The sequence below is a fragment of the Reyranella sp. genome (genome assembly GCF_004296935.1).
Lineage (GTDB): Bacteria > Pseudomonadota > Alphaproteobacteria > Reyranellales > Reyranellaceae > Reyranella.
In genome coordinates this window covers 1-41,797 of the sequence record NZ_SCVH01000010.1, presented here as the reverse complement: position 1 = coordinate 41,797, position 41,797 = coordinate 1, and the positions used below count along the sequence as shown (strand labels likewise).

Here is a 41,797-nt window from a genome sequence, read left to right as displayed (position 1 = left end):
CAGGCGGCCGCGCCAGTACTTGGCCGAGACGTCGAACGCCTCGATCGGCGACTTGGCGGCGAAGAAGGCGTTCAGCGCGGCGAAGCCGGCGTCGGTGTCTTCCTTGGCGACCTCGAGAAGCTTGAGGCTGGCCTTGGTGGCGCCGTCACGAGCCTGGTTGAGTTGGCTGTTCAGCTCTTCCGACGCGGTCTGCGCGGCTTTGCTGATCTGCTCGAAGCCTTCGGTCGCCTTGCGGACGCCGATCTGGGCGAACTCGCGGACGCGCTCGCCGGCGGCCTTGGTGGTTTCGGTGGCGTGCTCGATCACGGTGTCGAGCGCGGCGGTGTTGGTCGTGGTCATGTGTAAGTCCTGCCGTTGTGTTGTAGTTCGAATGGTCGAGCCCCGAGGGGTCTCCCCCCGTGCCTCTTGGGCGATATATGGGGTCGCCATGGTGCGTTGCAACATGAATTTGTGCGCTGCGAGAGGAAATATTGATTATTTAATAATATCAATACGTTAGAGCTCTGTTAGCCGTACTCGGTACCCTCCGGCGAACCGGTCGGCTTGCCTCCGATGGTCCGGGCGGAGGACAAATCGACCAACGAACGAAGCAAGAGTGGGTTGCGGGAGAACGCCATGGCGCAGCAGCAGCTGTCGGGCATCGACGCGTCGTTTCTTTATCTCGAGACACCCGAGACGCCGATGCATGTGGCGGGCCTCACCTATTTCGAGCTGCCCCCGGGCTTCGAGGGCAGCTTCTACCAGCACTTCCGCAAGTTCTTCGAAGGCCGGCTGCATACCATCCCGATCTTTTCAAAGCGGCTGGCGCCGTCACTCTACGATCTGGATCATCCCGGCTGGGTCGACGAGGACACGGTCGACCTCGACTACCATCTGCGCGAGACAACGCTGCCCGCGCCGGGTTCAGAGGCCCAGCTCGAAGAGGTGATCTCCCGGCTGCACGCCAACACGCTCGATCGCAGCCGACCGCTCTGGCAGTTCTATGTCATCACCGGCCTCGCCAATGGCCAGGGCGTTCTCTACTCCAAGGTCCATCACGCCGCCGTCGATGGCGGCGCCGGCATGGCGATCAACAAGGCGCTCTACGACGTGACCGCGGTGCCGCGCGATGTGGCGCCCCCGCCACCCAAGGCGGCCAGCAACGCGACGGCACCCAGTGCGCCGATCGCCGTCGATCCGGTGAAGGGCCTGGCCGACATCATGGGCAACATGATGCGCCAGCAGCTCAAGATGTGGGAGGCGGCGCCACAGATCCTGAATTCGATGACCAGCGCCTTCCTGGCCAAGCCCGGCGAGATGCCCAAGGCGCTCGGCACGCTACAGAGCCTGATCGCCCAGCTGCCGACCCTGAATGCGCCGAAGACTCCGTTCAACGCCACCATCACCCGCGAGCGCAGCTATGCCGCACGCACCATCTCGCTGGCCGACGCCAAGGCGGTCGCCAAGGCGAGCGGCGCCAAGCTGAACGACGTCGTGCTCGCGGTCTGCGGCGGCGCGTTGCGCCGCTATCTCGAGGAGAAGGGTCAACTCCCTGACAAGCCGCTGATCGCCGGCGTGCCCATCAGCCTGCGCGAGCCTGGTGACACGCGACAGAACAACCAGGTCTCGGGCATGCTCTGCCAGATCGCGACCGACATCGCCGATCCGGCGGAGCGCCTGCAGGCGATCCTGAAATCCTCGTCGGAAGCCAAGCAGATTGCCGGCACTTTCCGCGATGCTGTCCCGCAGGATTTCGCCTTCGTCGGCGCGCCGATCCTGCTGCAGCTCATGATGCTGGTCTACGGTCGCAGCGGTCTCGCAGACAAACTTCCGATGCCGATGAACGTCACCATCTCCAACGTGCCCGGCCCGCCCATGCCCCTCTACTGCGCCGGCGCCAAGGTGACGGCGCTGCACCCGGTGTCGATCCCGGCTCATGGCGCGGCGCTCAACATCACCGTCCAGAGCTACATGGATGCTCTCAACTTCGGCCTCACCGCCGACCGACGCGCCGTGCCCGACGTCGGCCTGCTCGGCGACTATCTGATCGAGGCGGCCGACGAGCTGACGAAAGCTGTCGCAACCCCTTGATGCCCTTCCGCGTTGGCGCCATCTGTGAGAGGCTGGCCACAATAACAAGGAGGCCATATGTCGGCTGCCGTTGAAGCGTTGCGCCCCCCTTCGCGAACGCTCCTTTTGCTCGAAGGCCGTGCCCTGCAGGAGCTCGGTGCGTTCTGGATGCTCCGGCCCTGGCTTGCCGCCGCGCCGCGCGGCGACGGGCATCCGGTCCTGGTGCTTCCGGGCCTGCTGGCCAGCGACCTCTCGACGCAACCGCTCCGCAGTTTCCTGAAGTCGCACGGCTACGCCGCTCATGGCTGGAACCAGGGCCGCAATCTCGGCCTGCGTTCCGGTGTCGAGCGCAGCATGCTGGAACGAGTGGAGGAACTCTACGACCGCCACGGTGGTCGCAAGATCAGCCTGGTCGGCTGGAGCCTGGGCGGCATCTACGCCCGCCAGCTCGCCAAACGCGTGCCCGACAAGGTGCGCTCGGTGATCAGCCTCGGCAGCCCCTTCACCGGCAGCCCCAAGGCGACCAACGCCTGGCGGGTCTACGAACTCGCGTCGGGTCACCGGGTCGATGAAAGCGACCAACACATTGCCGGCCCGCTTTCCGAACCGCCGCCGGTACCGACGACCTCGATCTTCAGCCGTTCTGACGGCATCTGCGCCTGGCCGACCTGCCTCAACGAGGAGCGGGAGCAGGTCGAGAACATCGAAGTCTATGGCAGCCACTGCGGGCTCGGCCATCATCCGGCGGCGGTCTATGCCGTCGCCGACCGCCTCGCTCAAGCCGAAGGCCAGTGGAAGAAGTTCGACCGGTCGGGCTGGAAGAGCCTGATCTTCCCCGACTGGAAGCGGGCCTAGGTCTTCTTCTCGCCTAGGTCTTCTTCTCGATCGTCGATCGAATCTCCTCGTAGGATTCCTTCATTCGGTCCTGCACGATCTTGAAGGCCTCCGTGCTCGACTTCTGCATCAGCTCGGCGATGTCGCGGGTATTCGCGATCGCCGCCTCCATCGCCTTCTTGGCGAACTCGGCCTGCTTGGCCATCGCGTCCTGCGGCGAGCCACCCGGCTTGTAGGCCTGCGCCATCTCGGCCATGTCCTTCATCGCTGCCTCGAAGATCGTGCGCTGCTTCTGGGCAATCTCGCTGGCGCCACCCGCCATGGCCTGCCACGACTTGGTCATGGCCTCCAGATTCTTCTGCTGATGCTCCATGATCTTCGTCATGTCGAAGGACGGGACCTTGAGCTGCTCGCCGAACTTCTTGAACATATCCGTGAAGTTCTGTGCTGGGTCGGCCATGTGAACCTCCTGTCGGTTAGAGATACAGCTTCAACCCCTGCTCCAGCGCGTGCAAGGCCAATCCGGCCAGCCCGCCGATCATGGCACCATTGAAACGGATATATTGCAGATCCCGGCCCACCGTGAGTTCGATGCGGCCGATCAGCATGTCGATGTCCCAGGATTTCACCTGGTCGGCGATGAAGCGGCCAACGCCACTCTTCTGAGTCTGCACGAAGTCGGCAAGGACCCGTACCATGCCGCGGTTGATCTCGGCGCGGATCGCGGGATCGCGGGCGAGCTGCCCGCCGACGTCGACCAGCATGGCTTCGAGTTGCCGCCGGACCTGGCTATCGGGCGCTCGTGCATCCTTTTCGAGGAAGCTGCGCAGGCTCTCCCAAGCCCCCTCGGCAACGGCGGCGACCTCCGGCCGCGCCAGCAGGTCGCGCTTCAACCCTTCTGCGCGACGCGCGAATGAGTCCGAGGTGCGCAGGCGCTCGATGAAGCCTGTCACAAAACCGTCGAACTCCCGGCGCAGCGGGTGTTGCGGATCGACTCGCGCCTCCTGGATGAAGGCAGTGGTCGAGGCCACGATCTTGCGCAGCAGGTAGGCATCGGCGCGGTAGAGGTTGAACAGCGCCGGCAGTTCCTTGCGGATCTTCTCACGTAGCGCCGCCAGGGTCTCCTCGTTGGCCAGCACCTTCTCGAGTGCGCCCAGGAGCTCGTCGAGCAGGCGCTGGTGCCGGCCCTTCTCGGTGACCGCGCTCAGCAGACCCGCGGCGAGCGGCGCCAGCTCCACCCGTTCGAGTTCGGTCATGATGCGCTTGCCGAGGAAGCCCCGAAGGCCGGACTGGTCGATGGCCGACAGGGTCTGCGGCAGGAGCTGCAGAACGAAGCGCGCCAACGCAGCGCTGCGTTCGCGGTCGGAAAGCCAGTCGGCGACGAGGGCCGCAAAATCGACCTCGCGCAACCGTGCCTCGACCGGTTCGGGCGCCAGGAAATTGGTCTCGATGAACTCGCCCAGCGTATCGGCAATGCGCTGGTGATTGCGCGAGATGATGGCGGTATGCGGGATCGGCAGGCCGAGCGGCCGGCGGAATAACGCCACGACGGCATACCAGTCGGCGAGGCCGCCCACGGTCGCGGCCGCGGCGAAAGCCGCCACGTAACCCCAGGCCCAGTGCAAAGGCTCGTAATGACGGGCCACACCGAACAGGACGGCGGTGCACACCAGCAGAAGCGTCGCCGCGATCTTGATGCGACGCAGATCGCGGGCACGCTCCTGATCGCGGTTCAGCTGCTCGCCCACACGTCCAGCACGTAGCGGCCGTCGGCCGCCAGCTTGGCCATCCAGGCCTCGCCCGCCGCCTCGTCGTTGCCCGTCCTGTCACGATACATCGCCATCAGCGTCCGCTTCACGTCGGGCTCCATGCGGCCGCCGTCGCCGCAGACGTAGAGGATCGCGCCTTGCTCTATCAGCATCCACAGCGCCGCGGCCTGCTGCTTCAGGAGATCCTGCACATAGGCTTTCTTCCCGTCGTGGCGCGAGAATGCGACATGTAGTTGAACGATGCCGGCACCGGCGTGTTCCTTCAGCTCGTCGGCATAGATGAAATCCTGCGCCGGATGGCGGCAGCCGAAGAACAGCATCGCCGGTCCGAGCACGCGCCCCTGCGCCTTGAGCGCCGCGCGCTCGCGCAGGAAGCCGCGGAACGGCGCAAGCCCCGTCCCCGGTCCGATCATGACGATCGGCGCCGCGGGATCGACGGGCAGGCGGAAGCCGACCTTGGTTTCCTTCACGAAGGCCTGCACCGTGCCGCCTGCAGCCTGGCGGGCGAGATGGTTGGAACAGACGCCGTGATAGACGCCTGCACCGGCGCGTGCCGGGCCCTCGACCACAGCCACGGTGACCGAGCAGCGCGCGCCGTCGGCGACCGGCGAGGACGAAATCGAATAGTAGCGCAGCGTCATCAGCGGCAGCATCTCGAGAAATGTCGAGAACGGCAGCTCGCAGGCAGGATGCTCTTCCAGGAGATCGAGCACCGACTTGCGCTTGACCAGGACCTCCGCCCGGAAACAGTCCTCGTCGAGGAATGCTTCGAGTTTGGGCCGCGTGAAAGGACAGCGCGTGTGCTGCGCCATGGCCTGGATCTGCTTGCGCGTCGCGGGATGCTGCAGTTCGACGAAATCCGACAGCAGCCGGTGCACGGAAATCGCCTCGCCCACGGGGAGCGCCGCGCGGCGCCCCTCGGCGGCAGTCAGCAGGATATGCGCGCCGGGCGCGAAGCCGTAACGCCGGATCGCGCGTTCGACCAGGGCGGCGCCATTCTGCGGCACGATGCTGAGATGATCGCCGGCGCGATAGCTCACGCCATCGGGCAGCAGCACCTCGATATGGCGCGTGCTGCGGCCGGAACTGTCGGCATTCTGCAATTCGCGGTTGGCCAGCACACGCATCGGCAACGCGCCGGTGCCGCCGATGATCGGATTGGCCGGCGGCTTGTCGACCGGCAGCACGTCGTAGAGAGGTTCCTGCGGCTGAACCGAGTCGGCCTCGAGCTTGACGCCGAGCTTCTCGGCCACCGCCGGCAACATCGGCTCGTACCAGCCCTGGAAGTGACCATCGAGATCCTCGCGGGCATCGCCCTCTCCGCGCGGGAAGATCCGCTCCGCGCCTTTTTCGGCCATGAGTTCGTCGATCTGCCGCGGGATCGCCTGGTAGGTCGACGCCCAATCGCGGTTGCCGCAGCCGAACACGGTGTATCGCACGCCCTTCAGAGCGCCCGGCGCCGCTTCGCGCAGGTGCGCGATAAAATTTCCGGCGTTGTCCGGTGGGCCACCATTGTAGGAGGCGCAGACGATCGCGACCGCACCTTCAGCAGGCAGCGAACCGGCATGATCGTCGAGGGCGGCAAGTGTGGTGGCAAATCCGTTGGCCTCGCCCGCCTCGGCGATCGAGCGTGCGAGTTCCTCGGCCGTGCCCATGTTGGAGCCGAACAACACCGCGAGCTTCGTGCCGTGGCTCACCGCCGCCTTCCTGGGCGCGGCCTTCTTCGGCGCCGGCTTGGGCGCCGCAGCGGCCATGCCGGCGCCGCGGACGACATCGGGCCGCAGCCGCACGCGCATCACCAGTCCCTCGGGCTTTATGGTGAGCGACTCCTTGATCTTGAGCTGGTAGCGCGTGTGATCGACCAGCTTGAAGCGCTGCAGGATCATGCCCAGTACCAGGGTCGCCTCGGTCATGGCGAACTGGCGGCCGATGCACGCACGCTGGCCGTTGCCGAACGGCTTATAGGCGTGCGGCGGCATCTTGGCCTCACGCTCGGGCGCGAAGTTGTCGGGATTGAACACTTCCGCCTGCGGTCCCCACACCGACTTGTCGCGGTGAAGCATCGCCGTCAGCACGGTGACGAAGGTGCGCTTCTTGAGCTTGTAGTTATTGCCGATGGTTTCGTTCTGGTAGGGGTAGAGCCCGAACGCCGGCGCGGTCGGCCAAAGGCGCAGCGATTCCTTCAGGATCTGGCCGATATAGACCAGCCGGTTGACCTGCTGCGCCGTCGGCTTGGCGTTGACGTCGCGACCCAGCACGCGATCGACCTCCTCGTAGGCCTTCTGCAGCACGTGCGGATTGTTGAGCAGGAAGTAGACCGCGAAGCTCAGCATGCCGCTCGTGGTCTCGTGTCCCGCGATCAGGAAGGTGTTCATCTGGTAGCGGATATTGACGTCGTCCAGCCGTTCGCCGCTCTGCTTGTCGATGCCCGCCAGCATGAACCCCAGCAGGTCGGGTTTGGCCTGATCATCGGCCGGGATTTCTCGGCGCTCCTTGATGATGCGGTCGGCGATGCCGTTCATGAAGCCGACATCCTGCTCGAGCTTCTTGCGGCTCTTGCGCTGGGTGATGTCCTCCAGCGGCAGGCCGCGCATCTTCATCACCGCCTCGAGCGCACGCACCAGCGATTCGACGTAGGGATGGTTGTCGCTGCGATAGAACGAGTTGAAGCGGTAGTTGAAGCCGCACAGGCCGATCGTGTCGAGCGTGAGCGCGGTCATGTCGCGCACCACGTCGATCTCCTCGTCGGCGTTCAGCCGCTCCCACTTGGTGACGAGCTGGTCGGCGATGTCGAGCATGCCCTCGTGGTAGGTCTGCATCATGCGATGCGCGAAGGTCGGCAGCAGGATGTTGTGCGCCTTCTGCCAGTTGAGCTCCTGCGTCTCGGCGGTGAACAGGGCGTCGCCACCCAGCATGCGCACGCGGCGCAGCGAGCCGCGCACCGCCTTGTCGAAGCGCTTCTCGTCGCAGAGTTCGGCGACCAGATCGGCGCCCGACACGACGACCAGCGGCGTGCCCATCATGTCGAGCCAGAAGATCGGCCCCTGCTCGCGCGCGATCCGCATCAGGTCCTGGACCGGCGCCCCGCCATCGACGGTGAGCATGTTGCCGAGCACCGGCGTGCGCGGCGGATGCGGAATCGGATGCAGCTTGTTGCGCGCCATTTGGCGTTGTTCCTCCCGAGCCGGCCGTCTTCTGGCCCTCTCTATAGCAGGGCCTTCAGCGTCCGGTCAGCGGGTGCTACCCCGGGCGGCGGGCGGCCCGGGCGCGTCCGGTCGAGGCCGAGCCCGGCCCCTTGTTGAGACGGGCGAACATGCCGGCGAAGGCGATATCGTCGGCTTCCAGGGCGGGAAAGGCTGTCAGCATCTTCTTCGGTTCGGCACCACGCGCCAGGAGCGCACCGACCAGTCGGACACGGATGGCCGTGTCCTTGAACAGCATGTCGCCGGCCGGGCCACCGGTATCGCTCTCGACCCTCTGCCGCCCGCGGACGAAGACGCGCAGCCGCTCGATCGCGTCGCGTTCGGCGGCGCCGATATCGAGACTGACCATACCCTTGGAAATCGTGTCACCCTTGCGGACCCAGCCCTCGGCGCCGGGCCAGCCCTCGGCAAGCATGCGCGAGAGAGCGTTGCGGTCCTTGGGGCCGAGCTGGACCGGCAGCAGCTTGAGCAGGCGCAAATAGATCACGCCGCGCGCGCCGATCGCCACGCGCGACTTGTCGTCGAGCTCGACGCGAAAGAGGTCGACATAGATCTCGTTGCGCACGGTCTTGTCGGCCAGGCCGGCAATCGCGGCCGCTTCCTTGATCGAGAAGGTCTCGCCCTCGAGGCCGTGCGGCAGGCGCCGCGACCTCTGCTTCGTGGATTTCTTCTTTGCCGTCATTCCTCTCACCTTCCGCGCAGCAACATTAGGCGCGACCGATTTTGTCGTATAGTCCGCCGGCACACTCTCCTGGGGAGGAAACGATGAAGGTCGGATATATCGGCGTTGGCAACATGGGCGGGCCCATGTGCCGCAACATCATAAAGAAGAGCAACCACGCCGTCACCGTGTTCGACCTGAACCCGGCGGCGGTCAAGACCTGCACCGACCTCGGCGCCACGGCGGCCAAATCGGTGGCCGAGGCGACCAGGGGCGCCGATATCGTCATGACGTCCCTGCCCATGCCCCGGGACGTCGAGGCGGTGACCCTGGGCGATGGCGGTATCCTGGCCAACATCGGCAAGGGCCAGACCTACATCGATCTCAGCACCAACGCGCCCTCGATGGTGAAGAAGATCGGCGCCGCCTTCGCGGCCAAGGGCATCGCCATGCTCGACGCCCCGGTGAGCGGCGGCACCACGGGCGCCGAGGCCGCGACCATCGCCATCATGGTGGGCGGCGACAAGAAGGTGTTCGACGATGCCCTGCCGGTGTTGCAGTCGTTCAGCGCCAACGTGATCCACATGGGACCGCTGGGCAGCGGCACGGTGGCCAAGCTCTGCAACAACATGTTGTCGTTCTGCAACATGGCCGCGCTCTGCGAGAGCATGATGCTCGGCGCCACCTACGGCCTCGATCCCGAGAAGCTGCTGCACGTCATCGAAAATTCGAGCGGCAACTCCAACGCCATCAAGAATTTCACGGCGCGCGCGCTGGTCGGCCACTACTCGCCGCCCTCGTTCGCGCTCGACCTTGCCTACAAGGACCTGCATCTGGCGCTCGAACTGGGCGACGAGCTGGGTGTGCCGCTGCAGCAAGGTGCCGCGACGCACAATCTGCAGCGCCTGGCCAAGGGCATGGGTTGGGGGCCGGACGACAGCTCCTCGGTGCTCCGTGTCTACGAGACGATGCTGCGCCGCAAGGTCAAGCCGTGACGCCGTGACGACCCGGCGTGCGATCGTCAGCTCGCTGGCGGGTCTCCTGCTCGCTGGCGACGGTCGCGCCCAATCGGGACCTTGGGCCAACCTGCGCACGCCGGATCACTTCGCGCTGATCCGTCATGCGCTGGCCCCCGGGACCTACGATCCGCCGGGCTTCCGGATCGACGATTGCTCGACCCAGCGCACCCTCTCGGCCGAGGGCCGCGCCTAGGCGGTCCGCATCGGCGACCTGTTCCGGATCAACGGCATCGCCTCGGCCCGCGTTCTCTCCAGCCAGTGGTGCCGCTGCCTCGAGACCGCTACCCTGATGAAGCTGGGCGACGTCAGCCCCCAGCCGTTGCTGAACTCCTTCGCCCAGAACCGCGACCGCGCCGTCCAGCAGACCGCGGCGTTGTTTCCCTGGGTTGCCCAATTGGAGCTCGCCGGGCCGACGGTGCTGGTGACCCATCAGGTGGTGATCACGGCGCTGAGCGAGATTTTTCCCGGCAACGGCGAGATCGTGGTCGTGCGCCGCGAACCGGGGGGCCGCCTCGCGGTCGCGGGCCGGCTGGCCACTGCCTAGGGGTCGATTTTGGCACACCTCCTTGTGCCCCGCCGTGTCCCGCGGGCCGTGCCGAAAATCGCCATCAGCTCCTTGTTCCAACGGTCGAATCCCGATCTGACACGCTGTGCCACCGATGCCCGCCGCTTGGCGTCATGAGTGTCCGGAAAAGCGCGTCAGCCGAGATGCCGGGCGATCAGCGCCGCCACCAGATCCGGATGGGTCGCGGCGACGTCATGGTCGCCGCCAGGCACGACGTCGAGACGGGCGTTCGGGATCCGCGCTTCGAGATGCTGGCCGACCGCGACCGGGCTGATGGGATCGGCATCGCCCCAGATGAGCAAGGTCGGCGCCGCGATCTTCTCGACCGGAAGATCCGATGCCGCGGGCGAAGAGGTGATCCATTCGGCGGCGTTGGGAAAGGACTTGCGGTAGGCGGGCCGCCAGTCGGCGGCGCCGAGACCCGCCATGTTGACGCCCCCCGAAGTGACGCACAACACCAGTCGCCGCACGAGCTCGGGCCGCTCGATCGCGATCCTGGCGGCAACCACGCCGCCCATCGACTGAGCCACGAGATCGACGGGTTCGCTCATGCGCGCGAGCACCAGGGCCGCGATGTCGTCGAGGCCGCGCACAGCCGGGTCATGCGGCTGGTCGCCGAGCCCAGCCCAGCCGAAATGGTGCCACGGCCACTCGGCCGGCAGGAGCTTCGCGGCCGGCTTCCAGAAATCGGGCGAGCCGCCGGCACCCGGCAGGAACAGGATCTTCGCCATGGCTAGGTACTGAGTTCGGTTAGAAACGCCGGCAGCTTACGGCCGATCGAAAGCAGGTAGCGGCCCATGGCGCCCGCGACCTGGCGCACCGGCGGACGCGCGCCCATGCGCGCGCGCCACGCCTGCAACCGGGGATGCGCGTCGGACATCGGCGCGCCCATGCGGTCGCCGAAGAGCTGCGCCATGTAGAAGGCGATGTCGGCGTAGGAGTAGTTGCCGCCGAGCCATTCGCGGTCGCCAAGGGTGCGCTCCATCTCGTCGTAGAAGCGGGCGGCGGCCTCGTGGGCGCCTGGTGCCTTGGCGTCGCCCATCAGGCGAATGATGTGCGGGAAGTAGACTTCGTCCGACTTGTGCTCGAGCAGCCGCGCCCGGGCCCGCGCCTTGGGCTCGGCTGGCCACAACGCCGGCTCGGGCTTCAAGGTCTCGAGATATTCGAAGATCTGGGTCGAATCGAAGAGCTCGAGGTCGCCGTCAATGAGCACCGGCACCTGGCGCTTGGGATTGATGCGCAACACTTCGGGATGCTTGGGCTCGTAGAGCGTCTTCATCTCGAACGGCACCATGACCAGCTCGAAATCGACCCCCTTCTCGCGAAGGGCGATCTCGGCCTTGGCGCCGAACATGCTGAGCGGACCGGAATAAAGCTTCATACGAGCGACGCTAACATGACGTGCCGGCCGCGGCGCACGACGTATGCTAGGTCTCGATGGCAAGTCTTCTCATGCCATCAAAACGAACATCGCGACCGCGGCTGCCGCCATCACCGCCGTCGCCGTCCAGCCCAGCACGCGCTGGCCCAGCGTCGCCACGAAGGCGCCCATCTGCTTGGGCCGCGAGGCCACGACCAGCATCGCCGCCATCACCGGCACCGTGATAATACCGTTCAGGACGGCACTCCAGAACAGCGCCTTTATGGGATCGAGCGGCATGAAGTCGATGCCGACACCCAGCAGGATGGCGCCGCCCAGCACGGCGTAGAACGGCCCGGCTTCGCTGGGCTTCCGCTCCAGCCCGGTGCGCCAGCCGCGGACCTCGGCCACGGCATAGGCAGCCGAGCCCGCCAGCACCGGAATGGCCAGCAGGCCGGTCCCGATGATGCCGAGACTGAACAACATGAACGACCACTCGCCTGCGATCGGCTTCAGGGCCGCCGCCGCCTGCTCGGATGTCTGGATGTCGGTCTGGCCCGACGCATTCAGGGTCACCGCCGTGGTCAGGATGATGAAGAAGGCCACGAGATTGGAGAAGCCCATGCCCAGCCAGGTCTCCCAGCCGATGCGGGTGAGCTCGCGGTCGGCCTGCTCCGGGTGGTCGACCAGCGGCCCCGCCTCGGGATCGGCCTCCTCCTCCTCGACCTCCTCGGAACTCTGCCAGAAGAAGAGATAGGGGCTGATGGTGGTGCCGAACACCGCCACCACGAGGGTGAGCGACTCCGCGGTGATGGCGAAGCGTGGCAGCACGACGCCCTGCAGCACCGCCAGCCAGTCGATCTGGACGGTGAACACCACGCCGACATAGGCGAACAGCGAGAAGGTGAGCCACTTCAGGTAGCCGACATAGCGGTGGTAGGGCACGAACACGACGGCCAGCAGTGACACGATGGCGAAGCCGATGGTGTAGAAATGGCGGTTGCCGCCCAGCACGAGCTGGGCCGCCGCCCCCATGGCCGAAAGGTCGGCGCCGATATTGACGGTGTTGGCGATGAACAGGCAGGCCACCAGAAGGCCGACGAAGCGGCGGGGAAAGACTTCCGCCAGGTTGGCGGCGAGGCCGCGGCCGGTGACGCGGCCGATGCGGGCACTGATCGACTGCACCGCGACCATCAGCGGCCAGGTCAGCACCACCGTCCACAGCATGTTCAGGCCAAACTGGGCGCCGGCCTGCGAATAAGTGGCGATGCCGCTCGGATCGTCGTCGGCCGCGCCCGTGATGATGCCAGGGCCGACCCGCTTGAACAGATCCCCGAAGCGACTCACAGCTGCCGAAACGGCTTGGGCCCGTCGTAGTTCCCGACGTAGCTCGTGTGCGTGATCAGGCCGGTACCCTCACGCCACAGATGGAGTGCAATGGCGGGAGGCTCCATCATCATCGAGAGCGTCTCGACGGGGCGAAGATCGAGCGTCGCCTGGTGGGCGGTGCTGGATGCGGTCGAGGCCAAGGTGCCGGCCCAGCGCACCTGGATCGGACGATGGACGTGGCCTGCCATCACGCGCTCGACATTACCGTGGGCCCGCACAAGTTCTGACAGTCGCTGTCCGCCTTTGTTCAGACCCTCCCGATCGAGATAGCCGATGCCGCATTTGAACGGCGGGTGATGCATGAACAGCAGCGTCGGCCGGTCACTCTCCGCCAGCCGCGCTTCCAACCAATCCAACCGCTCGTCGCAGAGCTCGCCGTGGCCCTTGCCCTCGGCCAGCGTATCCAGCGCGATCAACCGTACGGGCAGGCCCTCGACGGCGTACTGGAGGAAACCGGCCGCCGGCAGGTAGCGGTGCTCGGGAAACGCCTGACGCATCGCATCCCGCGCATCGTGATTGCCGGGAATCAGGAACACCGGCATTTCCAGCGGCGCCAGCGCGCGCTTCAGGTTTGCATATTGCTCGGCCCCGCCGTCGTTCACCAGATCGCCGGTCGCCAGCACCACGTCCGGCCGCGGATCGAGCGCGTTCACGTGCGCCACGGCGCGCTCGAGGAAGCCCGTGGTGTCGACCCGGCCAAAGAGCAGCTCGCCCTCGCCTTTCAGGTGCATGTCGGTAATTTGCGCGATCAGCATGATCAACCTTCCTTTGCGCTGAGCGGCAGCGCCGCGAGATCGGGCGCAACAGCCTTGATGTCCTCGAAGAACAGGATGAAATAGCGCCCGACCAGTCGCTGCAACTGGGCACCGGGCTGTTCGTCGTTGTCCGCCAGGGTCATCTCCATCCCCGTGTTCGTCTGTACCCAAAGCACGGGATGACGAGGCCCCTCGGCAAACCCCTCGAACCCGACCAGGCCGAAGCCCACGGCGTCGCGCTTGCGGGCATGCCGCGCCAGCGCATTCTCCTGGGCGAGATCGCACAAGGCGAAGGCCAGTTTTCCCTTTGAACCGTCCGGCAGCGTCACGTCATATTCACGCGTCGCCAGGCGGCCGATGTCGTCGTTCACTACGCTCTCCCACGTCCCTGCTCTCAGCGAGATCATCCTCATGAACACAGAACCGGCCGTCAAAGACAACTGGGGCTGGCGGGCCCGGATCGGGATGTTCATCGTCGGCAGCGAAGCCGTGCCGGAGGCGGAATGGGGAGCGATGGCGCCCGGCGGCGTGTCGGTGCATGCCGCCCGCGTGACGGCGGGTGCGCCCTGGGCCCGCTGGCAGCCGAACAGGACCGGCGTCGATCTCGCGGACGATCTGCTGCGCGGCGCGAAACAGTTCGCCACCATGCGTCTCGCGGCCGTCGTGCTCGGCCACACCTCGAGCAGCGTGGTCGGCGGCAAAGGCTGGGACGAGGTCACGGCGGCGAGCCTTTCTGCAGTGCTGGGCGCCGGGGTGAAAATCACGACCAACGGCCTCGATACGCTGGCGGCGCTCAGGGCGTCCGGCGTGAAACGGCCGTTCCTGGTGCTGCCGCCGTGGTTTCCCGACGACACGGTGAAGGCCGCCGTCCGCTATTACACCGATCACGGCCTCGCGCCCGCCGCCGTCCATCGCGTCGATCCCGGCCGCAAGTGGCGAGACCTGCCGCCGAGCGATCTCGTGGGCCATGGCCTGGGCCTGGAACAGGAGATCGAGCCGCTCTATGCGCAGATCCGCGCCGCCTGTCCGCCCGCGGCCGATGGCATCCTGATCGCAGGCACCGGCTTTCGTTGCGTCGGCATTCTCGAGGCGCTGGAGCAGGACCTCAAGCGGCCGGTGGTCTCGGCCAACCAGGCGAGCCTCTGGCATTGCCTGCGGCTGTCGGGCGTCAAAACGCCGGTCCCGGGGTATGGCAACCTGCTCAGGCTGTGACAGACAAGGCGACTAGCGGACAGCCGCCAACTGGCCGCTCAACCGGCGCAGGATGGCGTCGGATCCGTCGTTGATCTCCCGCACGATTTCTGCAGCAGGCAGGACTTTCCTGACCAGGGCGACGCTCTGTCCCGCCCACATCGACAATGCCTCGATGGCGCCGGTCACACCGGCGACGGGCGTCGAGCCCCGATAGCGCACGACCTGTCTGCCGTTCGGCAGAGCCGCCAGCACATCGCCTTCCCCGGGCCGCTTGCCCGCCGGCGGCCGGCCCGCGGCCTCCCAGGCCATCACCGTGCTGTTGCGGAGCGCACGGTGCGGCGCAGCGGGCCAGGTCTCGATATCGAACAGATCTTCCAGGTAGGCCGTGTCGTTCTCGGTCGCCGCGAGGACACACGCCTGATACTCCGGATGGATCGCCGCTTCCCGGGCGGCCAGGAAGCGCGTCCCGATCCAGGCGCCGGCGGCGCCGAGGGCGAGCACGGCCGCCAACCCACGCGCGTCGGCGATGCCGCCGGCAGCCACCACGGGAACCGGCCCCACCGCATCCACCACAGCGGGAATGAGAGGCAGCGTTGCCACCGTTCCGCACACATGGCCTCCAGCTTCCCAGCCTTGTGCAACAACGATATCGACGCCGTTGTCCGCGGCCGCACGGGCGTCGCTCGCATTGCCGACGGTCTGGAGGACGACGGCGCCGCCCGCCTTGGCGCGCGCCACCAGCTTGCCGGGATCGTGCCAGAAGAATGAGATTGCGGGCGCGCCCTCTTCCAGGCAAGCCTCGAGCCGCTCCTCCTGCGGATAGGCCATGTTCAAGTTCACGGCGAACGGCCTGGACGTCAGCGTCCGCGTTTCGCGTATCTGGCGGCGCACGACGTCGATGTCGGCCAACCAGGGCGCCAGCGTTCCCAATCCGCCGGCATTGCTCACGGCTGCCGCGAGACGCGGGCCGGCAGCCAGGCCCATCGGGGCCAGAATGATCGGAACTTCGATGCCCAGCTTTTCGCACAGTACGGTTTTCATCGGTACCTCCCCTGACGGCTTTGGCGACCGCCTTGCGAACACACCAACACCTTGGAGCCTGTTGCACAATCAATCGTTTCTGCTCACGCTGTGAACCGGATTGCCGGCGGACATGTCCACCTCGCCACCGACCCTCTATCTCCTGTGCGGCAAGATCGCCGCGGGGAAATCCACGCTCGCCAAGCGTCTGGCGGCGCGCCCCGCCACCGTACTCATCAGTGAGGACCACTGGAATTCGACCCTGTTCCCCGACGAGATCAAGACCATCGATGACTACGCCCGGTATTCGAGCCGCGTCCGCGCCGCCATGGGGCCGCATGTCGTTGCGCTGCTGAAGGCGGGCCTGTCGGTGGTGCTGGATTTCCAGGCCAACACGCCGGCCGTCCGCCGCTGGATGCGGACGCTGATCGACGGTTCAGACGCCGCCCATGAGCTGCACTTCCTCGATATCCCGGACGATACCTGCAAGCGCCGGCTGCGCGAGCGCAACCTCAGGGGCGAGCATCCCTACCAGGCGAGCGATGCCGACTACGAGCTCTTCACGCGCCACTTCGTCCCACCGTCGGCCGACGAGAGGTTCAACGTGATCATTTACACGGCGTGACGGCGAAACTGCCGACCTGACATAGAATTGCCGCCATCGTGGCGACAATCGTCCCGGCGGCAAGAGGCCGGTCAAGCCATGGACTGTGGAGGTGTTCAATGCCCAACACCTTGGAACGCGTGAAGAGGATCGTCGACGAGCATCTCGGCTCGGCGCGCGGCCCGATCAGCGAACGGTCGCGGTTCGCCGAAGACCTCGGCGCCGACAGCCTCGATACGGTCGAACTGGCCATGGCGTTCGAGGACGCCTTCGGGGTCGAAATCTCCGACGCCAAGGCCAGGCAGCTCCTGACCGTGGGCGAGGCCGTGGCCTACATCGACAGCCTGCCCCGGATCACCAGGAAGCCAAAGCGAACCCGCTTGCGCCGACGGGCCTAACCGGCTTTCACCCCATGCACCTGCGGTCTGCGACGATCAAAGGCCGTCTTCGGGTTCTTCGGGCAGCCCGGGAGCCGGCGGCGTGAACTTCTTGCGCCGCAGGAGATTCTCCATGGTCGAAATTCCCTCGGCGTAGAGGCCCCGGCTGCAATCGACCTCGGCGTCGATACGGGTGTGATTGCGGCGACCGTCGGAGTCGTTGCTGCGGCCCACGGCATGACGATCGTAGTAGGCGATGAGCTGCGAGCAGCGCGCTTTGAGTTGCGCCGTGGTCTGAGGAGCGGTCTGGGCGACAACGGGCGTCGAGGCGCCCGCCGCGGCCTCGATCACGAGCGCGAGAGCAGACAGCAGAACCAGCCGCCGGGGGCGTTTCATCTGCCCCGAGCAGCGTTCATTGCTGGCAATGAAGCCAAGCCCCTAGACCGGAACAACCTTGCCGGTGGCCAGATCGTAGTAGGCGCCAACGACCTTGAGCTTACCGGCGGCAACCGCTTCTCCAAGAATGGGCTTCTCGGCCTGCAGCCGGCGCACCTGGGCTTGCACGTTGGCGACAACGGCACGCTGCGCCATATCCGGTCCGGCCGCCTTCACGACAGGCTCGATGGCGGGCTTCATGGCCGTCACCAGGCCGGCGATATGGCCGGGCAGCGTGTTGCCCTGCTGAAGGGCGCCGACCGTCGCGTTGATCGCGCCGCAGTTGTTGTGTCCCAGGACCATGATCACCTTGGTGCCCAGCACCGCGACGCCATACTCGAGGCTGCCCAGCCCGTCGGGCGTCACGAAATTTCCGGCGACACGCACGACGAACAATTCGCCGGGCCCCTGGTCGAACGCGAGTTCGGGCGCCACTCTTGCATCCGCACAGCCCAATATGGCGGCAAACGGAACCTGGCCTTGAGTACGGGCGACGCGGCCCGCCGAAAAGTCGCGCTCGTTCATTTTTCCGGCGACGTAGCGTGCGTTGCCTTCCATCAGGCGGGCGAGCGCGGCATCAGGAGTGTCGGCGGACCGCACCAACTGGGCTTGTACCTCGGCAGCCGCGGCGGTCACCGCCAAGGCGCCGATCCCTGCCGAGAAAAGATGGCGGCGCGAAAGACCGGTTGAATCGCAGACGTTACACATACGCATCCCTCCCGAGGTTGCCGGGAGGTTACAGGCGAACCGTTGGGACGCAACTTCGAAAAATTCCACGCAATTTTTATGTTCTTCAAGAACGCGCAGGACGCGCTGCCGAACCTCTTCCGGTGCTGTCTCGAAGTAGACGATCGAGCAATCCTGCTAGTTGTCGCAAAGATCCCTCGCTACGCTCGGGATGACAAAAGTCCTGTCATCCCGAGCGTAGCGAGGGATCCTTTTCATCCGCGAAACCCATTCACGATCGGATAGCGGCGTTCGCGGCTGATCAACCGCGAGGTGATCTTCACCCCAGGCGGCGCTTGCCGACGCTTGTATTCGGCGCCTTCGAGCAGGCGCCAGACACGATTGACGGTGGCGAGGTCGTGGCCTTCGGCGGCCAGCGCCGTGGCGTCGAGGTCGCGCTCGATCAGGCCCTTCAGGATGGCGTCGAGCACCGGATAGGGCGGCAGCGAATCGGAGTCCTTCTGGTCGGGCCTGAGTTCGGCCGACGGCGGCTTGGTGAGGATGCGCTCGGGGATCACCCTGCCCTGCCGGTTGCGCCACTTGCAGAGCTCGAACACCGTGGTCTTGTAGACGTCCTTCAGCACATTGTAGCCGCCGTTCATGTCGCCATAGAGCGTAGCGTAGCCCATCGCCATTTCCGACTTGTTGCCGGTCGTCAGCACCATGCCGCCCAACTTGTTCGACACCGCCATCAGCGTGACGCCGCGGGCGCGGCTCTGGATGTTCTCCTCGGTGACATCTTCCTTCCGGTTACCGAACAGCGGCTGCAGCATGGCGCGGAACGCCTTCATCGCGGGCTCGATGCTCACGGTGTCGTACTTGATGCCGATCGCTTTCGCGCAGGCCTCGGCGTCCTCGAGCGACTCCCGGCTGGTGTAGGGCGACGGCATCATGATGGCGTGCACGCGCGCGGCCCCCAGCGCATCGGCCGCCACCGCCGCCGTCAGCGCCGAATCGACGCCGCCCGACAGGCCGATCACCACCGAGGGGAAGCCTGTCTTGTTCACATAGTCGCGCAGGCCCAGCACCATCGCCTGATAGATCGATTCGATGCTGTTGAGCTCCGGGGCGATCGGCCCGGGCTGGCACTCCCAGCCTTTCCCGTTGCGACGGAACTCGACGGTGGCGACCTCCTCTCGAAACGAGGCGAGCTTGGCCTTGAGCCTACGGTCGGCGCCCAGCGCAAACGAGCCGCCGTCGTAGATCACCTCGTCCTGGCCGCCGACCTGGTTGAGATAGACGAACGGCAGGCCGCTTTCGACCACGCGCTGCACACCGAGCTGGACGCGAACATCGGTCTTGCCGACTTCATAGGGCGAGGCATTGGGCACCAGCAGGATTTCACCGCCGGTCTCGGCGATGCATTCGACGACATCGGCGGTCCACACATCCTCGCAGATCGGCACGCCGATACGCACGCCCCTATAGACCAGCGGCCCCGGCATCGGACCCGGCGTGAAGACGCGCTTGTCGTCGAACACACCGTAGTTCGGCAGGTCGACCTTGTAGCGCTTGCCGATGATCTCGCCTTTGTCGAGGGCGACAATGGCGTTGTAGAGCTTGTCGTCCTCACGCCACGGCGTGGCAACGAACAATGCCGGCCCGCCGTCCCGCGTGTCGGCACGTAGCGCCTCGACCGCCTCGTGGCAGGCCTTCTGGAAGGCGGGCTTCAGCACCAGGTCCTCGGGAAAATATCCGGCGAGGACGAGTTCGGTCGTCAGCACGAGGTCGGCACCCTGCTTTGCCGCCTCGGCGCGCGCGGCGCGAACCTTGGCGAGGTTGCCGGAGACGTCGCCGACCTTGGGATTGAGCTGGGCGAGGCCGACCTTCAGGGAGTCTGTCATTTACGGGCGATATTGACGGGTTTCGTTTTGGCGTCACAGCGAAGATTGTTCATGTCTCGTCGTCGCTACGCGCATCAAGAATGAGGGTCGGTCTCGACGAGGAAATGCTCAAGCGCCTCGAAATTCGTCGCGTACCCCTTGAGACGGGCATAGGCGGCGAACTTGTGCGGATCGACGTGCATCTCGCGGACGATGTGGCCGAGACGGCGTTCTTCCAGGCTGCGCTTCCTGAAGCGTTCGGCCCATTCATGGTGGGTAGACGGCGCCTCTGCGATGAGCGCCCGGAGGGCGTCGTAGTCATGCCAGGCGACGAGCGGAACGCGGAAGATGTCTTTCGTCATGAGGGCTCCCCCTGGGGCGGATGGGACGCCAGTGCTCTGCGCGTCACAGTATATGGCGGCCGCAACAGGGCAGAGTTGATCCTGATCATTCCCGACGCTTTCGCCAGTGGGTCGGCCCGAGCGGACTGCCGACGATCGCGCGCTGCCTGTCCTAGGAAACCAGCCTGGCCAGGGCGGCGAGCCCTTCGGGCGGTTCGGATTGCCAGGGCAGCAGGTAGAGCTGGCGCGCTAGGCCGCGCCCGACACGGGCGATCTGCTCCTGCTCGCCGGCGAGGCGCGCGACGAGCAACGGGTCACGTGTTCCGCTGCCCAACAGACTGCGGTTAATGACCCAGGCGTGGGGTTCGATCCTGGCCCGGCGCAGATCCTCCTGCAGCGCGGCCGCTTCCGATACCGGCGTCGTCTCGGGCAGGGCGACCAGGATGACCTTGGAGTACGCCGGGTCCTGAAGCCGCATCAGCGGCGTCACGATACGGCCTTGAGCCTGCGACCCGGCGTTCCGCGTCATTTCGCGATGATAGGCGCCTGTCGCGTCCATCAACAGCAGGGTGTGTCCGGTCGGCGCCGTATCGAGAACAACGAAGGCGCTTCGTGCTTCCATCACGATACGCGAGAAGGCGTGAAAGACCGCCACCTCTTCGGTGCAGGGCGATGCGAGGTCTTCGCGCAGCAAGGCGAGTCCGGCTTCGTCCAGTTCCCCGGCGCGCGAGCTCATGATCTTGTCGATGTAGCGTTGCGTCTCCGCCTGGGGATCGATGCGATCGACCTTGAGCCCGTCCATCGTGCCCGCCAGGGTCGAGGCGAGGTGCGCCGCGGGATCGGTGGTGCTCAGGTGGACGCTGTGTCCCCGCTCCACGAGTCCGACCGCGATCGCGGCGGCGACCGTCGTCTTGCCCACGCCCCCCTTGCCCATGACCATGATCAGGCCCCGTCCGGATGCGGCGAGGTCGTCGACCAGTCGGCCGAGACCCGGAATGTCGGGCGCCGGCGGCGCGGCCTTTCCCCCAGGCCGACCGCCTATGCCCGGATCGTCTCCCAGGACCTGGCGCAACGCCTTCAGTCCGACCATGTCGAAGGACCGGAGCGGTATCCGATCCTGCGGCAACGACCGCAGGGCATCCGGCAGGTCGGCGAGGACGCTTCGACCAAGCGCCTCGATCGATCGCGCAACCGGATCGGACGGATCGGTCGCGGCGAAGACGCCGTTGATCGCCAGGTGCTGGTTGCCCAGTCCAAGCGCGCGCAGTTCCGCGCTGGTCCGCGCCGCCTCGCGCATGGCGCCGCGATCGGGGCGGCTGACCAGAACGATGGTCGTGCGCGCCGGATCGCCGAGCGCACCGAGGGCTGCCTGGAAGCGCTCTTCCTGCATCTTGAGGCCGGAATGCGGCCCGAGGCACGAGGCGCCACGATCATTGTCCTTGAGAAATCCCGTCCAGGCCTTGGGCAGGCTGAGAAGCCGGAGCGTATGCCCGGTCGGCGCGGTATCGAAGACGACGTGATCGAACGCCTCCGCCGTACCCGCCAGAAGGCCGACGAACTCGTCGAAGGCCGCGATCTCGGTCGTGCACGCCCCCGAGAGCTGCTCGCGTACCGCCGCGCGTTCCGCGTCGGTGGACGCGCTGTCCAACTGGCCCAGAACCCTCTGCCGATAGGCTTCGGCTGCCGCCTCCGGATCGATGTTCATGGCCGACAGGCGTGGTGCACCGGGAACCGGGCGGGGCGCGTTGGCAAGACTCGTACCCAGCATTTCGTCGAGATTGGACGCCGGGTCGGTGCTGACCAGCAGGATCGACCTTCCGCGATCGGCAAGGGCAAGGGCGACAGCGCAGGCCAGCGTCGTCTTTCCCACGCCGCCCTTGCCCGTAAAGAACAGGTGGCGTGTCGGAGCGCTCAGAATGTCCAGCATGGTCGCGGTGGGCATCTCGGCTTTCCAATTATGAGCGTTCTGACGGATGAGGTCATGCACCGTCGGAGGCGGCATCCAATCCGGTCAGCCTACTTGCCCGGCATCGAGACGGATTTGCGTTTGATCAACGACGCTTTAGCGAGCCCCGCGGATCGGTCCTCGGGCCAAGCCGCATCACCCCGGGGCACACCATGGCCGATCGGCCTGCGATCTTTAGGGCGAGATCGGCCTTCCGGCATCGGCCAGGACCTTGCCGCCGAGGCCGATGAAGCAGACGCCGGCCGCCCGCTCGATCCAGTGCCGGGCCCTCTGGAAGCGGCGCATCACCGGGCCGGAGGACATGAAGAGGCTGACGCAGGAATACCAGGCGAGCGACGAGGCGGTGACGAGGCCGATCATCACGCCCATCAGCCACGCGGGCGTCGATGCCGTGACGGCGGTGGCGAAGACGCTGGCGAAGAGAACGATCGCCTTGGGATTGGTCAGCGTCACCAGGAAGCCGAACAGGATCGCGCGGTGCCGCGAGGGCGGGTTCGCCTGATCGAGATCGATCGTCTGGGGTTTGGCCCGCAAGAGCCTGATGCCGAGGAAGACAAGATAGGCGCCGCCCAGGAGGCGCACCGCCCAGGTGAGCCACTGGTACTGCACCAGGATGGCCGACAGGCCGAGCAGGCTCGCCGTCGCGTAGAGGCAAAGTCCCAGCGACACGCCGAGCGTCGTCAGAAGACCGGCGCGCGCTCCATAGGTCATGGACGAGCGGACGACGGCCACGAAGTCCGGCCCCGGCAGGATGAGGGCCGGGATGAAGATGGCGAAAACGCCGATCAGGACAAGGGCATGCTCCATGAAAATCGACGTGCCATGGCTCTCGCGCCGCTGCAAGAGCCGAAACAAATACCTGTCTCCCCACAGAGCACCGATGGCATGGTGCGCCGGCATCGAGGCAGACCGGCCAGCTTGGCAACGAAGAACATGGCAACGAAGAAGACGACACGACGGCCGAGGAAAAGCAGTCCCGCGCGCTCGACGACGCGGGCGAGAAAACCTGCCCCCGCCAGAACCTCCCGGCCGCCAACCTCGACCTTGCAGCAGGAATTGCTGATGATGGCGCGGGGCGGCGCGCAGTCGCTCGAGCAGATGCTCCGTGTCGTGATCGTCCTCGCCCTCGTCGCCGGCACAGCGACCGGACTGTGGCTGCTCCGGCCGGTCCCGAGCTACTCCTCGGACGATGTGACGGCGGGTTCGTCCTTCGACGTCACCTTCCGGGTCGAGAACAAGGACACCTGGTTCCCGCTGGCCAACCTCAGGATCAGTTGCGTGCTTGCCCATGTGCGCGCCGAGCCGATCGCGCCGACCCTGATCGAGGCGACCAACATGCGGTTTGCGACCACGGGCGCCTCCGGGCTGGAACCGGGCGAGTCGGGCACCTTCACCTGCCCGTTCCGCAGCTTCATGGCGCACCAGACGAAGGACGACCCCGGCATGGCCACGCGGGCCGAGATCTACTTTCGCAGCGACTACGACGTGCCGCTGCTGGGCCGGTTCCGGCTGACCGACAACAGCGCGCGCTTTTTCCTCGATACGCGGGTCCTGCCGCCGCGCTGGGTACAAAAACCCCCGCAATAGCGCGGTCTTATTCGCCGAGCTTCTTCGCCCGCCAGTCCCATGGGGTGTCGAACGATCCGGCCCACAGACCCCGCAGGGCCTGGCGCGCGTCCTCTTCCTCCGGCGCGTAGTCGGTGCCGTGGCGCGTCAGCACCAGCGCCCAGCCGGCGCGGACCATTTCGGCCCCGAGGTCCATGCTTCCCGCCCGGCAGAGCGCAGCGGGCCGTCCGTATTGATCGCTGGCGCGCGGCACGCAGACGACCTGGGCGGACGCTGCGTCGAGGGTCCTGTCGCCCGTCGGGATGGCGGGGGAGAGGAGCGTGCGGAGGTAGGCCGCGGCGCTGCGACCGCAGGCATAGGTCAAGCCATCCCGCTGGCACGGCTGAACGATCTCCGGGGCGTCGATGCCCCAGAGGCGAAAGGTCCGGCCATCGACCCGGATGGTGTCGCCGTCGACGACGCGCGCCGTGCCTGCCACGCCTTCCCCCGCCGGGCCCGGCGGCTGATTGACGGCCGGCGCGGGGGCGGCGGACGGCTGTGCCACCGAAGCTACCGGCGCCCGCACGTTGGGCACCGGCGCTCTTCCCGGGGGCGGCGCTTGCGCGAACGCCAAGGGCATCATCAGAGTACCCAACAAGAGGAAGAGCGCCGCGCGCGTCATCGACATGCCCGCTTCCTAGGCCGGTCGATTCGCCCGGAGGAACGTCCTGATGTGCCGCACCGCCAGCGGGATCTTGTCCTTGGTGTCTTTCCACGGATACAGGCTGACCTGCGCGTTGGGCGCCAGCATCGCCGTTTCCATCGCCACCTCGTAGGGATGCGGCGGGATGTCGTCGGGCAGGACCAGCAGCGGCGTCGTGCAGGCGCGCACGAAGTCGCGCGTCACGGTGAAGACGAAGTCGCCCGGCGAGCGGTACATCCTGGTCAGGAACGCACTCACCTGTTCCAGCTTGATCTCGGGCCGGCGCGCGACCAGCGCCGGGCCCCAGTTGGCCATGTTGTTGTCGTAGAACTGGTTGGGCATCGAGGCGCGATGGCCGGAGGGCTGGGTCAGCACGCCGGCGACGACGCGGCCCGGCGCACGCTTCAGCAGGTTCCAGATGAACGGGCCGCCGATGCAGTAGCCCAGCACCATGAACTTATCGATGCCGAGATGATCCATCAGGCCGAGATGGTCGTCGGTGTAGGCGTCCCACGGCCGATCGACCTCGAGCGGGCCGGAGGACTGGCCGTCCTTGGCGTTGCGCAGGTCGGCCGCGATGCAGCGGTATTCGTTGCTGAATTCCTTCTGCGCGTTGAACGGATGGGTCGTGTCGAGGCCGGCGATCGTCGAGTTCAGCCCGCCGCCGGGAATGATCAGCAGCGGAAAGCCCTTGCCTGCTTCCTCGTAGTGGATGCGGACGGGGCCCCTTTCGTAGAACGGCATGTCGGTCTCCCCTACTTCGCCGCCACCACCTCGACCTCGACCAGCATGGCGGGATCGGCGAGGCCGGCCACGATCAACAGGGTCGAGGCGGGATAGGGTGCGTCCTTGATGAACTGGTCGCGCACCGCGCGGTAGGGGCCGACGAAGCGGCTGTCGATCAGGAAGACCGTGACCTTGACGATGTTCTTGTAGCTCATGCCGCCGCTCTTCAGGACCTGGGCGATGTTCTTCCAGACCTGTGCCGCCTGCTTCTCGAACGTCGGCTGCAGCTTGCCGCGCGAATCGACGCCGACCTGGCCCGAGACGTAGAGCATCCGCGCGCCCGCCGGCACTTCGGCGCCGAGGCTGTACTTGCCCGAGAACGACACGCTCGCCGGATTGTGGAACTTGATCGCCATAAAAGTCTCTCCCCTGGAATGAACCTCACGGTTTCAGGTCGGGGAGCGTGACGTCAAGCTACTTCGCCGCCACCACCTCGATCTCGACGAACATGCCGGGATCGGCGAGGCCAGAAACGACGATCAGGGTCGCGGCCGGATAGGGGCTTTTCAGGAACTTCGCGCGGGCGTCGCGGTAGGGCGCGATGAAGCGCGAATCGGTGATGAAGCCGGTGACCCTCACGATGTTGCCCAAACCCATGCCGGCGCTCTTCAGGATCTGGCCGATGTTCTTCCAGGTGAGGTCGCACTGCTTCTCGAAGCTGGGCGCCAGCCTGCCTTTGGAATCGTAGCCGACCTGGCCTGCCAGGAAGAGCAGTCGGGCGTCGGCCGGGACCTCGACGCCCAGGCTGTATTTGCCGGTGAGCGCGACGGACCTGGGATTGTGGAACTTGATCGCCATGACGGTCTCTCCCATGTAAGGAGGCGAACGGTATTCAGGTCGGAGAGTATGACGTCAAGCATCGCAAGCGTGCACATCGTGGGCGGCGGCCTCGCGGGCAGCGAGGCGGCGTGGCAGCTCGCGCAAGCAGGCGTGCCCGTGGTGCTGCACGAGATGCGGCCCACGCGCGGCACCGAGGCCCACCTCACCGAAAATCTCGCCGAACTCGTCTGCTCCAATTCCTTCCGCTCCGACGATGCGCAGAACAATGCCGTGGGCCTGCTGCACGAGGAGATGCGGCGCGCGGGCTCGCTGATCATGCGCGCGGCCGACGCCCACAAGCTGCCGGCCGGCGGGGCGCTCGCCGTCGACCGCCATGGTTTCTCGGCCGCGGTACAGGAGACGCTGCTCGCCCATCCGCTGGTGACGCTGGAGCGCGCCGAAGTCGCGGGCCTGCCGCCCGAAGCGTGGGACAGCGTGATCGTGGCGACGGGGCCCCTCACCTCGCCGGCGCTGGCCGAGGCACTGGCCAAACTCACGGGCGAGGAGTCGCTCGCCTTCTTCGATGCCATCGCGCCGATCGTGCATCACGAGAGCATCGATCTTTCGATTGCCTGGAAGCAGTCGCGCTACGACAAGGGTGGCCCGGGCGGCGACGGCGCCGACTATCTCAACTGCCCGATGGACAAGCCGCAGTACGAGGCCTTCGTCGAAGCCCTGCTGGCGGGCGACAAGACCGAGTTCAAGGAGTGGGAGGCCAATACTCCCTACTTCAACGGCTGCCAGCCGATCGAGGTGATCGCCAAGAGCGGGCCGCAGACGCTGCGCTTCGGGCCGATGAAACCCGTCGGCCTGCGCGATCCGCGCACCGGCACGCGGCCGTGGGCGGTGGTGCAGCTTCGCCAGGACAATGCGCTCGGCACGCTGTGGAACATCGTGGGCTTCCAGACCAAGCTGAAGCACGGCGAGCAGACCAGGATCTTCCGCACCATCCCGGGCCTCGAGAAAGCCGAGTTCGCGCGGCTGGGAGGCTTGCATCGCAACACCTTCCTCAACAGCCCGCGCCTGCTCGATGCCACCTTGCGGCTGAAGGCCATGCCACGACTCCGGTTTGCGGGCCAGATCACCGGCTGCGAGGGCTATGTCGAAAGCGCCGCCGTCGGCCTGATGACCGGACGTTTCGCGGCAGCCGAGAGACTCGGCCGCACACAGGCCCCGCCGCCACCGACCACCGCGATGGGCGCCCTGCTGGGCCACATCACCGGCGGCGCCGATGCCACCACCTTCCAGCCGATGAACGTCAACTTCGGCCTGTTCCCGCCGATCGACGGCCCATCCAAGGGCAAGGACCGCAAGCAGGCGATGAGCGCCCGCGCCTTGCGCGATTTCGACCAGTGGCTGGCGCCGGCGCCGCTCGCGGCGGAGTGAGTCGCGCGAAACAATCCGTAACGATCCGCAACGTTGGGTAACCAAACGTTATTTCCCGTCGGCCCCGTGATGCGTTGAAATACCATCACCCCCAGACGGAGAATTGCCATGCTCGCCACACAGGAACGGGTCGCCGACCTCGGCCACGACGTGATGCAGGAGATCTTCCGCCTGCTGGCACCCTATCAGGTCGGCGGCAAGGGCATCACGCCGCAGACCGTGATCTCGACCGGCCTCACCGTCGATTCGCTCACGATCATGGACGTGATCATGGAACTGGAAGATCGCTTCGACGTCACCATCCCGTTGAACCTCGTTGCCGAGATCGACACCATCGACCAGCTTGCCGAAACCGTCATGAGGCTGCGCTGATACCCCCATGAGATAAGTTCGCGAGCATGCAGCACGTTGCGTGCTAACTAGTCGGCAATGACCCCCGCTGACCGCCGGCAGATGATGCTGGCCGGGCCGATCGTGCCCACCATCCTGGCCCTTGCCACCCCCAATGTGCTGAACGTGGCCATGCAGAGCCTGGTCAGCATTTCCGACGGCTGGTTCGTGGGCCAGCTCGGAAGCACCACCGCGCTCGCGGCGCTCGCGCTGGTGTTCCCGGCCCAGATGACCTTGGGCATGATGTCGGCCGGCGCCATGGGCGGCGGCATCTCCTCCTCGGTCGCGCGCGCGCTGGGCTCGGGCAACAAGGCGGCAGCGGAAGCGGCGGCGGCGCATGCGCTGGTGATCGCGCTCGGCATGGCCGCCCTGTTCGCCGTCATCTTCGTGGGCTTCGGCCGGCTGATCTTCGGCGCGCTGGGCGGCAGCGGCGGCGCACTCGACGGCGCCGAGGCCTTCGCCACCATCCTGTTCCTGGGCTGCATCGTGCACTGGGTCGCCAACTCGATGGCCTCGGTGCTGCGCGGCACCGGCGACATGAAGACGCCGGGCTATGCGCTGGTGGCAAGCGCGGCGCTGCAGATCCCGCTCACCGGCGCCTTGACCTTGGGCTGGTTCGGCCTGCCGGCGCTCGGCATCCGCGGACCGGCCGCCGCCGCGGTGATCTCCTTCGCCTTCGCCGCCGTCTGGATGCTGACCCGGCTCACCGGCGAACGTGCGACGGTGCGGCTGCGCTGGCCAGTCGACGGCTTTCGCTGGCGCGCCTTCCGCGACATCCTGAAGGTCGGCGCCATCGCCTGCCTCGTGGTGATCCTGACCAACGGCACGGTGCTGATCGTGACCGGCCTGATCGGCCGCCAGGGCGACGCCGCCATTGCGGGCTACGGCATCGGCAGCCGCCTCGAATACATGCTGATCCCGATCAGCTTCGGCATCGGCGCGACGCTGACGGCGCTGGTCGGCACCAACATCGGCGCCCGCCAATATGCCCGCGCCCAGCGCCTGGCCTGGACCGGGGCGCTGATGGCGGGCTGCGTCGCCGCCCTCATCGGCATCGTCGTGGCGATCTGGCCCGACCTCTGGCTCGGCCTGTTCACCAGCGATCCCGGCGCGCTCGCCTCGGGCCGCCACTATCTCCGCATTGTCGGCCCGGTGTACGGCTTCTTCGGCGTCGCCATGGCGCTCTACTTCGCCTCGCAGGGCACCGGCGAGATGGTCTGGCCGATCGGCGCCAACCTCACGCGCATCACCATCGCCGCCGGCGGCAGCCTGCTCGCCCTCGACACCTTCGGCTGGGGCGTCTCCGGCCTCTACGCCTGCGTGGCGACCGGCATCGTGGCCTTCTCGCTGGTCCTCGCCTTCTCGACCACGCGCCGCGCGTGGACCGGTTGAGGGCGATTTTTCAGACACGAGTTGTCCAGGATGTGCCTGTCCGGAAATTCGCAAAGCGCCGGCCCGCTTGAACTGGAAGATTCTTTTCAACGCAGGCCCGATCGTCGGACCTGTCCGGAAATTCGGATGATCGCCGGCCACGAAAAGGCCGCGCCGGGCAAGTGACCGGGCGGCCCGCGCAGAAGATGCACATCGCGCCGACGATAGCAGAAATATAGCCTTAAATCTGCTGAAACGTCAACTTTACTTCCATGGCGTCGGCGGCGGGATCGGACACGGGCCCTCGACGTCGACCGTGGTGAAATCGGCCGGGCCCACGATCTCGAGATATTCCATGTCGGGCGAGTAATCGAACAGGTAGTGCCGGATGCCCGGGCGCTGGTGGACACAGTCGCCCGCCTTCACCAGCGTCTCCTCGGTCTCGTACATGAAGCGCGCCCAGCCCTTCAGCATGATGACGATGTGGAACTTGGCCTCGTGGAAGTGCCAGCCGGTGCCCTCCTCCGGCGGCAGATTGGCCTTCACCAGCTGGGCGATCACCTGGCCCCTGGTCGCCTCGGCGATGCCGAGGTCGCGGTAGAGGAAGAAATCGCGCAATCCGCCCGATTTGTACTCAGTGTCGCCTTGGGCGATATGGGAGAAGGCGGTGGCGATCAGGGCCGCCGTTGCAGATGGATCGGGCTTGGTCAGGGTGTCGACGGTCATGGCAACCTCCTGCGGAGATGGCAGAAGCCGTGCAAATTTTGTGCCGCGAAAACGAGGCTGACAGTGAAGAAGATCCTCATCATCGGCATCGGCGCCGGCGACCCGGACTACATCACCGTGCAGGCGGTGAAGGCGCTTAACGCCGTCGACGTCTTCTTCCTGATGGACAAGGGCCGCATCAAGGGAAAGTTGCGGGACGTGCGCGAGGAGATCTGCCGCCGCCACATCGCGCCGGACCGCAGGCACCGCTTCGTCGAGGCGCCGAGCCCGCCGCGCAACACGCAGCCGGCTGACTACCGCGCCAGCGTCGATGAGCTGAACGCCGCCAAGCAGGCGGTGTTCGAGGCGATGATCCAGGGCGAGATGAAGGACGGCGAGACCGCCGGCATCCTCGTATGGGGCGACCCCATGCTTTACGACAGCACCATCCGCAACATCGAGGCGATCATCGCAACCGGTCGCCACACCATCGACTTCGAAGTGATCCCCGGCATCACCGCGGTGCAGGCGCTGGCCGCCCGCCACAGGATCCCGCTCAACCGCATCGCCGAACCGGTGCTGCTGACGACGGGGCGCAAGCTGGCCGAAGGATTCCCCGACGGCATCGACAGCGCGGCCGTCCTGCTCGACGGCGAGGACACTTTTAGGCGCTTCGCAGATCAGGACATGGAAATCTACTGGGGCGCCTATCTCGGGACACCCGACGAGATCCTGATTTCCGGCAAGCTGAAGGACGTGGCGGGCGAAATCCACCGTCGCCGCACCGAGGCACGCCAGAAGAACGGCTGGATCATGGATACGTATCTGATCCGGAGGGCGAGCGATGACTGAGCGGACTGGCGGATGCGTCTGCGGCGCCATGCGGTTCAGGACGACCGCCGAGCCGTCGCGCATCACGATCTGCCATTGCACCTGGTGCCAGCGCCGCACCGGCACCGCCTTCGGCACGGAAGTCGTCTTCAACAGCGACGAGGTCGAGATCACGGGGCGGGACATCACGCGCCTGTAGCGTGTGCCTCCGGCCGGGCCGGCAGAAAGGACCTGCAATGCCTTGCTGTTCAGTGATAGTCTGGTTCCGTCAAAGCCGTGATACCTAGCTCACGACGGTGGCTTTTCCGATTTCCGTAGTGAATGTGTAGCGGCGTAAGTGGCGTCCCGTAGCCCTTCCCGATGTTGCAGCACCACCAAACACGGAGATGACAATGGCCAAGACCGACTGGCGTCTCGAAGGCGAGTGGATCAAGAACTGCAGCTGCGCCTACGGCTGCCCCTGCGATTTCAACGCACCGCCAACCCAGGGCTTCTGCCGTGGCCTGGTCGGCATGCATATCGTCAAGGGCCACTTCGGAGCCGTGAAGCTGGACGGCCTGAACTTTGCGGCGACGGTGGATTTTCCCGGCGCCCTGCATCTCGGCAACGGCGCCATGCAGGCGATCATAGACCAACGCGCCACGCCCGAGCAGCGCGACGCGCTGTTCGGCATCCTGTCGGGGCAGAACTCCGACGAAGGCACGATGTTCCACATCTTCAGCCTGATCGTCACCAAGATGCACGATCCCGTGTTTGCCCCCTTCTCCTGGACCTTCGACCTGGCCGGGCGACGGGCGCGCATGACGATACCGGGCGTACTCGACACCGAAGTCGAACCGATCAAGAATCCGATAACCGGGGCCGAGCATCGCATCCAGGTCGTCATGCCCGATGGCTTCGAGCATCGGGTCGGTGAAGTGGCCAAGGCCAGCATGAACTCGACGGCGGGCATCAAGTTCAACTTCCCCGACGGCCACAGCACGCTCGCAAAGGTGATCCAGACACCGGCTGGCGTGGCTGGCTGACCGGATCGCCTCGTTGTCGTTGCCCGGCGCCTCTCTGCGCCAACTGCTGGCGCATGACCAGGCGGTTGCAAAGGCCGCGCTCGTTGGCGTCACCTTGGCCGCATGGAGCTATCTCCTGCTTGGCGTCGGCATGGACATGGACCATGCCGGGATGAGCTTGACCCAGCCCATGGCAATGGCGTGGTCGCCCGGCTTCGCGACCGCGGTGTTCGCCATGTGGGCGGTGATGATGGTGGCAATGATGCTGCCGTCAGCCGCGCCGATGATCCTGCTGTTCGACACGATCAGCCGGCGCCGCAACGGACGGGACGGGCGGGCAGTTGCCACGCCGGCGTTCGCCGGAGGATATCTGATGGTTTGGGTCTCCTTCGGTCTTGCCGCGACACTGCTCCAATACGGCCTGGAGCAGGCATTGGTAATGTCGATGGCAATGCGCACCACGAGCGGATTGCTTGCGGGTGCCATTCTCGTCGGCGCTGGCGTCTACCAGCTGACGCCCTTGAAGCAAACGTGCCTGCGCCACTGCCGCTCACCCCTCGACTTTGTGACGACCCACTGGCGCAAGGGCACAAGTGGCGCCTTCGTCATGGGCTGCGAACATGGCGCCTATTGCCTGGGTTGCTGCTGGGTGCTGATGGCCTTGCTGTTCGTGGGCGGCGTCATGAACCTGCTGTGGGTTGCGGCCCTTAGCCTGTACGTATTGGCCGAGAAGGTTCTTCCCTCGACGCACTGGCTATCCCGGCTCACCGGCATGATCCTCGTTGTTTGGGGTGGCGCAACGTTGGCGGTAGCACTCTGAGCCTCGCGCTCAAATCCCTACCCAGCCGCAAGACGCAGACGACGGTGCGGCTCGATGCCGATCTGCTCGACTGGTTCCGCGCGCAAGTCCGTGGTTGTCCGGCGCGAATCAACAGGGTGCCGCGCGGCTCCTGCGAGCAACGCTCGCGGTCGATATGGTATTGAAGCTCGACGTTTTCGAAGAACGGATGAGTCATGGACACCTATCAGATCTCGAAGGCACGCAATGACTGAACGGACCGGCGGCTGCATATGTGGCGCCGTGCGGTTCAAGACGACCGCCGAGCCGTCGCGCATCACGATCTGCCATTGCACCTGGTGCCAGCGCCGCACCGGCACCGCCTTCGGCACGGAGGTCGTCTTCAACAGCGACGAGGTCGAGATCACGGGCCAGGCCATCACGCGCTACCGGCACGTCTCCGATGAATCGGGCCGGTGGCTCGACATGGAATTCTGCGCCCGGTGCGGCGGCAACCTCGGCTTCACGCTGCAGATGGTGCCGGGCGTGCGCACTCTGCCCGCCGGCGCCTTCGACGATCCCGGGTGGATCCGCGCCGACCGCTACAAGATACGACACGTCTTCCTGCGCTCGAAGCGCGCGTGGTCGGACCTCTCACCGCTCGTCGAGCAATACGAGGCCCACTTTCGCAAGTAGAGCGACCACGCCGACCGTCAGGCTGGAGCAGCGCTCAGGCCGGCAATCCCTGAATCCAGCTCACCACCTGCGCCGAGGCAGCGAAGTCGGTGTCGCGATGGCCGGCGTTGACGACGATGTACTTGCTGTAGGGGTTCTTTGCAGCTGGCCGGTAAACGTTCGCTTCATTGCAATTGAACGCGGGGTCCTGCTTGCCCATCACCATGAGCAGCGGAATGCTGGCCGGCAGGAGCGGCGCCTGGGCCTGCATGGCGGCCTGACCGCGCGGGTTCAGCCAGCTGAGATAGGCTGCTGCAGTCGTGTTGAGCGAAAGCTTGCTGCCTTGGTTGTCGTCCGTGCCTTTGAACAGCTGGTTACCCTGGCCTGAATTGACCATCGCCGCCGCCTTTTCCAGCAAGCCGGCCACGTCGGGATAGGTGCGGGATACATAAGCGGGGCTGTGGCCGGGGGCGAGCATGACACAGGCCGCGATGTTCTGCCGGGCGACGGCATAGGAGAGCGCCACGTTCGCGCCGAGACTCTGTCCGCCGACGACGATGCGTTGCGCGCCCTGACCGCGCAGCTGGCCGACGAAGCCGTCGATCATCGCGTGCACCTGATCGACGGTCACGGAGATGCGCTCCCAGCCTGCCCTTCCCACGGCATCGAGGGCACGAGCACCTTGGCGCCGATACCCGACAGCTTGGAGGAGATGTCGTTGAAGCCCGGCGTGTTCGGCCGAGATTGCTTGCCGTGCAGCAGCAGGACGCCGAGCGTGCCGCCGGCCTGGGCGAAGGCGAGATCCGCCGACGCGGCGAAGACGGTGGCAACGGACGCCGCGGCGACAAATTCCCTGCGTTTCATGGCCCGCCTCACGCCGCCTGTCGCCGGCAGAGGCACGAGGAGCGGATCGGGACCTCGGCGCGCGCGAGCGCCAGGTCGAGCCGGGCCTTGATCAGCGGCACCTCGACTTTCTCGCCGCGTCGCACCAGGCATTCGTGCAGCCCGTGCAGGCTCCACACGTTCTCCGGATGCCAGCAGGCGCGGTTGGTCTTGCCGTCGAAGCCGAGATCGGCGCGATAGACCGCCTCGGCTTCCTCGAGATGCCCCTGCTCCAGCAGCAGCGCGCCCAGCGCGTGGCGCGTCGGCTGCATCCAGCCCCATGGCTCGTCGTAGGGCAGCGCATCGTCGAGCTCCACGGCGCGGCGCAGGTGGGCGAAGGCGAGATCGAAGTTGCCGCGGCGGTATTCGAGCTCCCCGGTCAGCATCTCCTCGGCGATCGCCAGCATGTCGACCATGGTGTTGTTGTGCAGCCGCCGCGACTCCGGCACGCGCGCCTTGGCGGCCCGGAATGCCTCGCGCATGCGCTCCGCCGCCTCGATCTCGCCCAGCACCGAGTGCGCCACGCCCTTGGCGTAGAGCGTCATCGCCGTGGTCCCGCAATAGAGCGCCTGGTCCTTCGGCAATTCCTGGGCGATGATCTCGCGCCACTTGCCGAAGCGCACCAGCACATGCTGCTTCACCGAGAGGTAGCCCTCGATGAAGTCGGCCATCGGCGGCGAGGGAATGCGCAACAGCTCCTCGGGCGTGGTGTCGATCAGCTCCTGTGCCGCCTTGATGGCGGGCGTGTACTGGCCGAGGAACATGGCGCCGTAGACCACGAAGTGGTGGTCGTGGCTGCGGTAGAGTGCATAGACGTTCATGGCGCCCTCGCGCGCCAGGAACTTGCGGTCCACCGCGACGGCCTTCTGGTTGTAGACCACGACGTCGCGGTAGTTGCCGCAGAGCACGTCGATATGGGTCGGCATGTGGATCAGATGGCCGGAGTCGGGCACGAGGTCGCGCAGCCGGTCGCCGGCGCGCAGCGCGCGCTGCGGGAACGGCGACATCTCCATCAAGTGAACATAGAGGTGCAGCAGGCCGGGATGGTCCCAGCTCGCGGGGATGTCGCGGAAGGCCTGCTCCAGCACCTCGACCGCCTCGTCGGTGCCGGCGCCCGGCGTGGCGCGGCCGGTGTTGAGGTCCCACATCAGCCAGGGCGTCTCGTTCATGATCGCCTCGACGAAGACCGAGCGCAGGTCGAGGTCGTCGGGATGGGCCTTGAAGAGCTTGCGCATCTCGACGGTGAAGGCCTTGTCCCAGTGCTTCTGGTCGTCGATCGCCTCGCGCTGCGGATAGCGTGCCGGCAGGGCGCGGATCAGCGCCTGCTCGATCGGCGAGGCCTTGTCGATGACGGCGAACGCACCCTTCATGGCGTCGTAGGATGCCGCGAGGGCGGCCTGCTTGCCGGCCGGGTCGTAGCGGTGCCAGGGCAGGTTGTAGTTGGGGCCGGCGGCATAGGCGATGCCCCAGTGTGCCATGGCGCAGCCGGGGTCGTGCTCCACCGCCTTGGCGAAGCACTTGATCGCTTCCGCATGGTTGAAGCCGTAGAGCCAGTTGAGGCCACGATCGAACCAGATCTGGGCTTGCGGCGACGAAGTCGTGACGGCGCGCCCGTAGGTGCCGAGATCGTAGTAGTCCATGACATGCTCCCCTCGTGGAACGAACAGCAGCGCCCGAAAATCACATGAACTCCGGGCTGCTTCAACGGCTACGGATCTTCTCCTCCCCCGCGCGTCGCGCGGGGGAGGTGCCCGAAGGGCGGAGGGGGTCAGGAGTCTCGTGCGTTCGCCTAAGACCCCCTCCGGCCTGCGGCCACCTCCCCCGGACACGCCTATGAAGGCATGTCCGGGGGAGGAGATAAATCATCGCTAAACGTACCGCTTCAGCATCGGCAGGGCGTGCTGGACACAGTGGCGGCCTTCGGCGATCGCTTCCCGCGCCTTCGTGAATTCCATCAGGCCGATGTCTCCCAACCGCGGCACGAGCAGCACATCGGGCGGTTCGCCCGCGAGACGGGTACGGGTGATGTGGTCCTGCATGATGTTGAGGGAGTTGGCGAGGACGTCGAGATAGCCCGGCGCCGACGACACCCGAGACTGATCCGGCGCGGCCTCCGCTGCCTGTTCAGGTCGGACGCCCGGAAGCTGGCCCAGCATCCGCCTGAAGAGTTCCGTCGACACGCGTGACGGCGCGGTCACTGCCGGTACCGTCCGCGCCTTGTCGAAGCGCCGTCCCACCAGATCGCCGTTGAGATTGACCGCGATAATCACTTCCGCGCCGAGGGCCCGGCATACGGAGATGGGAACCGGATTGGTAAGGCCGCCGTCGACCAGCCATTTGCCGTCGATCTCCACCGGGCTGACGATTCCCGGCAGGGCGATCGAGGCGCGCACGGCCTCGTGGATCGGCCCGGTCTGCAGCCAGACCTCGCGGCCGCTCGCAAGATCGGTGGCGACGGCGGCATAGCGCTTGGCGTAGCTCTCGATCGGCGCGTCGATGCCGAGCCTGCGCAGCAGGGCCACCACCTGCCTGCCGTCGATCAACCCGCCGCCCATCAGCCGGACATCCATCAGCCGGACGACCTGGCGCCAGGTCGCGGTCTCCGCCCACTGCCTGAGCCCGTCCAGCTGGCCCGCGACATAGGCCGCGCCGACCAGCGCGCCGATCGACGTGCCGCAGACGACGTCGGGCTCGATGCCGGCCTCGAGCAGCGCATCGAGGACGCCGATGTGCGACAGGCCGCGCGCCGAGCCGCTGCCGAGGGCGAGGCCGATCCGGGGATGATGCGCCATGGCGGACATCATACAAAGATCGCGCTTGGTCGTCCCCGCTTGTTCATCTCCGTGGCGCTTGGCATAAGCGGCCCAGCAAACAAACAGCGGGAGAGCGAGCATGAGCGACGCCAACAAGATTTCCGGACTGCAGCTTCGCTCCCTGATCAGCAAGGCGGGCGACCTCGAACTGTCGCTGGCCAAGGTCGACGTTCCCGAACCCGGTCCGGACCAGGTCGTGGTCAAGGTCGAGGCGACGCCGATCAATCCGTCGGACCTCGGCCTGCTGCTCGGGCCGGCCGATCCGGCGACGTTCAAGGCCAGCGGCAGCGGCGACGGCGTGAAGGTGACGGCCAAGGTGCCGGCGGCGGCGCTGCCCTTCCTCGCCGCACGGCTGGGCGAATCGATGCCGGTCGGCAACGAGGGCGCCGGCACGGTCGTGAAGGCCGGCGCGTCCGAGGCGGCCCAGGCGCTCAAGGGCAAGACGGTGTCGATGGTGGGCGGCGCGATGTATGCGCAGTACCGCCTGCTCAAGGCGTCGGACTGCCAGCCGCTGCCGGCCGGCACGACCGCGGCCGAAGGCGCCTCGTGGTTCGTCAATCCGCTGACCGCGCTCGGCATGACCGAAACGATGAAGCGCGAGGGCCACAAGGCGCTGGTCCACACCGCCGCTGCCTCCAACCTCGGCCAGATGCTGAACAAGATCTGCAACGAGGACGGCATCGGGCTGGTGAACATCGTGCGCAGTCCTGAGCAGGCCAAGCTGCTCAAGGGCATCGGTGCGAAACACATCGTCGATTCGAGTGCGGCCTCCTTCACCGACGACCTGACGCAAGCGCTGGTCGAGACCGGCGCCACCATCGCCTTCGACGCCATCGGCGGTGGCAAGCTCGCGAGCCAGATCCTCACCTGCATGGAGATCGCGCTCAACAAGACCGCCAAGGAATACAGCCGCTACGGCTCGACCACGCACAAGCAGGTCTATATCTACGGCAGCCTCAGCACCGGCGCGGTCGAACTCAACCGCAACTACGGCATGGCCTGGGGCGTCGGCGGCTGGCTGCTCACGCCGTTCCTGCAGAAGATCGGCCGGCCCGACCAGGTGCGGCTGCGCGAGCGGGTCGTCAATTCGCTGAAGACGACGTTTGCCAGCCACTACACCCAGGTGGTGTCGCTGCCCGAGGCGCTCGACCTCAAGAACATTGCCGCCTACGCCAAGCGCGCGACCGGCGAGAAGTTCCTGATCAATCCGAACAAGGGCTGAGGCCGGAGGCAGCTCACGCGCGCTTCGCCGCCGCTTCCTTCTCCGCCATCTTCTGCTTCAGTTGCTCGGGCGTGAGGCGGACGATGTGTTCATTCTGATGGCTGAAGATGTCGTATTTCGCGACGTCGAGATCTTCCAGCACGATCTCGCGGTCGAGCACCTTCTGCTTCCACGCGGCGTGCTCGGCCTCGGCGGCGTGGAACTCGGGCATCACTTCCCTGGCGAACAGTTCCAGCGAGGAGCAGATATCCTGGTGGCTGGTCTTGCCGGCCTGGTTGAGCAGGATCACCTGGTCGACGCGGCTCGCCTGGAACTGGCGAAGTTTCTTCGCGATCGTCGCGGGTGAGCCGATCAGGCCCGACTCCAGCGCCTTCTTCTCCTCCGGCCCGCCGCGCCACGCCTGGTACTCCTCCCACAGGTTGGACGTGCCGGGCGCGTCGACGCCCTTCCGACCGTAGTAGGAGAGCGCAAAGATGAAGAAGGTCCAGCCGGCGGCCTTGGCTTCGGCCTCGGCGTCGGTCGGCGCGCACATGAAGCCCGAGACCATCGCCACGTTTGGGTTGCTCGGATAGTCGGCGAGCTTCTTCGAATTGTTCAAAAGGTTGTTGTAGTACTTGTGCACCCAGGCGCGCGCGGCCTCCGGTGTCACGAAGGTGAAACCCAAGGCACCCATCCCCCATTCGCCCGCCTTGGCGATGGTGGCGATGTTCGAGCAGGCGACCCAGAGCGGCGGATGCGGCTTCTGGAACGGCTTGGGAATGACGTTGCGCGCCTCGAAGTCATAGTACTGGCCGTGGAACTCCCAGCTCTCCTTCGTGAACATCGGGACGATGGCCTTCACCGCCTCCTCCCAGCGCTCGCGCTTGTCGCGGACGCGGATGTTGAAGGGATGCAGCTCCGCCGGTCCCGCCGCCTCGCCCATGCCGAGCTCGACGCGGCCGCCCGAGAGCAGATCGAGGGTCGCCACTTTCTCGGCGACGCGATGCGGGTTGTTGGTGGTGAGCTGGATGACGCCGTGGCCCAAGCGAATGCGCTTGGTGCGCTGGCTGGCGGCGCCCAGGAAGACTTCGGGCGCCGAGGAGTGCGAATACTCCTCGAGGAAGTGATGCTCGACCTCCCAGGCGTAGTCGTAGCCGAGCTTGTCGGCGAGCTCGATCTGGGTCAGCGAATCCTGCAGGAGCTGGTATTCGCTTCGGGGGCCCCACGGCCTGGGCAGCTGGTGTTCGTAGAAGATGCCGAATTTCATCGTCCGATCCTCACGCAGCCTTGCAGAATTTCGAGAGGCTCTCGACCAGCTTCGGGACCATCTCTTTGGGAATATCGTGGCCCCAACCGGGGAAAGTTTCGATTTTGGCGCCCGGCACGAGGCTCGCCACGTCGCGGCCGCCCTCGACCGGCAGCAGCGGATCGTCGGCGCCGTGCAGCACCAGCGTGGGCACCTTGACGGTCTTGAGCAGGTCGACGCGATCGCCTGACGCCATCACGGCGAGATATTGCCGCGCCGCGCCCGCGGGATAGTAGCGCCGGTCGATGTTGCGCTCGACCAGGGCGCGTAACTCGGCAGGGTCCGCCGGGAAGCCCGGACTGCCGATCACGGTACGCAGCTTGATGGCATGCGCGACGAGCTGCTCGCGCGCCGGGCCCTCGGGTTGCGCGGAGAGCATGGCCACCGCCTCGGGCTTGCCCACCGGCAGGCCGAGGCGGCCGCTGGTCGACATGATCGAGACGAGCGAGCGCGTGCGTTGCGGGAACTTCGCGGCGAGGATCTGGGCGATCATGCCGCCCATCGAGGCGCCGACCATGTGCGCCCGATCGACGTCCAGCGCATCGAGCAGGCCGAGCGCGTCGTTGGCGAGATCGTCGAGCAGATAGGGCGCCGCGACCTTGTCGCCCTTCATGAGTTTCATGAAGGCTTCCATGATATTGGGCACGCCCCATTTGTCGAAGTCGGTCGACAGGCCGGCGTCGCGGTTGTCGTAGCGCACGACGTGGAAGCCGCGCCCCGCCAGGCCCTCGCACAGCGCCTCCGGCCAGAGAGTAAGTTGCGCGCCCAGCCCCATGATCAGCAGCAGCGCCGGATCGCCCTTCTTGCCGAACGTCTCGTATTCGATCTCGATGCCGTTGGCTTTGATCCGCGCCACGCTTCCTCCACTGATTGTCGGCTCAGTATCGCCCGCGCCGCGCGGCCCACCAATAGGCGAGCGGCTTGCGCCACGGGCTCGCCGCACCGTCGAGCGCCAGGGCCGGCAGCAGGATGGGCAGCGCCGCCGGATCGATCGCGTCCCGCCGCGCCCGCGCCCCGGCCAGCAGCGTGTCGCGCTCCGGCCCTTCGCCCATCAACCATGCCGCGCCGACGGCACATGCGGCATCACGGGTCGCGGCATCACGCACGCCCAGCACCGCGAGCTGCAGATCGGCCAGCGCATGGCCCACGCGCACGACATCGAGCGGCCCGTCGATCTCCTCCTCGCGCGCGTCGATCAGTGCCGCGAGCCGTTCGGCGCCGAGCCCGTGCCGCCGTGCGATTTCGCTCAGCGATTCGACGATGGGCTGCGCCCGCGGCGTGCCGGCCCCTGCTGCCTCGGCCATTGCCTCGCGCCACCACTCCAGCCGGATGCGAGCCAGCATCGGCTCGCGGGTGACGGTCCGCGTGCGCGCGAGCTCGTGATCGAAGGCCAAAAGTGCCAGCAGGCCGCGACGCGCGGGCTCCGGCGCGAACAGGGCGGCGAGGAAGCGATCGCGGTCGGTGGCGCGCACCAGGTCGAGCACGTAGCGGTGCGAAACGTCAGGTGCGCGGTAGGAATCGGGCATCGGGGATAACAGCCGTTGAACGTGCAAGGGTTGAAGTTTACAATGCCAAGCGCAGGGATTTCGCAATCCCGTCAACGACATAAGGGGAAATCCTCATGGGTGCCATCTTCACATCGCCCGGGCGCACGGTCGGCGCCGGGGTCGTTCTGCTCATCGCCATCGTCGTCGTCGTGGGCCTCGTCACCGGCCAGATGACCAAGATCGACCACGCCTGGGCAAGCTTCGCAATGCGCTGGCTGCACGTGATCAGCGGCGTTCTGTGGATCGGCCTGCTCTGGTACCTGAACTTCGTGCAGGTGCCGACCATGCCGACGATCCAGCCGGTCGAGCATCGCGCCGCCATCAGCAAGTTCATCGCGCCCAACGTCCTCTTCTACTTCCGCTGGGCCGCGCTCGCCACGGTGGTGACCGGCCTGCTGCTCGCCTGGATGCTGGGCTACATCATGCAGGCGCTCACGCTGCGGCCGGGCTTCGTCATGATCGGCATCGGCATGTGGATGGCGCTGGTGATGGCTTTCAACGTCTGGTTCATCATCTGGCCGAACCAGCAGAAGATCCTGGGCCTGGTCGAGGCGACCGCCGAGCAGAAGGCCGCGGCCGCCAAGCCCGCGCTCTACGCCAGCCGCTTCAACACCATGTTCTCGATCGGCATGCTCTACTGCATGGTGGCGCAGCAGAACGCGCCCGTCTGATCCGACCTGTCGCGACGACGGAAACGGGGCCCCGCGGGGCCCCGTCTTCGTTTCCGGACTCCGGCCGCCGGTGCCGCAATCGATGGGCCCAACTTTTCGAATTTGGCCCAACTCGGCTGTCAGAAATTGGCTCTCCAAACCGCCGGAAAGCCAACAATTCCGGGATTTTGCCCGGCTCAACGGGCCCACCTGAAACGTGGGGGTGTTGGGCCCGAATGTGGGCCCGGAGTCCGACCCCCTCCGCCCGCTACGCGGGCACCTCCCCCGCAGACGGGGGAGGAGTTAAATCGACCT

Annotated in this window: 49 protein-coding genes; 20 read left to right on the top strand and 29 right to left on the bottom strand. The window is 66.3% G+C overall.

Annotation, left to right across the window (positions count from 1 at the left end):
* Positions 1-339: phasin family protein (locus EPO55_RS01120; protein WP_296334536.1), on the bottom strand; the 339-nt coding region annotated here is incomplete at its 3' end.
* Between the two features lie 276 nt (positions 340-615).
* Between EPO55_RS01120 and EPO55_RS01115 the strand changes: the two genes are divergently transcribed.
* Positions 616-2,070: a wax ester/triacylglycerol synthase family O-acyltransferase gene (locus EPO55_RS01115; RefSeq protein ID WP_296334535.1), complete on the top strand. Its 1,455-nt coding sequence runs from the start codon at positions 616-618 to the stop codon at positions 2,068-2,070.
* 57 nt (positions 2,071-2,127) lie between these two features.
* Positions 2,128-2,904 (top strand): alpha/beta fold hydrolase, encoded by a 777-nt coding sequence (locus EPO55_RS01110; RefSeq protein WP_296334534.1) that lies wholly within the window; start codon positions 2,128-2,130, stop codon positions 2,902-2,904.
* A 13-nt stretch (positions 2,905-2,917) separates the two neighbouring features.
* Here the strand turns inward: EPO55_RS01110 and phaP are convergent, their stop codons facing one another.
* The 4 genes from phaP to EPO55_RS01090 form a co-directional block, all read right to left on the bottom strand.
* A complete protein-coding gene (phaP, locus tag EPO55_RS01105) occupies positions 2,918-3,343 on the bottom strand; it encodes a TIGR01841 family phasin (protein WP_296334533.1) in 426 nt (141 codons plus the stop codon).
* Between the two features lie 16 nt (positions 3,344-3,359).
* Positions 3,360-4,589, bottom strand: a complete 1,230-nt coding sequence (locus EPO55_RS01100; protein ID WP_296334538.1) for a DUF445 family protein — start codon at positions 4,587-4,589, stop codon at positions 3,360-3,362.
* A 26-nt stretch (positions 4,590-4,615) separates the two neighbouring features.
* On the bottom strand, positions 4,616-7,816 hold the full coding sequence (locus tag EPO55_RS01095; protein WP_296334532.1) for a cytochrome P450: 3,201 nt from the start codon (positions 7,814-7,816) through the stop codon (positions 4,616-4,618).
* 76 nt (positions 7,817-7,892) lie between these two features.
* Entirely contained in the window at positions 7,893-8,537 is a 645-nt protein-coding gene (locus tag EPO55_RS01090) for a DUF433 domain-containing protein (protein WP_296334531.1), read from the bottom strand.
* Positions 8,538-8,620: 83 nt separating this feature from the next.
* Here EPO55_RS01090 and EPO55_RS01085 point away from each other — a divergent pair, with 83 nt between their 5' ends.
* From EPO55_RS01085 to EPO55_RS01075, 3 genes are all read left to right on the top strand, one after another.
* On the top strand, positions 8,621-9,511 hold the full coding sequence (locus EPO55_RS01085; protein WP_296334530.1) for an NAD(P)-dependent oxidoreductase: 891 nt from the start codon (positions 8,621-8,623) through the stop codon (positions 9,509-9,511).
* A gap of 4 nt (positions 9,512-9,515) precedes the next feature.
* The gene (locus tag EPO55_RS01080; RefSeq protein WP_296334529.1) at positions 9,516-9,728 is read left to right on the top strand and encodes a hypothetical protein; all 213 of its coding nucleotides are present in this window, start codon (positions 9,516-9,518) and stop codon (positions 9,726-9,728) included.
* Between the two features lie 96 nt (positions 9,729-9,824).
* Positions 9,825-10,079, top strand: coding sequence for a hypothetical protein (locus EPO55_RS01075; RefSeq protein WP_296334528.1), 255 nt, complete (start codon positions 9,825-9,827; stop codon positions 10,077-10,079).
* 155 nt (positions 10,080-10,234) lie between these two features.
* Here the strand turns inward: EPO55_RS01075 and EPO55_RS01070 are convergent, their stop codons facing one another.
* The 5 genes from EPO55_RS01070 to EPO55_RS01050 all read right to left on the bottom strand — a co-directional run bounded on the left by EPO55_RS01070 (position 10,235) and on the right by EPO55_RS01050 (position 13,975).
* Positions 10,235-10,831 carry an alpha/beta hydrolase gene (locus tag EPO55_RS01070; protein ID WP_296334527.1) on the bottom strand — a complete coding sequence of 199 codons (597 nt, stop codon included), beginning with the start codon at positions 10,829-10,831 and terminating at the stop codon, positions 10,235-10,237.
* A 2-nt stretch (positions 10,832-10,833) separates the two neighbouring features.
* Positions 10,834-11,481, bottom strand: a complete 648-nt coding sequence (locus tag EPO55_RS01065) for a glutathione S-transferase family protein (protein ID WP_296334526.1) — start codon at positions 11,479-11,481, stop codon at positions 10,834-10,836.
* 69 nt (positions 11,482-11,550) lie between these two features.
* Positions 11,551-12,807, bottom strand: a complete 1,257-nt coding sequence (locus tag EPO55_RS01060; protein WP_296334525.1) for an Nramp family divalent metal transporter — start codon at positions 12,805-12,807, stop codon at positions 11,551-11,553.
* Complete coding sequence (locus tag EPO55_RS01055; RefSeq protein ID WP_296334524.1) at positions 12,804-13,604, bottom strand: phosphodiesterase; 801 nt, start codon at positions 13,602-13,604, stop codon at positions 12,804-12,806. The genes EPO55_RS01060 and EPO55_RS01055 overlap by 4 nt, the downstream gene beginning before the upstream one ends.
* 2 nt (positions 13,605-13,606) lie before the next feature.
* Complete coding sequence (locus tag EPO55_RS01050; protein WP_296334523.1) at positions 13,607-13,975, bottom strand: hypothetical protein; 369 nt, start codon at positions 13,973-13,975, stop codon at positions 13,607-13,609.
* Between the two features lie 40 nt (positions 13,976-14,015).
* Here EPO55_RS01050 and EPO55_RS01045 point away from each other — a divergent pair, with 40 nt between their 5' ends.
* Complete coding sequence (locus EPO55_RS01045; protein WP_296334522.1) at positions 14,016-14,816, top strand: hypothetical protein; 801 nt, start codon at positions 14,016-14,018, stop codon at positions 14,814-14,816.
* 12 nt (positions 14,817-14,828) lie between these two features.
* On the opposite strand, the gene EPO55_RS01040 is transcribed toward EPO55_RS01045, so the two are convergent.
* The gene (locus EPO55_RS01040; RefSeq protein WP_296334537.1) at positions 14,829-15,881 is read right to left on the bottom strand and encodes a nitronate monooxygenase; all 1,053 of its coding nucleotides are present in this window, start codon (positions 15,879-15,881) and stop codon (positions 14,829-14,831) included.
* A gap of 70 nt (positions 15,882-15,951) precedes the next feature.
* Between EPO55_RS01040 and EPO55_RS01035 the strand changes: the two genes are divergently transcribed.
* Complete coding sequence (locus tag EPO55_RS01035) at positions 15,952-16,443, top strand: ATP-binding protein (protein ID WP_296334521.1); 492 nt, start codon at positions 15,952-15,954, stop codon at positions 16,441-16,443.
* A gap of 98 nt (positions 16,444-16,541) precedes the next feature.
* The gene (acpP, locus tag EPO55_RS01030; protein ID WP_296334520.1) at positions 16,542-16,820 is read left to right on the top strand and encodes an acyl carrier protein; all 279 of its coding nucleotides are present in this window, start codon (positions 16,542-16,544) and stop codon (positions 16,818-16,820) included.
* Positions 16,821-16,856: 36 nt separating this feature from the next.
* Here acpP and EPO55_RS01025 read toward each other — a convergent pair whose 3' ends face one another.
* From EPO55_RS01025 to EPO55_RS01000, 6 genes are all read right to left on the bottom strand, one after another.
* Positions 16,857-17,195 carry a hypothetical protein gene (locus EPO55_RS01025; RefSeq protein ID WP_296334519.1) on the bottom strand — a complete coding sequence of 113 codons (339 nt, stop codon included), beginning with the start codon at positions 17,193-17,195 and terminating at the stop codon, positions 16,857-16,859.
* Between the two features lie 42 nt (positions 17,196-17,237).
* On the bottom strand, positions 17,238-17,942 hold the full coding sequence (locus EPO55_RS01020) for a carbonic anhydrase (protein ID WP_296334518.1): 705 nt from the start codon (positions 17,940-17,942) through the stop codon (positions 17,238-17,240).
* Positions 17,943-18,175: 233 nt separating this feature from the next.
* Entirely contained in the window at positions 18,176-19,804 is a 1,629-nt protein-coding gene (locus EPO55_RS01015) for an NAD+ synthase (protein WP_296334517.1), read from the bottom strand.
* 74 nt (positions 19,805-19,878) lie between these two features.
* On the bottom strand, positions 19,879-20,145 hold the full coding sequence (locus tag EPO55_RS01010) for a hypothetical protein (RefSeq protein ID WP_296334516.1): 267 nt from the start codon (positions 20,143-20,145) through the stop codon (positions 19,879-19,881).
* A gap of 151 nt (positions 20,146-20,296) precedes the next feature.
* Positions 20,297-22,066: an arsenical pump-driving ATPase gene (gene arsA / locus EPO55_RS01005; RefSeq protein ID WP_296334515.1), complete on the bottom strand. Its 1,770-nt coding sequence runs from the start codon at positions 22,064-22,066 to the stop codon at positions 20,297-20,299.
* Between the two features lie 198 nt (positions 22,067-22,264).
* On the bottom strand, positions 22,265-22,945 hold the full coding sequence (locus tag EPO55_RS01000) for a LysE family translocator (protein WP_296334514.1): 681 nt from the start codon (positions 22,943-22,945) through the stop codon (positions 22,265-22,267).
* Positions 22,946-23,152: 207 nt separating this feature from the next.
* Here EPO55_RS01000 and EPO55_RS00995 point away from each other — a divergent pair, with 207 nt between their 5' ends.
* Entirely contained in the window at positions 23,153-23,677 is a 525-nt protein-coding gene (locus EPO55_RS00995) for a hypothetical protein (RefSeq protein WP_296334513.1), read from the top strand.
* A 7-nt stretch (positions 23,678-23,684) separates the two neighbouring features.
* Here EPO55_RS00995 and EPO55_RS00990 read toward each other — a convergent pair whose 3' ends face one another.
* Genes EPO55_RS00990 through EPO55_RS00975 form a run of 4 tightly spaced genes read right to left on the bottom strand, consistent with a single transcriptional unit; the run spans position 23,685 to position 25,922 of the window.
* Positions 23,685-24,323, bottom strand: a complete 639-nt coding sequence (locus tag EPO55_RS00990; protein ID WP_296334512.1) for a thermonuclease family protein — start codon at positions 24,321-24,323, stop codon at positions 23,685-23,687.
* Between the two features lie 9 nt (positions 24,324-24,332).
* A complete protein-coding gene (locus EPO55_RS00985; RefSeq protein ID WP_296334511.1) occupies positions 24,333-25,082 on the bottom strand; it encodes an alpha/beta hydrolase in 750 nt (249 codons plus the stop codon).
* Between the two features lie 11 nt (positions 25,083-25,093).
* Entirely contained in the window at positions 25,094-25,480 is a 387-nt protein-coding gene (locus tag EPO55_RS00980; RefSeq protein WP_296334510.1) for a RidA family protein, read from the bottom strand.
* A 58-nt stretch (positions 25,481-25,538) separates the two neighbouring features.
* Positions 25,539-25,922, bottom strand: a complete 384-nt coding sequence (locus tag EPO55_RS00975) for a RidA family protein (protein ID WP_296334509.1) — start codon at positions 25,920-25,922, stop codon at positions 25,539-25,541.
* A 48-nt stretch (positions 25,923-25,970) separates the two neighbouring features.
* On the opposite strand from EPO55_RS00975, the gene trmFO reads away from it, so the two are divergent.
* From trmFO to EPO55_RS00960, 3 genes are all read left to right on the top strand, one after another.
* On the top strand, positions 25,971-27,329 hold the full coding sequence (trmFO, locus tag EPO55_RS00970; protein WP_296334508.1) for a methylenetetrahydrofolate--tRNA-(uracil(54)-C(5))-methyltransferase (FADH(2)-oxidizing) TrmFO: 1,359 nt from the start codon (positions 25,971-25,973) through the stop codon (positions 27,327-27,329).
* A gap of 108 nt (positions 27,330-27,437) precedes the next feature.
* Complete coding sequence (locus EPO55_RS00965; protein ID WP_296334507.1) at positions 27,438-27,701, top strand: acyl carrier protein; 264 nt, start codon at positions 27,438-27,440, stop codon at positions 27,699-27,701.
* Between the two features lie 57 nt (positions 27,702-27,758).
* The gene (locus tag EPO55_RS00960; protein WP_296334506.1) at positions 27,759-29,111 is read left to right on the top strand and encodes an MATE family efflux transporter; all 1,353 of its coding nucleotides are present in this window, start codon (positions 27,759-27,761) and stop codon (positions 29,109-29,111) included.
* A 243-nt stretch (positions 29,112-29,354) separates the two neighbouring features.
* Here the strand turns inward: EPO55_RS00960 and EPO55_RS00955 are convergent, their stop codons facing one another.
* On the bottom strand, positions 29,355-29,816 hold the full coding sequence (locus EPO55_RS00955) for a cupin domain-containing protein (protein ID WP_296334505.1): 462 nt from the start codon (positions 29,814-29,816) through the stop codon (positions 29,355-29,357).
* Between the two features lie 63 nt (positions 29,817-29,879).
* Here EPO55_RS00955 and cobF point away from each other — a divergent pair, with 63 nt between their 5' ends.
* The 6 genes from cobF (at position 29,880) to EPO55_RS00930 (ending at position 33,104) form a co-directional block, all read left to right on the top strand.
* Complete coding sequence (gene cobF, locus EPO55_RS00950) at positions 29,880-30,647, top strand: precorrin-6A synthase (deacetylating) (RefSeq protein WP_296334504.1); 768 nt, start codon at positions 29,880-29,882, stop codon at positions 30,645-30,647.
* Positions 30,640-30,825: a GFA family protein gene (locus EPO55_RS00945; protein WP_296334503.1), complete on the top strand. Its 186-nt coding sequence runs from the start codon at positions 30,640-30,642 to the stop codon at positions 30,823-30,825. Before cobF ends, EPO55_RS00945 begins: the two co-directional genes overlap by 8 nt.
* 193 nt (positions 30,826-31,018) lie before the next feature.
* Positions 31,019-31,651, top strand: coding sequence for a DUF1326 domain-containing protein (locus EPO55_RS00940; protein ID WP_296334502.1), 633 nt, complete (start codon positions 31,019-31,021; stop codon positions 31,649-31,651).
* A 13-nt stretch (positions 31,652-31,664) separates the two neighbouring features.
* Positions 31,665-32,450 carry a DUF2182 domain-containing protein gene (locus EPO55_RS00935; RefSeq protein WP_296334501.1) on the top strand — a complete coding sequence of 262 codons (786 nt, stop codon included), beginning with the start codon at positions 31,665-31,667 and terminating at the stop codon, positions 32,448-32,450.
* Positions 32,417-32,614 carry a BrnA antitoxin family protein gene (locus EPO55_RS26115; protein WP_363718213.1) on the top strand — a complete coding sequence of 66 codons (198 nt, stop codon included), beginning with the start codon at positions 32,417-32,419 and terminating at the stop codon, positions 32,612-32,614. Before EPO55_RS00935 ends, EPO55_RS26115 begins: the two co-directional genes overlap by 34 nt.
* A gap of 61 nt (positions 32,615-32,675) precedes the next feature.
* Positions 32,676-33,104 (top strand): GFA family protein, encoded by a 429-nt coding sequence (locus EPO55_RS00930; RefSeq protein WP_296334500.1) that lies wholly within the window; start codon positions 32,676-32,678, stop codon positions 33,102-33,104.
* Positions 33,105-33,138: 34 nt separating this feature from the next.
* On the opposite strand, the gene EPO55_RS00925 is transcribed toward EPO55_RS00930, so the two are convergent.
* From EPO55_RS00925 to EPO55_RS00910, 4 genes are all read right to left on the bottom strand, one after another.
* A complete protein-coding gene (locus tag EPO55_RS00925) occupies positions 33,139-33,714 on the bottom strand; it encodes an alpha/beta hydrolase (RefSeq protein ID WP_296334499.1) in 576 nt (191 codons plus the stop codon).
* Positions 33,711-33,947 carry a hypothetical protein gene (locus EPO55_RS00920; RefSeq protein WP_296334498.1) on the bottom strand — a complete coding sequence of 79 codons (237 nt, stop codon included), beginning with the start codon at positions 33,945-33,947 and terminating at the stop codon, positions 33,711-33,713. The genes EPO55_RS00925 and EPO55_RS00920 overlap by 4 nt, the downstream gene beginning before the upstream one ends.
* A gap of 8 nt (positions 33,948-33,955) precedes the next feature.
* Positions 33,956-35,605, bottom strand: coding sequence for a tetratricopeptide repeat protein (locus EPO55_RS00915; protein ID WP_296334497.1), 1,650 nt, complete (start codon positions 35,603-35,605; stop codon positions 33,956-33,958).
* A 228-nt stretch (positions 35,606-35,833) separates the two neighbouring features.
* A complete protein-coding gene (locus tag EPO55_RS00910) occupies positions 35,834-36,757 on the bottom strand; it encodes a patatin-like phospholipase family protein (protein ID WP_296334496.1) in 924 nt (307 codons plus the stop codon).
* Positions 36,758-36,857: 100 nt separating this feature from the next.
* Between EPO55_RS00910 and EPO55_RS00905 the strand changes: the two genes are divergently transcribed.
* A complete protein-coding gene (locus EPO55_RS00905) occupies positions 36,858-38,000 on the top strand; it encodes a zinc-binding dehydrogenase (protein WP_296334495.1) in 1,143 nt (380 codons plus the stop codon).
* Between the two features lie 13 nt (positions 38,001-38,013).
* Here the strand turns inward: EPO55_RS00905 and EPO55_RS00900 are convergent, their stop codons facing one another.
* The 3 genes from EPO55_RS00900 to EPO55_RS00890 are packed head-to-tail and all read right to left on the bottom strand — an operon-like array spanning position 38,014 to position 40,811.
* On the bottom strand, positions 38,014-39,246 hold the full coding sequence (locus tag EPO55_RS00900; protein WP_296334494.1) for an LLM class flavin-dependent oxidoreductase: 1,233 nt from the start codon (positions 39,244-39,246) through the stop codon (positions 38,014-38,016).
* Positions 39,247-39,256: 10 nt separating this feature from the next.
* Positions 39,257-40,141 (bottom strand): alpha/beta fold hydrolase, encoded by an 885-nt coding sequence (locus EPO55_RS00895; RefSeq protein WP_296334493.1) that lies wholly within the window; start codon positions 40,139-40,141, stop codon positions 39,257-39,259.
* 22 nt (positions 40,142-40,163) lie between these two features.
* Positions 40,164-40,811 carry a squalene/phytoene synthase family protein gene (locus EPO55_RS00890; protein WP_296334492.1) on the bottom strand — a complete coding sequence of 216 codons (648 nt, stop codon included), beginning with the start codon at positions 40,809-40,811 and terminating at the stop codon, positions 40,164-40,166.
* A 95-nt stretch (positions 40,812-40,906) separates the two neighbouring features.
* Here EPO55_RS00890 and EPO55_RS00885 point away from each other — a divergent pair, with 95 nt between their 5' ends.
* Positions 40,907-41,503, top strand: coding sequence for a urate hydroxylase PuuD (locus EPO55_RS00885; RefSeq protein WP_296334491.1), 597 nt, complete (start codon positions 40,907-40,909; stop codon positions 41,501-41,503).
* Positions 41,504-41,797 lie beyond the last annotated feature (294 nt).

What these genes read in the sequence shown, in the direction of transcription:
- EPO55_RS01115 (WP_296334535.1), top strand. Translation starts at nt 616, where the DNA reads ATGGCGCAGCAGCAGCTGTCGGGCATCGACGCGTCGTTTCTTTATCTC.
- EPO55_RS01110 (WP_296334534.1), top strand. Translation starts at nt 2,128, where the DNA reads ATGTCGGCTGCCGTTGAAGCGTTGCGCCCCCCTTCGCGAACGCTCCTT.
- phaP (WP_296334533.1), bottom strand. Translation starts at nt 3,343, where the DNA reads ATGGCCGACCCAGCACAGAACTTCACGGATATGTTCAAGAAGTTCGGC.
- EPO55_RS01095 (WP_296334532.1), bottom strand. Translation starts at nt 7,816, where the DNA reads ATGGCGCGCAACAAGCTGCATCCGATTCCGCATCCGCCGCGCACGCCG.
- EPO55_RS01090 (WP_296334531.1), bottom strand. Translation starts at nt 8,537, where the DNA reads ATGACGGCAAAGAAGAAATCCACGAAGCAGAGGTCGCGGCGCCTGCCG.
- EPO55_RS01085 (WP_296334530.1), top strand. Translation starts at nt 8,621, where the DNA reads ATGAAGGTCGGATATATCGGCGTTGGCAACATGGGCGGGCCCATGTGC.
- EPO55_RS01075 (WP_296334528.1), top strand. Translation starts at nt 9,825, where the DNA reads ATGAAGCTGGGCGACGTCAGCCCCCAGCCGTTGCTGAACTCCTTCGCC.
- EPO55_RS01070 (WP_296334527.1), bottom strand. Translation starts at nt 10,831, where the DNA reads ATGGCGAAGATCCTGTTCCTGCCGGGTGCCGGCGGCTCGCCCGATTTC.
- EPO55_RS01065 (WP_296334526.1), bottom strand. Translation starts at nt 11,481, where the DNA reads ATGAAGCTTTATTCCGGTCCGCTCAGCATGTTCGGCGCCAAGGCCGAG.
- EPO55_RS01055 (WP_296334524.1), bottom strand. Translation starts at nt 13,604, where the DNA reads ATGCTGATCGCGCAAATTACCGACATGCACCTGAAAGGCGAGGGCGAG.
- EPO55_RS01045 (WP_296334522.1), top strand. Translation starts at nt 14,016, where the DNA reads ATGAACACAGAACCGGCCGTCAAAGACAACTGGGGCTGGCGGGCCCGG.
- EPO55_RS01035 (WP_296334521.1), top strand. Translation starts at nt 15,952, where the DNA reads ATGTCCACCTCGCCACCGACCCTCTATCTCCTGTGCGGCAAGATCGCC.
- acpP (WP_296334520.1), top strand. Translation starts at nt 16,542, where the DNA reads ATGCCCAACACCTTGGAACGCGTGAAGAGGATCGTCGACGAGCATCTC.
- EPO55_RS01025 (WP_296334519.1), bottom strand. Translation starts at nt 17,195, where the DNA reads ATGAAACGCCCCCGGCGGCTGGTTCTGCTGTCTGCTCTCGCGCTCGTG.
- EPO55_RS01020 (WP_296334518.1), bottom strand. Translation starts at nt 17,942, where the DNA reads ATGTGTAACGTCTGCGATTCAACCGGTCTTTCGCGCCGCCATCTTTTC.
- EPO55_RS01015 (WP_296334517.1), bottom strand. Translation starts at nt 19,804, where the DNA reads ATGACAGACTCCCTGAAGGTCGGCCTCGCCCAGCTCAATCCCAAGGTC.
- EPO55_RS01010 (WP_296334516.1), bottom strand. Translation starts at nt 20,145, where the DNA reads ATGACGAAAGACATCTTCCGCGTTCCGCTCGTCGCCTGGCATGACTAC.
- arsA (WP_296334515.1), bottom strand. Translation starts at nt 22,066, where the DNA reads ATGCCCACCGCGACCATGCTGGACATTCTGAGCGCTCCGACACGCCAC.
- EPO55_RS00995 (WP_296334513.1), top strand. Translation starts at nt 23,153, where the DNA reads ATGATGGCGCGGGGCGGCGCGCAGTCGCTCGAGCAGATGCTCCGTGTC.
- EPO55_RS00990 (WP_296334512.1), bottom strand. Translation starts at nt 24,323, where the DNA reads ATGTCGATGACGCGCGCGGCGCTCTTCCTCTTGTTGGGTACTCTGATG.
- EPO55_RS00985 (WP_296334511.1), bottom strand. Translation starts at nt 25,082, where the DNA reads ATGCCGTTCTACGAAAGGGGCCCCGTCCGCATCCACTACGAGGAAGCA.
- EPO55_RS00980 (WP_296334510.1), bottom strand. Translation starts at nt 25,480, where the DNA reads ATGGCGATCAAGTTCCACAATCCGGCGAGCGTGTCGTTCTCGGGCAAG.
- EPO55_RS00975 (WP_296334509.1), bottom strand. Translation starts at nt 25,922, where the DNA reads ATGGCGATCAAGTTCCACAATCCCAGGTCCGTCGCGCTCACCGGCAAA.
- trmFO (WP_296334508.1), top strand. Translation starts at nt 25,971, where the DNA reads ATGACGTCAAGCATCGCAAGCGTGCACATCGTGGGCGGCGGCCTCGCG.
- EPO55_RS00965 (WP_296334507.1), top strand. Translation starts at nt 27,438, where the DNA reads ATGCTCGCCACACAGGAACGGGTCGCCGACCTCGGCCACGACGTGATG.
- EPO55_RS00960 (WP_296334506.1), top strand. Translation starts at nt 27,759, where the DNA reads ATGACCCCCGCTGACCGCCGGCAGATGATGCTGGCCGGGCCGATCGTG.
- EPO55_RS00955 (WP_296334505.1), bottom strand. Translation starts at nt 29,816, where the DNA reads ATGACCGTCGACACCCTGACCAAGCCCGATCCATCTGCAACGGCGGCC.
- EPO55_RS00945 (WP_296334503.1), top strand. Translation starts at nt 30,640, where the DNA reads ATGACTGAGCGGACTGGCGGATGCGTCTGCGGCGCCATGCGGTTCAGG.
- EPO55_RS00940 (WP_296334502.1), top strand. Translation starts at nt 31,019, where the DNA reads ATGGCCAAGACCGACTGGCGTCTCGAAGGCGAGTGGATCAAGAACTGC.
- EPO55_RS00930 (WP_296334500.1), top strand. Translation starts at nt 32,676, where the DNA reads ATGACTGAACGGACCGGCGGCTGCATATGTGGCGCCGTGCGGTTCAAG.
- EPO55_RS00920 (WP_296334498.1), bottom strand. Translation starts at nt 33,947, where the DNA reads ATGAAACGCAGGGAATTTGTCGCCGCGGCGTCCGTTGCCACCGTCTTC.
- EPO55_RS00915 (WP_296334497.1), bottom strand. Translation starts at nt 35,605, where the DNA reads ATGGACTACTACGATCTCGGCACCTACGGGCGCGCCGTCACGACTTCG.
- EPO55_RS00910 (WP_296334496.1), bottom strand. Translation starts at nt 36,757, where the DNA reads ATGGCGCATCATCCCCGGATCGGCCTCGCCCTCGGCAGCGGCTCGGCG.
- EPO55_RS00905 (WP_296334495.1), top strand. Translation starts at nt 36,858, where the DNA reads ATGAGCGACGCCAACAAGATTTCCGGACTGCAGCTTCGCTCCCTGATC.
- EPO55_RS00900 (WP_296334494.1), bottom strand. Translation starts at nt 39,246, where the DNA reads ATGAAATTCGGCATCTTCTACGAACACCAGCTGCCCAGGCCGTGGGGC.
- EPO55_RS00890 (WP_296334492.1), bottom strand. Translation starts at nt 40,811, where the DNA reads ATGCCCGATTCCTACCGCGCACCTGACGTTTCGCACCGCTACGTGCTC.
- EPO55_RS00885 (WP_296334491.1), top strand. Translation starts at nt 40,907, where the DNA reads ATGGGTGCCATCTTCACATCGCCCGGGCGCACGGTCGGCGCCGGGGTC.